Raw genomic sequence first — 55,390 nt, 5'->3', positions numbered from 1 at the left:
GTACAGACCAGATACACCTGCACGGCGAACTCGCCGCCCGAGCGCGTCTCCAGACCGGGCCCCGACAGCGTGCACGGCACCCGTGACGGCGCGGCCCCGAAGTCCGTCGGCACCTCCGTAGGCCTGATCCCGCACCCGGCGAGCAGCACGGCGAGAACCGCCGCACCCAGCACCGCGTGACGCCGTCCTGCCTTGCGTGCGGTCATCGCGCGCCGCCCTCCTCACCGGAACCGTCACCGACGGCGCCCTCGTCTTCGGGCGGCAGCGTCAGCTGTGAGGCGTCGAGCGGCAGCCGGAACGTGAACACGGCGCCGCCCTCGGGGGAGTTGGCGGCCGTGATCTCGCCGCCGTGGATGTGCGCGTTCTCCAGGGCGATCGAGAGCCCGAGCCCACTGCCCTCCGAACGCGGCCGCGACGCGCTCGCCTTGTAGAACCGGTCGAAGACATGCGGGAGCACGTCCTGCGGGATGCCGGGCCCGTGGTCGCGCACCTCGATCACCAGCGCCGAGTCCGCAAGCCGCACGGACACCCGCACCGGCGAGCCGCCGTGCTTGAGCGCGTTCCCGATCAGGTTCGCCATGATGACGTCGAGGCGGCGCGGGTCGATGCGGGCCATGATGCCGCGCTCCGCGTCCAGGTCCACCGCGTCGAGCCAGGCGCGGGCGTCGATGCAGGCCGTGATCTGGTCGGCGATGTCGACGTGGTCGAGGACGAGCCGGGCGGTGCCGGCGTCGAAGCGGGTCACCTCCATCAGGTTCTCCACCAGGTCGTTCAGCCGGCGCGTCTCGCTCACCACGAGACGCACGGCCGGCTCGATCATCGGGTCGACCGAACCGGTCTCCGCGTCGAGCTCCTCCTCGAGCACCTCCGTCACCGCGGTGATCGCGGTCAGCGGTGTACGCAGCTCGTGCGACATGTCGGCGACGAAGCGCCGCGACGCCTCCTCGCGCGCACTCATGTCGGCGACCTTCTTCTCCAGATTCTCCGCGGTCCGGTTGAACGTCCGGGAAAGATCGGCCAGTTCATCCGTACCGGACACCCGCAGACGCGTGTCCAGCTTCCCTTCCCCGAGCCGCCGGGCCGCCCGCCCGAGCCGGTGCACCGGCTTGAGCACCGTCGTCGCCGCGGCCTGCGCGAGCAGCGCCGAACCGACCAGCGCGAGCGCCGTCGCGATCCCGAGCGACCAGGCAAGGGAGTTGAGATCCTTCGCCTCCGGCTCCAGGGACTTGAGCATGTAGCCCGTCGGCCCCCCGTCGATCACGCGTGCCCCGCCGACCAGATACGGCGTGTCATTGCTGACGATCCGCTGCCAGTACAGGTGGTACGGGTGCTTGTTGCCGTCCGTGAGGGGCTGCTCCCTGTTCACCGCGTCCCGCAGCGAACGCGGCACCTCGTCCAGCGTGATCGCGTCCAGGTCGGAGTTGCCCGCGATCCGCCGGCCGTCCTTGTCGTCGCTGATCAGCAGCACACTGAAGTGCTGGCTGCTGCTCGCCATCAGGTTCGCGGCATGCTGCAACTCGCCCTGCGTCGGATGCTCGGGCAGCGCCGCGGCGCGGTTCTGCATCTCCTGCTGGAAGTCGCTGAGCGCCGCGTCCTGCGCCCGGGTCAGCACCGCCTCACGGTTCAGCCAGTACGCGATCCCCGACGCCGACACCGCCGCGGTCAGCGCCACCAGGGCGAAGACGACGACGAGCCGCAGCCGCAGGCTCGTGAAGCGCAGGCCGGCGAGTATCGCCTTCTTCGCCGCGGCCCACCCCCGCAGCCGGTCGTGCGCATCACTCACTGAGGCGTGTCCAGCCGGTATCCGACCCCGCGCACCGTACGGATCAGCGTCGGCGACGACGGCACGTCCTCGACCTTCGCGCGCAGCCGCTGCACACACGCGTCGACGAGCCGCGAGTCACCGAGGTAGTCGTGCTCCCACACCAGGCGCAGCAGCTGCTGCCGCGACAGCGCCTGGCCCGGCCTGCGGCTCAGCTCGAGGAGCAATCGCAGCTCCGTGGGCGTCAGTTGGAGGTCCTCGCCGTTCTTCGTGACCGTCATCGCGGCCCGGTCGATGACGAGACTGCCGAACGACGCCGCGTCGTTGGCCTCCCGCTCGCCCCGCCGGAGCACCGCGCGGATCCGGGCGTCGAGCACCCGCCCCTGCACCGGTTTCACGACGTAGTCGTCGGCGCCGGACTCCAGCCCGACCACCACATCGATGTCGTCGCTGCGCGCCGTGAGCAGGATGATCGGCAACTGGTCCGTGCGCCGGATACGCCGGCACACCTCGAACCCGTCGATGCCGGGCAGCATCACATCCAGCACGATCAGGTCCGGCCGCTGCTCACGCAACAGCTTCAGACCGTCCTCTCCGGTGGCAGCGGTGGCAACCCGATGGCCCTGGCGCGTAAGAGAGAGCTCCAGGGCCGTTCGGATGGCGTCGTCGTCCTCGATCAGCAACAGGGAAGGCACAGACGTCATTCTGTCCCATGGCACGGCTCAAGTTCGACCGTTGGAGCGCTCCCAAGCTCGTAATGAGGCGGCATCGGGCCCCATCCACACACGACTCGCACACGCCCGGGCCCTGTGACAGGTCTGTGACAGTCGACGGACACCGTCATGAAGTGACCCGGGCAAGCTTTTGGACATCGCAAGGACGCAAGTCCTTACGAGCCACGGGAAACCGAGACTCCACGACGGGGGGCGCGAGATGAACACGCTGCACAGCACCACCACTGGCGCAGTTGTCACACGTCTTCATGACGCTCTCGTGCGGAGTCCCGGTTCCGGGAAGCACGAGTTGTCCGGTGCCGTGAGCGGGCGGGGGTGCGCTCGCGGCACCGGGCGTCAGCACACCGCGTACATGACGGTGGTTGACGCGAACCAGGCGGTGTCCGACGGGGGAGCCGCGTACGGGGAGGAATCGGGGGAGCGGAAGAAGTCCCTGTCGGAGGCCGAGTTCACGGCCTACGTCCAGGAACGCCGCGCCTCCCTGTACGCAACCGCCTACCACCTGACCGGTGACCGGTTCGAGGCCGAGGACCTGCTCCAGAGCGCCCTCTTCTCGACGTACCGCGCCTGGGACAGGATCAGCGACAAGGCGGCGGTCGGGGGCTACCTCCGCCGCACCATGACCAATCTGCACATCAGCGCGTGGCGCCGCCGCAAGCTGAACGAGTACCCGACCGAGGAACTGCCGGAGACGGCGGGCGACACGGACGCGATGCGCGGCACGGAGCTGCGCGCGGTTCTCTGGCAGGCCCTGGCCCGCCTCCCCGAAACGCAGCGCACGATGCTCGTACTGCGCTACTACGAGGGTCGTACGGACCCCGAGATCGCGGACATCCTCGACATCAGTGTCGGCACGGTGAAGTCCAGCATCTGGCGCTCCCTGCGCCGGCTGCGCGAGGACGAGGTCCTCAGCTTCGGCCGTGACCTGGAGGAGTCCTTCGGCGAGCTGGTGGCCTGAAGGCAGGGGGCGGGCCGTCGCTCCGGGGGGACGCGACGGTGGTACGGGGGAGCGGTACCGGGGGGATCATGGGGGATCTTCACGGGGGAACGAAGCGGGACCGGAGGGCCGGGGGGTCTCTCCGGTCCCGTTTCTCATGCGTACGGGATGCGCGGGCCGCTCACGCCTCGGCGCGGGCCTTCACGCAACGGCCCGCGGCGGCCGCGGCGAGGCGGCCGAGTGCCTCCTCCTTGCCGCACGCGTGCGCGCCGAGCGCCGTCTGGCGCGCCACGATGCCGCGCTCCGCGCGCATCAGGCGCCAGCCGCGGCGCAGCAGGAACGGCACGGACTTGCGGCCCTCCCTGAGGTCCCGCAGGAGCCGGCGGCGGAACGTCGTGGACGGGCGGCCGCGCAGGCACAGCGCGTCGGCGAGCAGGCCGAGGTCCCGGCAGCGCTCCACGATGTCCGCGGCGAAGATGCCCTCCGCGATGAACAGCGGCGTGCGCTCGATGTCGAGCGTCTCCTCGCCCACCCGCGAGCTGGTCGCGATGTCGTAGACGGGAACGCGGGTGCGGCCCGTGCGGCACAGCTCCGCGATCGCGGCGACGGCCACCTCCGTGTCCCAGGAGCGGGGAGAGTCCCAGTCGATGTCCGAGCTGCCCGGCACCTGCGGCAGCGTCGGATCGTCGCTCTCCTTGTAGAAGTCGTCCAGGCACAGCACGGGGAGCCCGGAGCGGGACGCGAACGACGACTTGCCGGAGCCGGAAGGGCCTGCCAGCAGGACGACCCGGGTCGGTATCGAGGGATGGGAACTCACGAGACACCAGTGTGCTGCATCCTCCGCCCCCGGTGGACCCTGCGGGTCGGCCTTTGTGGCACAGCCGCGCCTCAACTACTCTGCGTACGCGTACGATTACTCGATCTGCGGCGGCGGACCAACCGGCCGCCGGTACCGGAAACGGGCGGCACTTCATGGCACGACACTCAGCGAAGAAGTCCTCGGCGGCCCAGCGTGCGGTGCTGCGCGCGGGGCTCACCCTCACCGCCGCGGGGGCGGCGCTCGGCGGGGGTGCGGTGAGCGCCGGCGCTGCGGAGCCCGCCTCCGCGCCGCTCGCCTCGCCGGTCGGCGACCTCGACACGGCGGCGGCCGGGGGAGCGGTGGCGGGGGCGCTCACGACCGCCGCGAACGGGGGTCTCGCCCCGGTCAAGCACCTGAAGCTCAACCCGCTCTCCGGTACCGGGGTCGATCCGCTCGACAACGTGGTCGGCACCCAGGTCGCCGACTTCAAGCCGGTGACCACGGCCGCCGCGACCGGTCCCGTGGCCAGGGGCGGCGCCCTCGCCGACCTCCCCCTGGTCGGACCGGCCAGCTCCCTGCTCCCGGGCTAGGGCCTCTCGTCCGGACCGGGCCGGCCTCGCCGGCCCCGGAGATGAACTACCTGACGAGTACGGGCCGTTACCCGAACTGTCAGCACCACGGGCTGGGCGCCGCCCACAAGGGCGACCCCACCTGGGAGTTCGGCCTCGGCCTCGACCGCATGACGAAACCCCGGCCCTCCTGGACGGAGGAGGGCCGGGGTTTCGGGTTTCGGGCCGGGTCCGGCTTCGGCTTCCGGCCTAGTACGAAGAGCCCGAGGCGCCGAGCGAACCCGTCGGGTGCCACACCGTCTTGGTCTCGAGGAACGACGTGAGCCGGTCCGTGCCGGGGTCCGTCGTCCAGTCCGTGTCCACAGCCTGGGGACGGCGCACGCGCTTCAGGTTGTCCGCCGCAGCGATCTCCAGGTCGCGGGCCAGATCTGCGTCCGCGCCCGTCAGGTCGATCGCGTTCACGTCCTGGTGCGCGGCCAGCGGCGCGGCGATCTCCGCCGTCCTGCCGGACAGGACGTTCACGACACCGCCCGGCACGTCGGACGTGGCGAGCACCTCGCCGAGCGACAGCGCGGGCAGCGGGGACGTCTCGCTCGCGATCACCACGGCCGTGTTGCCCGTCGCGATCACCGGGGCGATCACCGAGACAAGGCCCAGGAACGACGACTTCTGCGGGGCCAGCACGGCCACCACGCCGGTCGGCTCGGGCGTGGACAGGTTGAAGAACGGGCCCGCGACCGGGTTCGCCCCGCCGACGACCTGGCCGATCTTGTCCGTCCAGCCCGCGTACCAGACCCACCTGTCGATCGCCGCGTCCACGACGGCCGCGGCCTTGGACTTCGACAGGCCCTCGGCGTCCGCCACCTCCCGCACGAACTGGTCGCGGCGGCCCTCCAGCATCTCCGCCACGCGGTAGAGCACCTGCCCGCGGTTGTACGCCGTCGCGCCCGCCCAGCCACCGAACGCCTTGCGCGCCGCCACCACGGCGTCACGCGCGTCCTTGCGGGACGACAGCGGGGCGTTCGCCAGCCACTTGCCCTTCGAGTCCGACACCTTGTACACCCGGCCGCTCTCGGAACGCGGGAACTTCCCGCCCACGTACAGCTTGTAGGTCTTCAGGACTGTGAGTCGCTCAGACATCGAGGTATGCCTCCAGGCCGTGGCGGCCGCCCTCGCGGCCGTGACCCGACTCCTTGTAGCCGCCGAACGGCGAGGTCGGGTCGAACTTGTTGAACGTGTTGGCCCAGACGACGCCCGCCCGGAGCTTGTTCGCGACCGAGAGGATGCGCGAGCCCTTCTCCGTCCAGATGCCGGCCGAGAGCCCGTACTGCGTGTTGTTCGCCTTCGCCACCGCCTCCTCCGGAGTGCGGAACGTGAGGACGGACAGCACCGGGCCGAAGATCTCGTCCCGCGCGATCGTGTGCGCCTGCGTGACGTTCGTGAAGAGCGTCGGCGCGAACCAGTAGCCGCTGTCCGGGAGTTCGCACGGCGCCGACCAGCGCTCCGCGCCCTCGGCCTCGCCGGTGTCCGCGAGCGCCTTGATCCTCGCGAGCTGCTCCGCGGAGTTGATCGCGCCGATGTCGGTGTTCTTGTCCAGCGGGTCGCCCAGGCGGAGGGTGGTGAGGCGGCGTTTCAGCGCGTCCAGCACCTCGTCGGCCACCGACTCCTGGACCAGGAGGCGTGAGCCCGCGCAGCAGACCTGGCCCTGGTTGAAGAAGATGCCCGTGACGATGCCCTCGACCGCCTGGTCGACGGGCGCGTCGTCGAAGACGATGTTCGCGCCCTTGCCGCCCAGTTCGAGCGTGACCTTCTTGTCGGTGCCGGCCACCTGGCGGGCGATCGCCTTGCCCACCGCGGTGGAGCCGGTGAACGCCACCTTGTTCACGTCGGGGTGCGCCGTGAGCGCCGCGCCCGCGTCGCCGTAGCCCGGGAGGATGTTCACCACACCCTTGGGCAGGCCCGCCTGGCGGCAGATGTCCGCGAAGAAGAGCGCGGACAGCGGGGTCGTCTCGGCCGGCTTCAGGACGACCGTGTTGCCCGTCGCCAGCGCCGGGGCGATCTTCCACGCCAGCATCAGCAGCGGGAAGTTCCACGGGATGACCTGGCCCGCGACGCCCAGCGGCGCCGGGTCCGGGCCGAAGCCCGCGTGGCCGAGCTTGTCCGCCCAGCCCGCGTAGTAGAAGAAGTGCGCCGCCACCAGCGGGAGGTCCGCGTCGCGCGTCTCCTTGATCGGCTTGCCGTTGTCCAGCGTCTCCAGGACCGCGAGCTCGCGGCTGCGCTCCTGGATGATCCGCGCGATCCGGAACAGGTACTTCGCGCGCTCCGCGCCCGGCAGCGCCGACCACTTCTCGAACGCCTTGCGGGCCGCCTTCACCGCGCGGTCCACGTCCGCCTCGCCCGCCTGGGCGATCTCGGAGAGGACCTCCTCCGTGGACGGGCTGACCGTCTTGAAGACCTTGCCGTCGGCCGCCTCGACGAACTCGCCGTCGATGAACAGGCCGTAGCTGGGCGCGATGTCGACGACGGAGCGGGACTCCGGTGCGGGTGCGTACTCAAAAGTCATGGGTCAGTCCACCGTGACGTAGTCGGGGCCGGAGTAGCGGCCGGTGCTCAGCTTCTGGCGCTGCATCAGCAGGTCGTTGAGCAGGCTCGAAGCGCCGAAGCGGAACCAGTGGTTGTCCAGCCAGTCGCTGCCGGCGGTCTCGTTGACCAGCACGAGGAACTTGATCGCGTCCTTGGTCGTACGGATGCCTCCGGCGGGCTTCACACCTACCTGTACGCCCGTCTGGGCGCGGAAGTCACGCACCGCCTCCAGCATGAGCAGGGTGTTCGCCGGGGTGGCGTTCACCCCGACCTTGCCGGTCGACGTCTTGATGAAGTCCGCCCCGGCCATCATGCCCAGCCAGCTCGCACGCCGGATGTTGTCGTACGTCGACAGCTCGCCCGTCTCGAAGATGACCTTGAGGCGCGCGGCGCCCGAGGCCTCCTTCACGGCGACGATCTCCTCGTACACCTTGAGGTAGTGGCCCGCGAGGAACGCTCCGCGGTCGATGACCATGTCGATCTCGTCGGCTCCGGCGGCGACCGCCTCGCGGACGTCCCCGAGCTTCACCTCCAGGGCGGCGCGGCCCGCCGGGAAGGCGGTGGCCACGGAGGCGACCTTCACGTCGCTCCCGGCCACGGCCTCCTTGGCCGTCGCCACCATGTCCGGATAGACGCAGACGGCGGCTGTGCGCGGAGTCGTACGGTCGGTGGGGTCCGGGTGCACGGCCTTCGCGCCGAGCGCGCGGACCTTGCCGGCGGTGTCGGCGCCTTCGAGGGTCGTCAGGTCGATCATCGAGATCGCCAGGTCGATGGCGTACGCCTTGGCCGTCGTCTTGATCGACCGCGTGCCGAGGGACGCGGCGCGAGCCTCCAGGCCGACCGTGTCGACGCCGGGCAGCCCGTGAAGGAAGCGACGCAGCGAACGGTCCGAGGCGACCGCGTCGGCGAATGCGGGTGCGGGTGCAGTGGGCATGGTCACGAGGGGAGCATATCTACGCGCGTAGCTGCTGTACAGGGGGAGGGGTGAGTGGTGGGTCTCTCGCGGGGGCGGGTGGCGGTGCCCTTGGGTGCGGGTGCGGGTGCGGGTGCGGGTGCGGGTGTGTGGGGGTGGTTTGGTGCGGGGTGCGGGGCGGGCTGCTCGGGTGCGGATTTGGGTGCCGGGGTCGGTCGGTACTGCTGAGGTGCGGTTTTGGGTGTCTGCTTGGTGGGCTGCTCGGGTGCGTTTCTTTGAGGGCGGCTGGGTGCGGGTGATGTGCGTCTCGGGTGCCAGGTCGGTGCCTGCTCAGGTTCGTTTTCGGGTGCGGGGACGCGGGGGCATGTACGTGCTCGCTGTTCTACGGGTGCACGTCGGCGAGCTGATTGCCTGTACGTGGTGCTGGTGGCTGCGCGCGCACATGCCCCCGCGTCCCCTCCCGTCTCGTATGCGGCTGTCCCCGCGCGGTGGGGCTGCCGGTCCTCGGGTCGCGTTTTGTGCGCGGCTGTCCGTTCGGTGGGGGCTGTCGGTCCTGGGGGCGCTTCTTGTGCGCTGCTGATCGGCGGTGGGGGTTCCGGGCTCTGTGGTTGTTCTCAGGACGTAATCAACGTTCTTCCCGGCTTCAGGCATCATCGGTGTATGAAGACCCCGGACTCCCAGCCCTCCGTCACGGAACCCGTGGCGGCGGAGCGGGCCTACCGTTCTCCCGCCGGTATCGCAGGTGGCGTCCTGCTGCTCGTGATGGGGGCCTGGCTCGGTTTCGACGCCCTGGTCAACGGCGACGCCCGCACCGCCTGGCTGGCCGTCGCAGGGCTGCTTCTCGTCGTGCCGCTCGTCGTGGCTTTCACGATCCGGCCCGCGGTGTACGCGAATGAGGACCGGCTGCGCGTCCGTAATCCGTTCCGTGTGATCACCCTGCCCTGGGCGTCCGTCGCCGATCTGCGTGCCAGCTACTCCAGCGAGGTCTTCACCGAGGGCGGCGACAAGTACCAGCTCTGGGCCATTCCCGTCTCCATGCGCGCTCGTAAGAAGGCCAATCGCCGCACGGGTGGACGTAAGGGCAGGGGCCTCGACGGGGCCGCCGATTTCGTGCCCCGCAAGGCCGCCGGCGATCAGTCGCTGGACGAGATCCGCGAGCTGGCCCGGGACCGCGCCGACAAGCCGTCCGCGCAGGGCGAGCCTTCGGTCCGCTGGTCCTACGAGATCATTGCGCCCGCGGTCGTGGGCGCGGTTCTGATGGCCATTCTGCTTGTGATCGGTTGAGCTCAGGGACGGGAAAGGCCGGGGTCGCTCTCGACCCCGGCCTTTTGTCTGCCCTGTTTCAGATTCCGGCCGCCGCCGACAGGTCCCGCTTGATCGCGTCCAGTACCCGTGTGCCCTCTGCTCGGGCCGACGCGAGGTCTGAGTGCGCTTCCACCGGGATCACCGCTTCCAGGTAGCACTTGAGCTTGGGCTCCGTGCCGCTCGGGCGGACGATGACCCGGGCCCGGTACTCGCCGTCCAGCGTGTAGCGCAGGCCGTCCGTCGGCGGGAGTGTGGCCGTGCCCTGGGTGAGGTCCTCCGCCCGCGCCACCCGCAGGCCTGCCAGTTCGGCCGGCGGTGCTTCGCGGAGCGCGGCCATCGCCTTGGTGATGATCGCGAGGTCGTCCACCCGTACCGACAGCTGGTCCGTCGCGTGCAGGCCGTGCGCCACCGCCAGGTCGTCCAGCGCGTCCAGCAGGGTGCGGCCCTGTTCCTTGAGTGTCGACGCCAGCTCGGTGACCAGCAGCGCCGCCGTGATGCCGTCCTTGTCCCGTACGCCCTCGGGGTCCACGCAGTAGCCGAGCGCCTCCTCGTAGCCGTAGCGCAGGCCGTCCACCCGGGCGATCCACTTGAAGCCCGTCAGGGTCTCTTCGTAGGGGAGGCCCGCCTTTTCGGCGATCCGGCCCAGGAGCGAGGACGACACGATCGACTCCGCGAAAACGCCCCTCGCCCCGCGCGCCACCAGGTGGGCCGCCAGCAGTGCGCCCACCTCGTCGCCTCGCAGCATCCGCCAGTCTTCGCCGTCCTTCACGGCGACTGCGCAGCGGTCCGCGTCCGGGTCGTTCGCGATGATCAGGTCGGGGTCCGCGGTCCGGGCCGCCGCGAAGGACAGGTCCATCGCGCCCGGTTCCTCCGGGTTCGGGAACGCCACCGTCGGGAAGTCCGGGTCCGGGTCCGCCTGCTCGGCCACGAGGACGGGCTCGGGGAAGCCCGCTCGTGCGAACGCGGCGAGCAGGGTGTCCTTGCCGACGCCGTGCATGGCCGTGTAGACCGTGCGCGCCGTGCGGGGGGAGTCCGGGGCCAGGACCGCGTCCGTGCGGGCCAGGTAGGCCTCCAGGACGTCCTCGTCGAGCGTTTCCCAGCCGGAGTCCGGGCGGGGTACGTCGTGGAGGGTGCGGATCGCCGCGATCTCGGCCGCGATCTCGGCGTCCGCGGGCGGCACGATCTGGGAGCCGTCGCCGAGGTAGACCTTGTAGCCGTTGTCGCGGGGCGGGTTGTGGCTGGCCGTGACCTCCACGCCCGCGACCGCGCCCAGGTGCCGTATGGCGAAGGCGAGGACCGGGGTGGGCAGCGGGCGCGGCAGCACCGCGGCGCGCAGGCCGGCGCCCGTCATGACGGCCGCCGTGTCCCGCGCGAAGTCCGCCGACTTGTGGCGCGCGTCGTATCCGACGACGACGAGCCCGCCCGCCTCGCCCTTGCCCTTGAGATACGCGGCGAGGCCCGCCGCCGCGCGGATGACCACGGAGCGGTTCATCCGCATGGGGCCCGCGCCGAGCTCACCGCGCAGACCCGCGGTGCCGAACTGGAGCGTGCCGGCGAAGCGCTCGGCGAGCGCCTTGGTGTCGGCGCTCCCGATGAGCTTCGCCAGCTCCTCGCGGGTCTCCGGGTCGGGGTCCTCGGCCCGCCAGGCCTCGGCCCTGGCGAGCAGTTCGGTGTCCTGCAAGGTCACGGTTCGTCCAGCCTCTCGCGTGTCTCTACGGGATCAGATGCGGCCCAGGACCTTGCCCAGGAGCTCGCCCATGCGGGTGGCGGAGTCGCGGCCGGCCTGGAGCACCTCTTCGTGGTTGAGGGGCTCGCCCGTCATGCCCGCCGCCAGGTTCGTGACGAGGGAGATGCCGAGTACCTCGGCGCCCGCCTCGCGGGCCGCGATGGCCTCGAGGACCGTCGACATGCCGACGAGGTCCGCGCCGATCGTGCGGGCCATGCGGATCTCGGCCGGGGTCTCGTAGTGCGGGCCGGGGAACTGCGCGTAGACGCCCTCCTCGAGGGAGGGGTCGATCTCCTTGCACAGGGCGCGCAGGCGCGGGGAGTACAGGTCGGTGAGGTCGACGAAGTTCGCGCCGACGATCGGCGACGTCGCCGTCAGGTTCAGGTGGTCGCTGATCAGGACCGGCTGACCGGGGCGCATGCCCTCGCGCAGACCGCCGCAGCCGTTGGTCAGGACGATGGTCTTGCAGCCCGCGGCGACGGCGGTACGGACGCCGTGCGCGACGGACGCGACACCGCGGCCCTCGTAGTAGTGCGTGCGCCCGAGGAAGACGAGGGTGCGCTTGTCACCGATCTTGTACGAGCGGATCTTTCCGCCGTGGCCCTCGACGGCCGGCGGCGGGAAACCGGGCAGCTCGGTGACGGGGAACTCGGCCTCGGGGGTGCCGAGGGCGTCCACGGCCGGTGCCCAGCCGGAGCCCATCACGAGGGCGACGTCGTGGGTGTCGGCGCCGGTGAGCTCGCGCAGGCGCGTGGCGGCGGCGTCGGCGGCGAGCCGGGGATCGAATCCGGCGGCGCCCTGGATGTTGTCCGGAGTAACAGATGCGTTCACGCGATCGAGGGTAGCCGGTTCGGTCCTACGCGCGTAGATGACAGACCTCACGGGAATGGGATCGTTGTCTTGTCGTTTCCGACGAAGCCCGCTCAGCAGGGGCGCTTGCGCAGTTCCATCACGTAGTCGTGAGGGGCCCCGGCCGACTCCGCCGCGTCCGCCAGCTCGCCGAGATAGCGGGCCGAGGGGAAGCCGCCCTCGTACCCGTTGAGCACGTACACCCAGGCGGGTTCCTCGCCCTCCAGCGTGTCCACGCGCACCCGCATGCGCCGGTATATGTCGAGCCCCACGCCCTCCCAGCGGTCCATGGAGTCCTCGTCCATCGGTGCGATGTCGTACAGCGCGACGAAGACCTGCGAGCGGGGCGCCTCGACGAGGGTCGCGAGCGCGCCTTCCCAGCCCATGTGCTCGCCCCCGAACGTCAGCCGCCAGCCGCTGAGCCAGCCCGTCGCGCGCATCGGCGAGTGCGGTGCGCGGCGCGTCATCAGCCGCGCGTCGAGATTGCCGGCGTATGCGGCGTAGAGCGACATGTGGTCGAGGGTACGGCAGGTGTGGCCGGGGTCTCTCCTGTAACAGAAGCCCCTCCGACGTGGGACGCGCACGGACGGAGGCCCCCGGGGCGAAAGCACTTGAAGCGTGCGGGACAATGGAGTACGTGACTCGGATCGTGATCATCGGTGGCGGACCTGGCGGATATGAGGCGGCCCTCGTGGCTGCCCAGCTCGGCGCGGAGGTGACCGTCGTCGACTGCGACGGCCTGGGCGGGGCGTCGGTGCTCACCGACTGCGTCCCGTCCAAGACCCTGATCGCGACGGCCGAGGTGATGACCACCTTCGACTCGTCGTACGAGGAACTGGGGATCATCGTCGCCGACGACACCCCGCACATCGACAGCCCCGCGCGGGTCGTCGGCGTGGATCTCGGCAAGGTCAACCGGCGTGTGAAGCGCCTCGCGCTCGCCCAGTCCCACGACATCACCGCGTCCGTCACCCGGGCAGGCGCCCGCGTGATGCGCGGCCGTGGCCGCCTGGAGGGCCAGCAGGCCGCCGACGGCTCCCGCAAGGTCGTCGTGCGCACCGCCGACGGCACCGAGGAGACCCTCACCGCCGACGCCGTCCTGATCGCCACCGGCGGTCACCCCCGCGAGGTGCCCGACGCCCAGCCCGACGGCGAGCGCATCCTCAACTGGACCCAGGTCTACGACCTCGACGAGCTCCCCGAAGAGCTCATCGTGGTCGGTTCCGGCGTCACCGGCGCCGAGTTCGCCGGCGCCTACCAGGCCCTCGGCTCCCGCGTCACCCTCGTGTCCAGCCGCGACCGCGTCCTGCCCGGTGAGGACCCGGACGCCGCCGCCGTCCTGGAGGACGTCTTCCGCCGCCGCGGCATGAACGTCATGGCCCGTTCGCGCGCCCAGTCCGCCAAGCGCGTCGGCGACCGCGTCGAGGTCACCCTCTCCGACGGGCGCGTCATCTCCGGCACCCACTGCCTGATGGCCGTCGGCGCCATCCCGAACAGCAGCGGGATGGGCCTCGAGGAGGCCGGGGTCAAGCTCAGGGACTCCGGGCACATCTGGACCGACAAGGTCTCCAGGACCACCGCTCCCGGCGTGTACGCCGCCGGTGACGTGACCGGCGTCTTCGCGCTCGCCTCCGTGGCCGCCATGCAGGGCCGCATCGCCGTCTACCACTTCCTCGGCGACGCGGTGGCCCCGCTGAACCTCAAGACGGTCTCCTCGAACGTCTTCACCGACCCCGAGATCGCCACGGTCGGCTACACGCAGGCCGACGTCGACGCCGGGAAGATCGACGCCCGCGGGGTGAAGCTGCCGCTGCTGCGCAACCCGCGCGCCAAGATGCAGGGCATCCGCGACGGCTTCGTCAAGATCTTCTGCCGTCCCGGCACGGGAATCGTGGTGGGCGGCGTGGTCGTCGCCCCGCGCGCGAGCGAACTGATCCATCCCATCTCGATCGCGGTCGACAACAACCTGACGGTCGAGCAGATCGCGAACGCGTTCACCGTGTACCCGTCACTTTCGGGCTCGATCGCCGAGGTGGCGCGTCAGCTGCACACGCGAAAGACGGCCGACGAAGCCTGACGGCCGCGATTTCACCGAACACGATTAACTTCCCGCAGGTCACAGCCTGTTGCCGGCCCTGCGGTGGGCATAGGCGCGGGAGATAGGCGTCTATACCACTTCCTGCGGTTCCGTGCGAACAACTTCTGTTATTCGGCGCAAACTGCTGAAAGCAGACGGTCGTTGGGGTTACTGTCAGTTTCGTGTTCGCTGCAGAACGTCGTCAATTGATCCTCGAAATGGTGCGGGCCAATGGAGCGGTATCGCTCCGGGAGCTCGCCCGCGTCGTCCAGACCTCCGAAGTGACCGTACGGCGGGACGTGCGCGCACTGGAGGCAGAAGGACTCCTCGACCGCCGGCATGGCGGTGCGGTATTGCCGGGCGGATTCACGCGGGAGTCCGGCTTTCCGCAGAAATCACATCTCGCGACCGCAGAGAAGACGGCCATCGCCGACCTCGCCGCGGGCCTCGTCGAAGAAGGCGAAGCCATTGTGGTGGGCGCGGGTACGACCACGCAGGAGCTGGCACGCCGGCTCGCGCGGGTGCCCGGGCTGACCGTCGTCACCAACTCCCTTCTGGTGGCACAGGCGTTGGCCCATGCCAACAGGGTCGAGGTCGTCATGACGGGCGGCACTCTGCGCGGATCCAACTACGCACTCGTGGGCAGTGGGGCCGAGCAGTCCCTCCAGGGACTCAGAGTCTCCCGCGCCTTCCTCTCCGGCAGTGGTCTGACCGCCGAACGCGGCCTCTCCACGTCCAACATGCTGTCGGCCTCCGTCGACCGCGCGCTGGTACAGGCCGCCGCTGAGGTCGTCGTCCTCGCCGACCACTCCAAACTCGGCACCGACACGATGTTCCAGACGGTGCCGACCGATGTGATCACGCGCCTCGTGACGGACGAACCGCCCGCCCATGACGACCGCGCCGTCACCGAACTCCAGGCACTCGCCGACCAGGGGGTGCAGATCGCGATCGCAGGACCCTCGGCGACCGGAACCGGGCCGGCGGGGGGAGATCCCGTCCCGGCGCGGCAGACGCGCCGGGACGTACCTCTGCCGGGCCAGCGCCGCACCCAGCTCCCGGGCGGCCCCCAGCTGCGCAGCGCTTCCGCCCTCGACCAGGCACCCCCTGAGCGTGCGGTGAGGGTGGCCGACCTCCGGCGGCGCTGAGCAGCACTCCGGGCGGGGCCGAACCCGGTGCGGAGCTCTCCCCATACGGCTGCGGGTTGCCGTCGGACGCTCGCTAGCCCGCGGTGATGCCTCGCAGAGTCAGCCGGAGCAAACGATCCGCCAGTTCCGGGTCGTCCGGGGTCTCCTCCGCGGCCAGCGCGATCGCGTTGGTCAGCTGAAGCAGATCGCCGATCGACACGTCCGCGCGCACGGCGCCCGCCCGCTGCGCCCTGGACAGCAGGGCCTGGCCCGCCTCGCGCATCGGCGTACTGCACCGCGACAGGGCCGAACTGGCGTCGTGCGACGCCGACATGAGGGCCCGTGAGAGCCCACGGTACTCACCCGCATGAGTGATGATGTCGCGCAGCCATGCCACCAGCGCCGAGCATGGCTGCGGGTCCGCGAGCAGCGCCCGTGAGCGCGCCAGCAGATCGTTCACCGCGTCCTCGAAGACCGCGCTCATCAGCGCGTGCCGGTTCGGGAAGTGCCGGTAGAGCGTCCCGATGCCGACGCCCGCGCGCCGCGCCACGTCCTCCAGGGACGCGCCCGTGCCGTGCTCCGCGAACGCCGCACGCGCCTCCGCGAGCAGCCGCTCGTAGTTCCGGCGTGCGTCGGCCCGCATGGGGCGTACGGAAGGGGCCGGGCGGGGCCGGTCCGTCTGGTCCGTGCCGGTCGTCATCGGTCCTCCCTGGTCGTGCGCGCGCTCTCCAGGATGCCTGATCGCGCGACGGCAGGACCACGGACCGGAACAACGCGAACGCCCGGTGGACCGTGTCGGGGTCCGCCGGGCGTTCGTGTCGGGCGCTCTGAGTGCGGGTCGGGGTCAGTCCTTGATCTCGCAGATGGTGGCGCCGGAGGTGATGGAGGCGCCGATGGCGGCGTTGAGGCCCTTGATGATGCCGGTGCGGTGGGCGTTGAGGGGTTGTTCCATCTTCATGGCTTCGAGGACGACGACGAGGTCGCCTTCCTTGACTTCCTGGCCTTCCTCGACGGCGACCTTGACGATGGTGCCCTGCATGGGGGAGGCGAGGGTGTCGCCGGAGGCGGCCGGTCCGGACTTCTTCGCGGCGCGTCGTTTGGGCTTGGCGCCGGCGGCGAGGCCGGTGCGGGCCAGGGACATGCCCAGTGAGACCGGGAGGGACACCTCGAGGCGCTTGCCGCCGACTTCGACGACGACGGTTTCGCGGCCGGCTTCTTCGTCGCTGTCCGTGTCGGGGGTGGCGGCGAAGGGCTTGATCTCGTTGACGAACTCGGTCTCGATCCAGCGGGTGTGGATGGTGAACGGGTCGCTGGTGAAGGCCGGGTCGACGACGACGGCGCGGTGGAAGGGGATGGCGGTGGCCATGCCTTCGACCTCGAACTCGGCCAGGGCGCGGGCGGCGCGTTGCAGGGCCTGTTCGCGGGTGGCGCCGGTGACGATCAGCTTGGCGAGCAGGGAGTCCCAGGCGGGGCCGATGACGCTGCCGGTCTCGACGCCGGCGTCCAGGCGGACGCCGGGGCCGGTGGGCGGGGCGAAGCGGGTGACGGTGCCGGGGGCGGGCAGGAAGCCGCGGCCGGGGTCTTCGCCGTTGATGCGGAACTCGAAGGAGTGGCCGCGCAGGGCGGGGTCGTCGTAGCCGAGGGCCTCGCCGTCGGCGATGCGGAACATCTCGCGCACGAGGTCGATGCCGGCGACCTCTTCGGTGACGGGGTGTTCGACCTGGAGGCGGGTGTTGACCTCGAGGAAGGAGATGGTGCCGTCCAGGCCGACGAGGAACTCGACGGTGCCGGCGCCGACGTAGCCGGCTTCCTTGAGGATGGCCTTGGAGGCGGTGTAGAGCTGCTCGTTCTGGGCCGGCGTCAAAAACGGCGCGGGGGCTTCTTCGACGAGTTTTTGGTGGCGGCGCTGCAGGGAGCAGTCGCGGGTGGAGACGACGACCACGTTGCCGTGGGTGTCGGCCAGGCACTGGGTCTCCACGTGGCGGGGCTTGTCGAGGTAGCGCTCGACGAAGCATTCGCCGCGGCCGAACGCTGCGACGGCTTCGCGCACGGCGGAGTCGTAGAGCTCGGGGACCTCTTCGAGGGTGCGGGCGACCTTGAGGCCGCGGCCGCCGCCGCCGAAGGCGGCCTTGATGGCGATGGGCAGGCCGTGTTCGCGGGCGAACGCGACGACCTCCTCGGACCCGGACACGGGGTCCGGGGTGCCGGCGACGAGCGGCGCGCCGGCGCGCTGGGCGATGTGCCGGGCGGCGACCTTGTCACCCAGGTCGCGGATGGCCTGCGGGGGCGGGCCGATCCAGATCAGACCGGCGTCCAGGACGGCCTGGGCGAACTCCGCGTTCTCCGACAGGAATCCGTAGCCGGGGTGGATGGCGTCCGCGCCCGAGTCCTTGGCGGCCTGCAGCACCTTCGCCATGTCGAGATAGCTGGTGGCCGGGGTGTCACCGCCCAACGCGAACGCCTCGTCCGCCGCCCGGACATGCGAAGCGTCCCGGTCCGGTTCCGCGTAAACGGCAACGCTCGCGATACCGGCATCCCGGCACGCCCGGGCCACGCGGACAGCGATTTCGCCACGGTTGGCGATGAGCACCTTGCGCACGATGGCTCCCTCCTTGAAACAAGCCGAGTTTAGGGACTGCCGACACGGGCTTACGACCCGTCCCCATGAGTGAGCTTGCCCACACGGAGCGCTATTCGAGGCGCGCTCAAGTGGTGAATCCCCTTGTTGCGCCCGGGTACGCAGCCTTCCCGCTTCGAACCCTAGCCCGCCGACATGGGCTAGGTCTCTGTGAGACGGTGCTGCGGCACTCCGTGATTCTTTGTGGAGTCCCTACGAATGGCCCAATGATTCTTTGCCTTGGGCAGACCCCTTGTCCCGAGGTTTACCCGTTAGTAGCGTTCGCGTTGTCTCGAACGTACTAGGGGTAACAGCAGTCGAAAGTGGGTGGGGTTCCGGTGGCACGCAGACCGGTGGCGTGGGTGGCCGCGATCGTGCTTTTCGCGGAGGCGATCGGTATCGCCCTGCTCAACTGGTTCCTGGGGCTGGTCGTCGACCGCCAGGACATGTCCCTGGCCGGGCTCGACCCCCGCGCCATGTCCGTCTCCGCATGGATAGCCGGCGCGCTCTTCGGGCTCTATCTCGCGCTGTGCGCGATCGTCCTCGTACGCGTAGCCGTGCGCGACCGCGGGCCGGCCGGCTTCGGCCGCATCCTGCTGATCAGCGCGGCCGTCGTGCACGGGCTGCTGGGGGCGTTCAGCATCGGCCTGGTCGGCTGGCTCGCGTTCGTCTTCATGATGGTCGTGCTCGGGCTCATCGTGCTCACGCTCGTCGCCTACGACCGGAAGGAGCAGGCGAACGGAGCGGAAGCGGGTGCGGGTGACGCCCCCACGGGGCCGGCCGAGGGGGGCGGGGCGCCTCAGCCCGTCTGATCGGCCCCGGTGAGGCGAGCCGCGTTCAGTCCGCCCACAAGTCCGTGATGTTTACGCCCAGTTGGGCCAGCAGGCGGCGCAGCAGCGGCATCGACAGGCCGATCACGTTCCCGTGGTCGCCGTCGATGCCGTCGATGAACGGTGCCGAGCGGCCGTCGAGCGTGAACGCGCCCGCCACGTGGAGCGGCTCGCCCGACGCCACGTACGCGGCGATCTCCGCGTCGCTCGGCTCGCCGAACCGGACCACTGTCGAGGCCGTCGCCGACGTGTAGCGGTTCGTCGCCGTGTCGTACACGCAGTGGCCCGTCTGCAGGGTGCCCGCGCGGCCCCGCATCGACTTCCAGCGCGCCGTCGCCTCCTCAGCGTCCGCCGGCTTGCCGAGCGCCTGGCCGTCGATGTCCAGCACCGAGTCGCAGCCGATCACGAGCGCGCCGTGCACCTCCGGCTTCGCCGCGACCACGGACGCCTTCGCCTCCGCCAGCGCCAGGGCCAGTTCGGCCGGGGTGGGGGCGGACACGGCGTCCTCGTCGACCCCGCTGACCAGCACCTCGGGGGCGAGGCCCGCCTGGCGCAACAGGGCCAGCCTGGCCGGGGACTGGGAGGCGAGGACGAGGCGGCGACGCGGGGTGCTCACGTGGGGATCACTCATGCGGTCAGGGTTCCACATGTGGGCCGCTGGGGGTGCCGCGTCGAGTGACGGGCGGAGGGTGCGGGGAGGGCTGCTCGGCGGCGAGGGTGCGGTGTGGGGGTGGGGATCGGTTCAGACGATTCCCAGAACCAGCATCGCTATCACCATCGCCACCGCGAGCACGACGCCCGCTCGGCGGAGCATCGCCTGGGTTTCGCGCAGCTCCTCGGGGGGCTCGTTCTCGGGGTCTGACCACAGCATGGATCCGATACTGCTGGCCCGGTTCGCGGTGCGCCTGAGTACGCGTACTCAGGCGCACCCCCACCTACGGACCAGGGCCCTAGACAGGCCAGTACGTGCGCGCCCAGCTCGTGGGCCCCGGGGCCGGGCGGCGCGCCTGCGCCACCCTCGCCGGGTCGGCCCATGCGTCGCGGGTGCCTGCCGCGCCGGGCGGGGTGGTGGCCACCGCCGCGGCGCGGGCCTGGACCACCGCCAGTGCGGCGGCCAGCTCCTCGGGGGTCGGGTTGCCCCGTACGACCTTGATCATCATCGGTCGGGTCCTTTCGGGCGGCTCTTTCGGCGGCTCGTTCCGGGCGGCTGCTCGGTCCTGGGCGCTCTAGAGCGGGATGTTGCCGTGCTTCTTGGGCGGGAGGCTTTCGCGCTTGGTGCGGAGCTGGCGCAGGCCGCGGACGATGTGGGCGCGGGTGTCGGAGGGCATGATCACGGCGTCGATGTAGCCGCGTTCGGCCGCGGTGTAGGGGTTGAGGAGGGTGTCCTCGTATTCCTGGATGAGGCGGGTGCGGGTGGCTTCGCGCTCGGTGTCGGGGGCGGCGGCGATGGTGCGGCGGTGCAGGATGTTGACGGCTCCCTGGGCGCCCATGACCGCGATCTGGGAGGTGGGCCAGGCCAGGTTGAGGTCGGCGCCCAGGTGCTTGGAGCCCATCACGTCGTAGGCGCCGCCGAACGCCTTGCGGGTGATGACCGTGATCAGGGGGACGGTGGCTTCGGCGTAGGCGTAGATCAGTTTGGCGCCGCGGCGGATGATGCCGGTGTGTTCCTGGTCCACGCCGGGCAGGAAGCCGGGCACGTCGACGAAGGTCAGGACGGGGACGTTGAACGCGTCGCAGGTCCGCACGAAGCGGGCGGCCTTCTCGGAGGCGTCGATGTCGAGGCAGCCGGCGAACTGCATGGGCTGGTTGGCGACGATGCCGACGGGGCGGCCCTCGACGCGGCCGAAGCCGGTGAGGATGTTCGGCGCGAACAGTGGCTGGGTCTCGAAGAACTCCGTGTCGTCCAGGACGTGCTCGATCACGGTGTGCATGTCGTAGGGCTGGTTCGCGCTGTCCGGGACGAGGGTGTCGAGTTCGTCGTCCTGCGCGGTGCGGGCCAGGTCCGCTTCCTCGGGGAAGGCGGGGGGCTCGGACAGGTTGTTCGAGGGGAGGTAGGACAGCAGGGTTTTGACGTATTCGATGGCGTCTTTTTCGTCGCCGGCCATGTGGTGGGCGACGCCGGAGCTGGTGTTGTGGGTGCGGGCGCCGCCGAGTTCCTCGAAGCCGACGTCCTCGCCGGTGACGGTCTTGATGACGTCGGGGCCGGTGATGAACATGTGGGAGGTCTGGTCGACCATGATCGTGAAGTCGGTGATGGCGGGGGAGTAGACCGCGCCGCCCGCGCACGGGCCGACCACGAGGCTGATCTGGGGGATGACGCCGGAGGCGTGGGTGTTGCGGCGGAAGATCTCGCCGTACATGCCGAGCGCCATGACGCCTTCCTGGATGCGGGCGCCGCCGGAGTCGTTGATGCCGATGACGGGGCAGCCCGTCTTGAGGGCGAAGTCCATCACCTTGATGATTTTCTGGCCGTAGACCTCGCCGAGGGCTCCGCCGAAGACGGTGAAGTCCTGGGAGAAGACGGCTACCGGGCGTCCTTCGACGGTGCCGTAGCCGGTGACGACTCCGTCGCCGTAGGGCTTGTTGTCCTGCAGTCCGAACGCGGTGGAGCGGTGGCGGGCGAATTCGTCGAGTTCTACGAACGAGCTGTCGTCCAGGAGCAGTTCGATGCGCTCACGCGCCGTCAGTTTGCCCTTCGCGTGCTGCTTCTCCACCGCGCGCGCGGAGCCGGCGTGCGTGGCCTCGTCGATCCGGCGCTGCAGGTCCGCGAGCTTTCCCGCGGTCGTGTGGATGTCGATGGCGCTGGACACGTTGGGCTCTTCCGGAACGGACATCGGGATGCGGCTCCCTGGCTGCTCAATGGGGACGTGAGGACGGGACGGGGCGATGTGGCGCGGCGGTGCGGTGCGGTGGGGTTCGGGGCCGGCCGAGGCCTGGCCCCGGTGCTACTGGCTCGTAGCGTAGTGGCGTGGATACCGTTCGGCAGTGCGGCGTTTACCACACCTAGGGTGGGTTGCATGACGCCCCGAAATGCTTCAGACGATCCTTCCGGCGCGAACGACGGTCAGCAGTGGTCGGACCTGGACCGGCCCCCGTTGAACGCCGCCGCCCTGCGGCGCGCTCTCGTGCGCGGAGGGCTCTGGTCCTCCGTCGATGTTGTTCCCGCCACCGGGTCCACCAACTCCGATCTCGTTGCCCTCGCCTTGAGCGGCAAGGCCGAGGAAGGGGCGGTCCTCGTCGCCGAGTCGCAGAGCGCCGGGCGCGGGCGGCTCGACCGGCAGTGGACCGCTCCTGCGCGGTCCGGGCTCTTCTTCTCCGTCTTCCTCAAGCCCGGCGCCGAAGTGCCCGTGGAGCGGTGGGGGTGGCTGCCCCTGCTCACCGGGGTGGCCGTCGCCACGGGGCTCGCGCGGGCCGCCGGGGTCGACACCGCCCTCAAGTGGCCCAACGACCTGCTGGTGAATGTGGGCGGCGAGGAGCGCAAGGCCGGGGGCATCCTCGCCGAGCGCGCCGGGGACGGGGTGGTCGTCGGGATCGGGCTCAACGTGTCGCTGCGCGCCGACGAGCTGCCTGTGCCGGGGGCCGGGTCGCTCGCCCTGGCCGGGGCCGCTTCCACCGACCGGGATCCGCTGCTGCGGGCCGTTCTGCGGTCGCTGGAGGAGCGGTTCGTCGAGTGGCGGGCCGCGGGTGGGGATCCTGCGGTGTCGCGGCTTCAGGAGACCTATGCGGCGGGGTGCGCGACGCTCGGGCGCAATGTGCGGGCCGAGCTTCCTGGCGGGATGGAGCTTGTGGGGGAGGCGGTTGCCGTCGACGGGGACGGGCGGCTGGTCATCGCCTCTGAGGACGGTGTGCAGCAGCCTGTGGGGGCGGGGGACATCGTTCATCTGCGGGCGGGGGACTGACGGGGTTCCGGTGCGGGCCGGGGGCGGCGCCGGGGTTCGTTTCGGGTGCGCCGTCGTTGGTCCGGGTCTTCTTTCGGGTGTGCCGTCGTTGCGCCCGGTTGTCTTTTGAGTGCGGGGCCGCGGGGGCATGTACGTGCTCGCTGTTCTACGGGTGCACGTCGGCGAGCTGATTGCCTGTACGTGGTGCTGGTGGCTCCGCGCGCACATGCCCCCGCGTCCCCTCCCGTCTCGTACGCGGCTCACCGCCGGTGGGGTTCGCTGTCGTGGGTCTCGTGGGTGTCTCGCGGTCGGTGGGGTTTCCCTCCCCGTCGCCCGGCCTTGTTTCGTCCGTGGATGGTCATGGGTGGGATTTTCGTTTCGGTTTGTACTTGGCCGGGGGCTCGGGACTCGTGTGTGCTGAGGGAGTGAGCTGCGGCACACCTGCCGTAAAGTTGAGGCCGGTCGATACATGACCGTGGCAGATCGGAAAGGGCAGCAGGCGTGACCGTCGACGACTCGGGCTCCGGCGCGGGCACCCCAACCGACATCGGGTCTGTCGAGGAAGGTGCCGGCGGTGAGGATCCGCTTGCCCTCCGTCTCGAGCAGCTCATTCTCGGCGCGGAGCGGCGGTATACGCCTTTCCAGGCCGCGCGCAGCGCCGGTGTCTCCATGGAGCTCGCCTCCCGGTTCTGGCGGGCCATGGGGTTTGCCGACATCGGGCAGGCCAAGGCGCTGACCGAGGCCGATGTGCTCGCCCTGCGGCGGCTTGCCGGTCTTGTCGAGGCCGGGCTGCTCAGCGAGGCCATGGCCGTGCAGGTCGCCCGGTCCACGGGCCAGACCACCGCCCGGCTCGCCGAGTGGCAGATCGATTCCTTCCTGGAAGGGCTCACCGAGCCTCCCGAGCCCGGGATGACCCGCACCGAGGTCACGTATCCCCTGATGGAGCTGCTCCTGCCCGAGCTGGAGGAGTTTCTGGTCTACGTGTGGCGGCGGCAGCTGGCGGCGGCCACCGGGCGTGTGGTGCAGGCAGCCGACGACGAGGAGATGGTGGACCGGCGGCTTGCCGTCGGGTTCGCCGATCTGGTCGGGTTCACGCGGCTCACTCGGCGCATGGAGGAAGAGGAGCTCGGGGAGCTCGTCGAGGCGTTCGAGACCACCGCTGCCGACCTGGTGGCCGCCAACGGCGGGCGGTTGATCAAGACCCTGGGTGACGAGGTGCTGTACGCCGCCGACGACTCGGGCGTCGCGGCCGAGATCGCCCTGCGGCTCATCGAGACCATGGCCAATGACGAGACCATGCCCGAGGTGCGGGTGGGGATGGCCTTCGGGACCGTCACGACCCGGATGGGCGATGTCTTCGGGACCACCGTGAATCTCGCCAGCCGGCTCACGTCGATAGCTCCTCGGGATGCCGTGCTCGTCGACGGTGCGTTTGCCGAGGAGCTGCAGCGGGCCGGTGAGGCGCCCGCTTCCGAGGCCGAGGCCGCCGCTCTGGCCGAGAAGGAGGGCGAGGACGCGCCCTCGTACCGGTTCGCCCTTCAGCCGATGTGGCAGCGGCCCGTGCGTGGGCTCGGTGTCGTCGAGCCCTGGCTTCTGACGCGGCGGCCGCTCTAGGATTCTGCCGTTGTTAACTGTCGTTAACCGGGAGGGTCTGTGAGCGAGCGGTTCGGAGAGTTCGTCGAGGTGCGGCGGCACGGCTTTGTCGCCGAGCTCGTTCTCGATCGGCCCAAGGCCATGAATGCCGTGTCCAGTGCCATGGCCGTGAGTGTCGGGGAGGCGTGTGCCTCTCTTGCGCTTGACGGTGGCGCTCGGGTCGTTGTCGTTTCTTCTTCCGCCCCTCGCGCTTTTTGTGTCGGGGCCGATCTGAAGGAGCGGAACTCCTTTTCCGATGCCGAGCTTCTTCGGCAGCGGCCCGTGACCCGGGGGGCCTACGGGGGCGTGCTCGAGCTTCCTATGCCTGTCATCGCCGCTGTGCACGGGTTCGCCCTCGGCGGCGGGTTCGAGCTTGCTCTCGCCTGCGATCTCATCGTGGCCGACGAGACCGCTGTCGTGGGGCTGCCCGAGGTGTCCGTGGGCGTGATTCCCGGCGGCGGCGGTACGCAGTTGCTGCCCCGGCGCGTGGGGGCCGCGAGAGCCGCTGAGCTGATCTTCTCCGCGCGGCGCGTCGAGGCCCGGGAGGCCTTGGAGACGGGGCTCGTAGATCAGGTGGTGGGCGTGGGCGACGACCGTGAGGCCGCGCTCGAGCTCGCCGGTCGCATCGCCGCCAATTCGCCGGTGGGGCTTCGGGCCGCCAAGCGCGCTCTGAGGGTGGGATACGGGCTCGATCTGCGCGCCGGGCTCGAGGTCGAGGACGCCGCCTGGCGGTCCGTCGCCTTCTCCGGCGATCGGGCCGAGGGCGTCGCCGCCTTCAATGAGAAGCGGGCGCCCCAGTGGCCCGGTGAATGACTATTCCCGGCCTCGTATGGGTCTTGAATGTATCGAATTGGGCTTTTCTTTCCTAATCTTGGCCTATGGGAGAGGAAGTCCGGTTGCGGGCCGTGGTCGCGATGGCGCAGGGGATGGCCGCGGCGCAGTCTCCGCGTGAGTCCTGGCGGGCCGCCGCCCTCGGCGCCTGTCGCGCCCTGTCCGGCACCTTCGCGGCGCTGTCCGTGTGGGAGCGGGAGCGCGGGCGGCTGCGCGTCCTGGTGAACGTGGGGGAGCGCGCCGAGGGTGAGGTCGAGTTCCCCGAGGACGAGGCCTATCCCGTTCACCAGTTTCCCGAGATCACCGAGTTCCTGCACGAGCAGTGGGTGGGCGGGGGCGCTCCGCGCGCCTGGGTCGAGACCGCCGCCGGGACCGTGGAGGGCGGCGGCTACTGCCATCAGCGCGTCGCCGCCCTGCGCCGGCGCGGGCGCGGTTGCTGTGTCGTCGCGCCGATCGTGCTCCATGGGCGCGCCTGGGGCGAGTTGTACGTCGCCCGGCCCGGGTCCGCCGAGGTCTTCGGCGCGCAGGATGCCGCCTTCGCCACCGTGCTCGCCTCCGTCGCTGCCGCGGGCATCGCGCAGACCGAGCGGCTGGAGGAGGCGCGGCGGCTCGCCTTCACCGACGCCCTGACCGGGCTCGCGAACCGGCGTGCCGTCGACATGCGCCTCGATGAGGCCATCGAGGCGCATCGTGCCGGAGGCGACGTTGTTTCTCTCGTCGTGTGTGATCTGAACGGGCTCAAGCGCGTGAACGACTCGTTGGGGCACGCGGTCGGTGACCGGTTGCTGGAGCGGTTCGGGTCCGTTCTCTCGTTGTGCGGCGCGATGCTGCCGGGCGCTCTGGCCGCGCGGCTGGGGGGTGACGAGTTCTGTCTCGTGGCGGTGGGGCCCGGCGCCGACGACGTGGTGCGGGCGGGCGAGGAACTGTGTCTGCGCGCCTCCGAGTTGGAGCTGGGGGACGGGGTCGCCTGCGGGATCGCTTCCACCGGTGACCCGATCGGCGAGGTGCTCAGTGCGCGTCGGCTCTTCCGGCTTGCCGATGCCGCCCAGTACCGGGCCAAGGCGCTGCGGGCCGTGAAACCCGTTGTCGCCGGGAGGGACGGGCCCGACGATCCCGTCGTGCGCCTCGCCGACTCGCCTCCGCCCGCCGTCGGCGACAGTGAGAGGCGCCGGCTCCGGGGGCGGGACGTGGGGGCGTAAGGGGTCCGTCCCGAACTCGGTCGTGACATTGGACTCTTCACCTCGTACGCTCCTGAATATGGATATGCACACTGTGGTGGTGGGGACGTCCGGCGTCAGCGCGGCCGATGTCGTCGCCGTGGCGCGGGCGAATGCCCGGATCGAGCTCTCCGAAGAGGCGGTGGCCGCCCTCGCCTCGGCCCGCGCGGTCGTGGACGCGCTGGCCGCGAAGCCGGAGCCCGTGTACGGGGTCTCCACCGGGTTCGGCGCACTCGCCACCCGGCACATCAGCCAGGAGCTGCGGGCTCAGCTGCAGCGGAACATCGTCCGCTCGCATGCGGCGGGAATGGGACCGCGCGTCGAGCGGGAAGTCGTGCGCGCGCTCATGTTCCTGCGGCTGAAGACCGTCTGCTCCGGACACACCGGTGTGCGGCCCGAGGTCGCCCGGACCATGGCCGACGTGCTCAACGCCGGGATCACGCCCGTCGTGCACGAGTACGGGTCCCTCGGCTGCTCCGGCGACCTCGCCCCGCTCAGCCACTGCGCCCTGACGCTGATGGGCGAAGGTGACGCCGAAGGGCCCGACGGCGTCGTCGCCCCCGCCGGCGAGCTGCTCGCCGCCCACGGCATCGCGCCCGTCGAGCTGCGCGAGAAGGAGGGCCTCGCCCTTCTGAACGGCACCGACGGCATGCTCGGCATGCTCGTCATGGCGCTCGCCGATCTCGAGAACCTGTACAAGTCCGCCGACGTCACTGCCGCCTTGTCGCTCGAGGCGCTCCTCGGCACCGAGAAGGTCCTCGCGCCCGAGCTGCACGCCATCCGGCCGCACCCCGGCCAGGGCGCCAGCGCGGCCAACATGCTGGCCGTGCTGAAGGGTTCGGAGCTCACCGGGCACCACCAGGACGACGCGCCGCGCGTGCAGGACGCGTACTCCGTGCGCTGCGCCCCGCAGGTCGCCGGAGCCGGGCGGGACACCATGGCCCACGCCCGGCTCGTCGCCGAGCGCGAGCTGGCGTCCGCCGTGGACAACCCCGTCGTGCTGCCGGACGGGCGGGTGGAGTCGAACGGCAACTTCCATGGCGCGCCCGTGGCTTACGTGCTCGACTTCCTCGCCATCGCCGCGGCCGACCTCGGGTCCATCGCCGAGCGGCGCACCGACCGCCTGCTCGACAAGAACCGGTCCCACGGGCTGCCGCCGTTCCTCGCCGACGACGCGGGCGTCGACTCCGGCCTGATGATCGCCCAGTACACGCAGGCCGCCCTGGTCAGCGAGATGAAGCGGCTCGCCGTCCCCGCCTCCGCGGACTCGATCCCGTCCTCCGCCATGCAGGAGGACCACGTGTCCATGGGCTGGTCGGCCGCCCGCAAGCTGCGTACCGCGATCGACAACCTGACGCGGATCGTCGCCGTCGAGCTGTACGCGGCCACGCGCGGCATCGAGCTGCGGGAGGGCCTCATGCCCGCTCCCGCCTCGCGCGCCGTGATCGACGCCGTACGGGCCGCGGGAGTTCAGGGTCCCGGCCCCGACCGGTTCCTCGCCCCCGACCTCGCGGCCGCCGACGCCTTCGTGCGCGGCGGGCACCTCGTCGCGGCCGTGGAGCCCGTGACGGGGCCGCTGGCCTAGGGGTTCGCAATCAAAGGCGGGCCGCACCCCGGGGTGCGGCCCGCCCTTGATTGCTCAGAAGGCCGACTCGCGGCTCTTCCTGGCCGAGTACGTCAAAAAGCCCGCGCCGATCCCGAGGAACGCCGAGCCGCCGATCACGTACGGCGTCGTGTCGACCGTTCCCGTGTCGGCCAGGCGCAGTTGGTCCTCGGACTGTGCGTGTACCGCTGTCGCGGTCTGCTGCTGATCTGCCTCCGCTGTCTTCTCGGGCGTCGCGGTGGCGGACGGAACGAACCACAGAGCAGCCAGGAGTGTCCCGGCGGCAGTGGCGGTGAGCAGCGATCGTCGTGCGGCGGACACGGAATCGATCCCCCTTGTGGAGCTGGCGAATTGGCCGTGTGAGCCGATGTTAGTGAAAGGTGCGGGTCACACGAAAGTCGCGGGTGGGGTGAGGCATACGCTCCGTCGTATGAGCACCTCTGAGACATCACGTTTTGTTCGGCTCCGCGTTGAATTGGTCCTGGAGATCGAGGACTCCGCCGCCATCACCGGGGCCGCGTTGCAGCGCATCGCCGAGGACGACGACATGGCGGCCGACGAGCGGGCCCACGCCGAGGCAGCCGTCAACGAGGACGAGGCCGAGGCGCTCGCCTATCTCGTCGACCCGTTCGACCTGGTCGGCGAGGTGCCCGGGGCGGACCTCGTGCAGGCTTCCTGGTCCAGCGAACAGGTCGACTACGATCCGGATTCGCCCGACTGGGACCTCGACGTGGATGATGACGAGTCCGGTGACGCTCTCGACGCGGACGACTAGGGCGGGATGCGGGGCCGGGCCGGACCGCGCGGACTCGGGCCCCCGGGTGGCAACCGCCGGCCGGGGTTTCCTCGTCCCACAGGGGGTACCAGGGGGGTTCCGCTACCACTGGTGCATGCCTGGTCACGCCAGTTCCGACGTGGCGTCCCCCACATCGGGGACCGAATTGGAACGGTACGACCGGGTCATGGCGTTACATGGGCTATTGGGATTCCCGCCTGGCGGGGATCGGGGCCCGCAGGGCTTTCGGGGGTGTTGGGAAATCGTCGACGATGGAGATGCGTGTGATGACGGACAGTAAGCGGCGCAAGGGTCTGATGGCCGCGTCCGCTCTGGTCGGAGGAGTGCTGGTGCTCTCCGCGTGCAGCGGAAACGGCAGTCAGGCGAACGGTGCCGAAGGTGGCGGCGGGAAGTCGCCACAGGCCCAGGTCGACGAGGCCGCCGCTCAGAAGACGTCGGAGGCGCTGATCAAGATCGCGCCGAAGGACGGCTCCGACAACGCCGGCATCAACAACGCAGCCGCCGTCACCGTGAGCAAGGGTTCGCTCACGAACGTGAAGATGACGACCGCAGAGGGTGCGGCGGTCCAGGGACAGATATCCGCTGACAAGAAGAGCTGGAAGCCCGCGAGCCAGCTCCAGCGCGCCACTGTCTACAAGATCGCCGCCGAGGCCGAGGACTCCAGCGGCCGCGCGGCCCACGAGAACGCCTCGTTCACGACGGTCTCGCAGGCCAACAGCTTCATCGGCAACTTCACGCCCGAGGACGGTTCCACCGTCGGCGTCGGCATGCCGGTCTCGATCAACTTCGACAAGGCGATCACGAACAAGGCCGACGTCCAGAAGGGGATCACCGTCTCCTCCAGCAGCGGCCAGGAGGTCGTCGGCCACTGGTTCGGCAACCAGCGCCTCGATCTGCGCCCCCAGGACTACTGGACGGGCGGCTCCACGGTCACGCTGAAGCTGAACCTCGACGGCGTCGAGGGCGCGAACGGCGTCTACGGCGTGCAGCAGAAGACGGTCACCTTCAAGGTCGGCCGCAACCAGGTCTCGACCGTCGACGCGGAGACCAAGACCATGACGGTCACGCGCGACGGCAAGGTCGTGAAGACCATCCCGATCTCCGCCGGTTCGCCGGAGAACAAGACGTACCAGGGCCAGATGGTGATCTCCGAGAAGTTCAAGGAGACCCGCATGGACGGCTCGACGGTCGGCTTCAAGGGCACCGACGGCAAGGGCGAGTACGACATCAAGGACGTGCCGCACGCGATGCGTCTGTCGAACTCCGGCACCTTCATCCACGGCAACTACTGGGGCGCCAAGTCGATCTTCGGCAGCGCCAACACGAGCCACGGCTGCGTCGGCCTGTCCGACGCCAAGGGTGCTGACGACCCGAAGACCCCGGGCGCCTGGTTCTACGACAACTCCATGGTCGGTGACGTCGTCGTCGTGAAGAACACCGGCGACAAGACCATCCAGCCGGACAACGGCCTCAACGGCTGGAACCTGGACTGGGCGCAGTGGAAGGCCGGTTCGGCCGCCTGACGGTCCTCGGCCCGACAGTTCTCGCGGAAGGCCCGCACCCCGTCGCCGGGGTGCGGGCCTTCCGCGATTCCAGAGTTCTCATCGGTCTCTTATCCCGGCCTTATCCGATCATCACGGTGTGTCCCTAGCTTCACGGCATGTTCTTCACCTACCTGAGGCGCGAACTGCGCCGCCGCAGAAAGGCGGCCCTCGTCGTCGCCTCCGGGCTCGCGCTCGGCATCGCGCTGGTCATCGTGGTCAACTCCGTGTCCTCCGGCATGAACCAGGCCCAGGACAAGGTCCTCCAGTCCCTGTACGGCCTCGGCACCGACATGACCGTCACCAAGGCCGCCGAGGCACCCAAGAGCGGGGAGACCGGCCGGCCGCGTTTCGAGTTCGGCGCCAAGGACGACGGCGAGGAGCAGAGCAGCGACCGCGTCATGGTGCAGGGCTTCCAGACCCTCGCCTCGTCGACCGTCGCGAAGGTCGCCGGGCAGAAGGGCGTCGCCGACTCGGTGGGCGGCCTCAGCCTCCAGGTGATGAAGGTCAGCGGCGAGTTCAAGCGCGGCCAGTTCAAGCAGGACCAGAGCGGCGGCGCCACGGGCCAGGGCGGTCCGGGCGGCTCCGGCGGCCAGCCGCAGGGCCGGGTCGAGGGCGGCGGCGCCTCCTTCGACGTCAACTCCTACAGCGTGTACGGCACCGACGTCGCCAAGCAGGGCCTCGGCCCCCTCACCTCCTCCAAGGTCACCAAGGGGCGCACGTTCAAGACGTCCGAGACCGACGCCAAGGTCGCCGTGGCCGACACGTCGTACGCCAAGGAGAAGAAGCTCGCCCTCGGCGACACCGTCAAGATCAAGGGCGTCAAGTACAAGCTCATCGGCATCGCGACGCCCGACAGCGGTGACGCGGCCGCCAATCTGTACGTGCCGCTGAAGCAGGCGCAGACCCTCGCCGGCGCCAAGAACAAGATCACCACGGTCTATGTGAAGGCGACCGACTCGCAGCAGATCTCCGCGGTCAAGGCCACCATCCAGAAGAACATCTCCGGTACGACGGTGACCACGTCGGCCGACCTCGCCGACACCGTCTCGGGCTCCCTGTCCACCGCGTCCGACCTCGCCGCGAACGTCGGCAAGTGGCTCTCCATCGCCGTGCTCGTCGCCGCGTTCCTCGTCGCGGGGCTGCTCACCTCGTCGGCGGTCTCCCGCCGCGTACGGGAGTTCGGCACGCTCAAGGCGCTCGGCTGGAAGTCAGGCCGCGTCACCCGCCAGGTCGTCGGCGAGGCCGTCGTCAACGGGCTCGTCGGCGGCGCCCTCGGCATAGCCGTCGGCCTCGCGGGCGCCTACGCCGTCACCGCGATCAGCCCCACCCTCACCGCCGAGCTCGGCTCCGGCGCGGGCGGCGGCGCCACGGGCGGCCCCGGCATGCGCCAGAGCGCCGGCAAGACCCTCGACATCGCCCTCAGCGCTCCCGTCAGCGCCACCACCATCACGCTCGCCGTCGGCCTCGCCGTCGCCGGAGGCCTGATCGCCGGCGCCTTCGGCGGCTGGCGCGCCTCCCGGCTGCGCCCGGCCGACGCCCTGCGCCGCGTCGAGTAGCCGCACCGCGCGGCCTCCCGAACACCTCTACGTACCGCAGGAGTTGCACCATGTATCAGCTGAGAGGCGTCACCAAGCAGTACCGGCGCGGCAAGGACACCGTCGACGCGCTCGCCGGGGTGGACCTGACCATCGGCGACGGCGACCGGCTCGTCATCCAGGGCCCCACCGGCGGCGGCAAGTCCACCCTCCTCCAGATGCTCGGCGGGCTCGACCGGCCGACCGCGGGCAGCATCGAGCTCGACGGCGTCGACCTGGCGAAGCTCCCGGAGGCGCGGCTCACCAAGTTCCGCGCCGAGTCCATCGGGTTCGTGTTCCAGAGCTTCAACCTGATCCCGACGCTGAACGCGCAGGAGAACGTCGAGACGGCCCTCGTGCCGCTCGGCCTCAAGGCCGCCGACCGCCGCGAACGCGCCGCGCAGGCCCTGAACTCGGTCGGTCTCGGCGAGCGGCTCGGTCATCTGCCCTCGGAGATGTCCGGCGGTCAGCAGCAGCGCGTCGCCATCGCCCGCGCCCTCGTCAAGAACCCCAAGGTGCTGCTCGCCGACGAGCCCACCGGAAACCTCGACGAGTCCATGCGCGACGAGATCATGGACGTGCTCGAGACCCTGTGGAAGGAGCACGGGCTGACCTTCATCATGGTCACCCACGACTCGTCGATCGCCCGCAGGGCGCCGCGGCTCGCCACCATCCGCAAGGGCCGGATCACCATCACCGAAAACTCAAAAGCTGTCTGATTTCGATCGCTTCCGTGCACAACCCGTGGCCCCCCTGCATCATCTCTCTGCAGGGGGGCCGCTCGGGTCTCCCGCCGGTGAACTACCGTCACCAGGGGGAAAGTTGCACAGACAGGCACGAATAACCTCGAAGAGACTGAGCGCCACGACGGTGGCCGCCGCGGCGGCCGTCGTCCTCACCGCGGGTCTGACCACCCCGGCCGTGGCCGCCGCCCCAGCGGCGCAGTCCGGCGAGGCCGCGAAGGCCGCGCCCAAGCAGCACCTCACGCTCATCACCGGCGACCGCGTCACTCTCGACGCGAAGGGGAAGCCGGTCGGCTACCAGCACGCCAAGGGCCGTGAGCACATCCCCGCGCAGACGCGCACCGTCGGCGGCCACACCCTCGTGGTGCCGGCCGACGCACAGCGCCTGGTCGCGAGCGGCAAGCTCGACCAGCGGCTCTTCGACGTCACCGAGCTCTCCAAGTCGGCCAACCGCAAGGCCCAGAAGCACGGCCTCAAGGTGATCGTCGGCTACCGGGGCGCCGCGACCGCCGCCCGCGCCGACGTGCGCGACGCGGGTGACACGACGGTCCGCAGGACCCTCACGTCCCTGAACGCGGACGCCGTCACCACGCCCAAGCAGGACGCCACCCGCCTCTGGGACGCCGTCACGACCTCCCGGGGCGGCACCGCCTCCGGCATCAGCCGCATCTGGCTCGACGGCGTGCGCAAGGCCAGCCTCGACAAGTCGGTCCCGCAGATCGGCGCGCCCAAGGCGTGGGCGGCCGGCTACGACGGCAAGGGCGTCAAGATCGCCGTCCTGGACACGGGCGTCGACGCGACCCACCCCGACCTCAAGGGCCAGGTCGTCGGCGAGAAGAACTTCTCCACCTCCGCCGACGCGGTGGACCGTTTCGGCCACGGCACGCACGTCGCGTCCATCGCCGCCGGTACGGGAGCCAAGTCCGGCGGCAAGTTCAAGGGCGTCGCCCCCGGCGCCAAGCTGCTCAACGGCAAGGTCCTCAGCGACGACGGCTACGGCGACGACTCCGGCATCCTCGCCGGCATGGAGTGGGCGGCCGACCAGGGCGCCGACGTCGTCAACCTCAGCCTCGGCGGCGGCGACACCCCCGAGATCGACCCGCTCGAGGCCGAGGTCAACAAGCTGTCCGCGGAGAAGGGCATCCTGTTCGCCATCGCCGCGGGCAACGAAGGCGAGTTCGGCGACTCGACCGTCGGCTCCCCGGGCAGCGCGGACGCCGCCCTGACCGTCGGCGCGGTCGACGACAACGACAAGCTGGCCGACTTCTCCAGCCGTGGCCCGCGCATCGGCGACGGCGCCGTCAAGCCGGACGTCACCGCCCCCGGCGTCGACATCACGGCCGCGGCCGCCCCGGGCAGCGTCATCGACAAGGAGGTCGGCGAGAACCCCGCCGGCTACCTCACGATCTCCGGTACGTCGATGGCGACCCCGCACGTCGCGGGTGCCGCCGCGATCCTCAAGCAGGAGCACCCGGACTGGAAGTCCACCGAGCTCAAGGGTGTCCTCACCGGCTCCACCAAGGGCGGCAAGTACACGCCGTTCGAGCAGGGTTCGGGCCGCATCCAGGTCGACCAGGCCATCAAGCAGACCGTGTTCGCCGAGCCCGTCTCGGTGAGCTTCGGCGTCGCGCAGTGGCCGCACACCGACGACGCCGCGATCACCAAGAAGGTGACGTACAGGAACACCGGTGACAAGGACGTCACCCTCGACCTGACGGCCACCGGCACCAACCCGAAGGGCCAGGCCGCCCCGGCCGGCTTCTTCAAGCTCGGCGCGACGAAGGTGACCGTCCCCGCGGGCGGCACCGCCTCCGTCGACCTGACCGCGAACACGAAGCTCGGCGGCACGGTCGACGGCGCGTACTCCGCGTACGTCGTGGCGACGGGCGGCGGTCAGTCCGTGCGCACCGCGGCCGCCGTGCAGCGCGAGGTCGAGTCGTACGACGTGACGCTCAAGCACATCGGGCGGGACGGCAAGGACGCCCAGGGCTACGAGACCTCCCTGGCCGGCATCGGCACGGACGCGACGTTCGACGCCTACGACCCGAACTCGGGCACCGTCAAGGTCCGTGTCCCCAAGGGCAGTTACATCCTGAACGAGTACCTGGTGGCCGACCCCGAGGACTTCTCCAAGGGCGCCGACTGGCTGGTGCAGCCGAAGCTGGACGTCACCAGGAACACGACGGTCACGCTCGACGCCCGCACCACCAAGCCCGTCGACGTCACCGTCCCGGACACCGCCGCCAAGGGCATCCTGGCCGCACCCGAGTTCGCGCTCGACACCGCCGACTCCTCGTCCGGCTACGGCTGGATCCTGGACTCGTACACCAACTTCCGCACCGCCGGCCTCGGCCCGGAGCCGACCGGCGTCAAGCTCCGGCAGCAGTGGACCGGTGTGTGGGCGAAGGGCACCGACACCGAGTACGACACCGTCGCGGGCGGCGCCGTCAAGAAGCTCGCCACCGGCTACACCAAGCACTACAAGGCGAGCGACCTCGCCACGGTGAAGGTCGGGCTCGGCGGTGCGGCCAAGGACAAGACCGGCTCGATCGGCGCCCTCGGCATGCTGCCCGTCAGCGACGGCGGCTGGAGCGTCGCCGTCGACCAGAAGCTCCCCGGCACCCGCACCCTGCACCTTTCCACCGGCGACAAGGTGAAGTGGGGCCTGGACTTCGCGCAGAACGGCCCCGAGGACAGCGACGGCTTCCCGACCGAGGAGGCCGCCTACACGCTGGGCACCCCCCAGTCGTTCCAGGGCGGCAAGGCGTACGAGAAGACGTTCAACACCGGCGTCTTCGGCCCCCGCATCGGCGGTGACTACGGCGTCTACCGCGACGGCAACGAGATCTACGGCAACCTGCCGATGTACGCCGACGGCAAGACCCACGCCGGCTACTCGCGGTACCTCTCGGTGAAGACCACCCTCTACAAGGGCAGCACCAAGGTCGGCGAGAACGACGACCCGCTGGTCGGCGAGAAGCCCTTCAAGGTCACCTCGGGCGACGCCGAGTACAAGCTGTCGACGTCCATCAAGCGCAGCGTCAAGATCGCCGCGGCCTCCACCCGCGTCGACGCCAGCTGGACGTTCCGCTCGAAGAAGCCGGCCTCCTCCGCCGAGGCGGCCAAGCTGCCGCTGTCCACGGTCCGCTTCGACGCGGCCGTCGGCCTCGACAGCACCGCCCCCGCCGACAGGACCCAGTCGGTTCCCGTCACCGTCCAGGGCGCGGCCGCGGGCAGCAACCTGAAGTCGCTGGCCGTGTACGTCTCCTACGACTACGGGCAGACGTGGAAGAAGCTGGACGTCAAGAACGGCAAGGTCACGGTGAAGAACCCGGCCAAGGGCAAGGCCGTCTCCTTCCACGCCAAGATCGCCGACAAGAAGGGCAACAAGTCGACGATCTCGGTCTACAACGCGTACTACGGCAAGTAGCCGCGACGCGTGGCGTAGGCGCGCTACGCCCGCCGGCGTAGTGACGGGCGTGGCCCGTTACGCCCAGCGCTGACAGCCCGGGTGGCCCGTCCCGACCTCATGGCCGGGGCGGGCCACCCGTGTTTTGCTGATGTCATGACGACGCAGACAGTCGAGTACATCCGCTACCGGATCCCCGGGGACCGGTCCGCCGAGTTCCTCGCGGCCTACACGCGCGCCGCCGGCCGGCTCGCCGCGGCGCCTCAGTGCGTCGACTACGAACTGGCGCGCTGCGAGGAGGACTTCGAGCACTTCATCCTGCGCATCACCTGGACCTCGACCGAGGACCACGTCGAGGGCTTCCGCAAGTCCGACCTCTTCCAGGACTTCCTCGCGGAGATCAGGCCGTACGTCGGCAACATCGACGAGATGCGCCACTACAAGCCCACCTCGGTGCGCGGCACCGGCGCGTCCGTGCCGAGCCTGTACGACTGGGCCGGCGGCGCCGACGCCTTCGCGCGGCTCACCGACGTCTTCTACGACAAGGTCCTCAAGGACGACCTCCTCGGCCCGCTCTTCGCGGACCTCCCGCCCGAGCACGCCGGGCACGTCGCCCTGTGGATCGGCGAGGTCTTCGGCGGCCCCGCCACCTACTCCGAACAGCAGGGCGGCCACAGCCACATGGTCGCCAAGCACGTCGGCAAGCACATCACGGAGCCGCAGCGCCGCCGCTGGGTCAATCTGATGCACGACGCGGCGGACGAGGCGGGCCTGCCGTCCGACGCCGAGTTCCGCTCGGCGTTCAGCGCTTACATCGAGTGGGGCACCCGGCTCGCCGTGTATTTCTCCGGCCCCGACGCGGCCCGGCCCGCCGAACAGCCCGTACCACTGTGGAACTGGGGGGCGGCGCCGCCCTATCAGCCGTAGAGCGGCCTTTCGTCACCGGTCGGGTGCGCCTTCCGCCGCCGGTCGGGTGGGGCCGTCGTCACCGGTCGGGTGCTCGTCACCGGTCGGGTGCTCGTCACCGGTCCGGGTGGGGTCGCAGGTTCTCGCCCAGGCCCGCCCGGACCGCGTCCGTGCCCCAGCTCGCGAGGAGGCGCAGCGCCTCGGCCGACGGGGAGCCCGGTTCCGCGTGGTAGACCACGAGATACTGCTCCTCGTCGTCGGGCAGGTTCATGCTCTCGTACGACAGGCTCAGCTCACCCACCAGCGGATGCCGCAGCCGCTTCACGCCGTGGCTCTTCTCCTTGACGTCGTGCGTCGCCCACAGTCGCCTGAACTCCTCGCTCTTGACGGAGAGTTCACCCACCAGCGCCGACAGCTCCGGGTCGTCCGGGTGGCAGCCCGCGTACAGCCGCAGATAGCTGACCATGTCGGACGCCTTGGAATCCCACTCCACGAACAGGTCACGGTAGGCCGGGGCGAGGAACACCATCCGCGCCCAGTTCCGCTCCCGGGGCGGCAGCTCGCTCCAGTCGCCGAAGACCGCCGCGGCCATCCGGTTCCAGGCGAGCACCTCGGAGCGCCGGCCGGACACGTACGCGGGCACGCCCTCCAGGCTGTCGAGCAGATGCCGCAGCGCCCCGCGCACCTGCTGCTGCTCCCGTGAGGCCCGCTTCTTCTTGTGCTGCTTCGGCTTCGCCAGATGCGTCAGATGCGCGTGCTCCGCGTCCGTGAGGTGCAGGGCGCGCGCGATCGCGTCGAGCACCTCCGCCGACACGTTCCGCCCGTTCCCCTGCTCCAGGCGCGTGTAGTACGCCACCGACACCCCGGCCAGCTGCGCCAGCTCCTCGCGGCGCAGGCCCGGCACGCGCCGGTGCCTGCCGAAGTCCGGCAGCCCCACGTCCTGCGGCTTCAGCCGGGCCCGCCGGGTGCGCAGGAACTCGCTCAGCTCGGCACGCCGGTCCAGCGGCTCGCCGGCGGCCGGGGCGGCGCGGGTCCCGTCATCGTCCATGCCTCCAGTATCGCCGGGCCGTCACAGTCGTACGAAGGTGTTCCTGACCCCGCCAGTAGTAGGACCAGTGGGCGTACGCAAAGCGGGGCAAGGCCCTGAGCCCGGAGGACGCCTCCGGCTGGGGCAGGCTGTATGCATGACCGCACAGATCACCACCGTCAGCGCCTACGCCGCACCCTCCGCAAAGGCTCCGCTGGAGCGCACCACCATTCCGCGCCGCCCGGTGGGCGAGTTCGACGTCCTGATCGACATCAAGTTCGCCGGCATCTGCCACTCCGACATCCACCAGGCCCGCGACGGCTGGGGCGAGGGCATCTTCCCGATGGTCCCCGGCCACGAGATCGCCGGCATCGTCACCGAGGTGGGACCCGGCGTGACCAAGTTCGCCGTCGGCGACCGCGTCGGCGTCGGCTGCATGGTCGACTCCTGCCGCGAGTGCGACAACTGCAAGGCGGGCCTGGAGCAGTACTGCGCCAAGGGCAACGTCGGCACGTACAACGCCCTCGACAAGAACGGCGAGCCCACCTACGGCGGCTACTCCACCCACATCGTCGTCGACGAGAACTACACCGTCGGCATCCCCGCGGGCCTCGCCCTCGACGAGGCCGCGCCGCTGCTGTGCGCGGGCATCACCACGTACTCCCCGCTCCGGCACTGGAACGCGGGCCCCGGCAAGAAGGTCGCCGTCCTCGGCATGGGCGGCCTCGGCCACATGGGCGTCAAGATCGCGCACGCGCTCGGCGCCGAGGTGACCGTCCTGTCGCAGTCCCTGCGCAAGCAGGAGGATGGCCTCAAGCTGGGCGCCGACCACTACTACGCGACCAGCGACCCGAAGACCTTCGAGGAGCTGGCCGGCACCTTCGACATCATCCTGTCGACGGTCTCGGCCCCGCTCGACTTCGGCGCGTTCCTCTCGCTCCTGAAGACGGACGGCGCCCTGGTGAACGTGGGCGCCCCCGAGGAGCCCATCTCCATCAACCTGTTCTCCGTGATCGCGGGCCGCAAGTCCCTCTCCGGCTCCGGCATCGGCGGCATCCAGGAGACCCAGGAGATGCTCGACTTCTGCGCCGAGCACGGCCTCGGTGCCGAGATCGAGCTGATCGAGGCGAGCCAGATCAACGAGGCGTACGAGCGCGTGCTCGCGAGCGACGTGCGGTACCGCTTCGTGATCGACACGGCGACGATCTGACCCCGGCCGTCGCCCGTCGCACGACCCGGGGCATCGCCCGGAGCATTACCTGAGGCGTAATCGACGGCCCGTCCGTCCCCCGGCAGGATCGAGTCATCGAACCGATCCTGCCGGGGAGGACCTCATGACCGCCTACGCCATCGCCGCTCTGCGCAACACCACCGTGCCGAACGAAGAGGTCTTCGACTACATGGAGCGCATCCAGTCGACCCTCGACCCGTTCGGCGGCCGCTTCCTCGTGCACGGCGCCCAGCTGGAGGACATCGAGGGGTCGTGGCCGGGGGGCGTCGTCGTCATCTCGTTCCCCGACAAGGCCGCGGCCCACGGCTGGTACGACTCCGACGCCTACCAGGAGCTCATCCCGCTGCGGACACGGAACCTGGACGGCGAGGTGATCTTCGTGGAAGGGGTTCCGGAGGGGTACGACCCGTCGAGCACGGCCGCGCGGATGCGGGCCGAGGCGGGGCGGGGGCGCGTGTGACGCGGGCCGGGTGCTGCGCCGGCCGTTATGCCGGGGGCAGAACGGCGGGCCGTACCGCGTGCACCGCTCCTAGGCTGAACCCGTGAGCAGCCACGCGTCGAACCACGCCCGCGTCATCCCTCTGCGCCCGGACCTGCGCCCGGACCTGCGTCCCGGCCCGGCGGAGTCTGCCGGGCCCCCGTCCAAGGAGCCGCTCTGGCGCGACATCGTGGGGGACGTCCTGCGCCGTGAGCGCCTCGCGCAGGAGCGCACGTTGAAGGACGTCGCCGACGCCGCCCGCATCTCCCTGCCGTACCTCTCCGAGATCGAGCGCGGCCTCAAAGAGGCGTCGTCGGAGGTCCTCGCGGCCGCCGCCCACGCCCTGGGCCTCGGCCTCGCCGACGTCCTGGCCCTCGGCCGGTCCGAACTGCTCCGCCTCACCGCTGCGGCCTCACGGCCCGCCGTCCACCGGGCGCCCGCGCGCCAGGGCGAGGTACGCCTCGCGGCGTGAGGACACCGTCCCGGACTCCGTGAGCACAGCCCGTTGTCAGTGGTCGCATCTACGCTGCGAGAGCGGCTGTGTGACGGCCGGCGGACGCAGGGGTTCATGACGTTCGCGGGGATGAGGAGCGGGGCGGGGGAGCGCGATGCTGATTGCGGTCATGGGGGCCGCCGGGGGAATCGTGGCGGCGGCCGTCGGCGCGGTCATCGCGGCGTGGGCGACGCTGCGGGCGCGGCGGAAGCAGGACGGGGCGATCCGCTTCGTCGACGTCACGGTGAAGGACGCGGAGTCGCTGCTCGCGGAGCCGGACGCGGACGTGCGTGTTCTGGGCGAACTGGTCCCCGAGCGCCCGGTCCTGGACATCGCCGTCTGCAACGAGGGCGACCTGGACGGCATCGTGCGACGCGTGCGGGTGGACGTGGAAGGCCTGCTCCACGTCCCCCCGATCGAGCCGCCGTTCGTCCTCGTCCTGCCCGGGGCGACGATCACCGCACCCCTGCCGGCGCAGCAGCGGAGAATGGGCCCGAGCGCCGCGTACGCCGTCAACTTCCCGCTCAGGGAAGGGAGTTACCGCCACTCTGTCAGTCAGCTGATCCCCGCGGGCGCCGTCGACAGATTCGCCGTGTCCCTGATGGCGACGGAGGCGGAGCGGGGCAGGGACTTCTACGGGGTGAGCCTGTCCCTCGACTGCGGCAGGACGAAGAGGGGCCGGACAAGCGAGACATGGGACGCGGTCCGGGTGCTGGCCTACGGACCCCCGGCCTGGGAAAGCCCCGACGAGATCAGGGAACGCCTGACCCGGATGGCCGACCGCGTGCGCGAACTGGCCCCGTCCGGCGGCGAGAGCGTCGGCGTGCTCTTCAACTCCACGGTCCACCCCGCCCGCACGGCGATGGACGACTACCTCACGGTCTACGAGAACAAGCTCAAGGTCCTGTCCACGGCGATCGGCGAGTGCCTGAAGCACGCCGCGGACGACACCCGGACACGGACCTGGCTGACGGAACTGGAGCGCGCCACCGAGGAGATCGAACCCCTGCGCCACCACGCGGCGGCGTTGCGCGCCTCGGGCGGCCACCCGTGACCGCGGCACGCCCGCCGAAACACTCGCTGATGCCCCGCCGATACGCCCGCCGATACGCCTGCTGATGTGGCGAGCCCACCCCGCCTATTCCTGCATGGCCCGCCGCGCGCCGACCTCGGTCGGATACTCGCGCACGGTGAGCGCGGCGACGCTCCAGCCCACGCAGAACGCGGCGAACGCCGGCATGACAGGAGCCGCGATCACCACGAGGCCACGGCCGAGGACGGCCAGACCGGTGGAGCGCCGGACGGAAGCACGCCGCGCGGCACGCGCCCGCCCGGGACGGGGCGGGTCCAGCAGGTCCCCGCGGTGCGCCCGCCGCTGCACGATCCAACCCCAGACGGCGCCCACACAGCCGGCGACGACCTGCGCCACGTCCCACACGGTGCGCACGCCCGACGGCAGCGCCTCACGGAAGCCCGAGTAGAGGCTCAGCGAGACGAAACAGAAGAACGCCGGCACGACCAGCCACAGCACACCGGTCCCGGTACGCCGCATCCAGTACCGCGCCCCGCGCTCGTACCAACTGGTCCCGAGCCCGGGCAGCACCGGAATCCGTCCACCGCCCGGCACGGGCGAGGCCCCCGCAGCGGGGACCTCAGAAGATGCTCTTGATGCCACCCCAGACGTCCTTCCCCAGTCGCTTGAAGTCGTCCCCGGTCTGGGAGAGGACATGACCGCTGCCGTGCAGCACACCGCCCACCACGCCGTCCTTGTGGATGCCCTCGCTCCAGTGCTCGTGGAAGGCGTGATCGATGACACCGGTCGCGCCGATCACGACCGCGCCGCCGACCCCGGCCACCACGGCCACGGGGACGTCGAAGGGTGCGGCGGCCACCAGGCCCGCGGTGATGGCCGTACCGGCGACGAGGCCGCCGACGTCGGCACCGCCGTCCACGGCTGTCGAGTGCTGCCAGGACCAGCCCTTGTCGTGGTCGTCCGGCGCCTCCAGCAGACCACACGTGCCCGCGGCGGCGAGATCCAGGACCGGGATCTCCTTGAGGAAGTCCGGGAGCTTCTCCACTCCCTCGCCGACGCGCGCGCAGCGCATCCGCGGCATCGGCCGGCTTCACGTTCAGAGCGCGGTCGTAGGGCAGCGCGGTGCTGCCGTGATCGGCGTGGGCGACGTCCTGCTCCAGCGACTCGACGTCCGCGACGGCGTCGCGATGGGCGCCCTTGGCGCGGAGGTCTCCGGGCAGCTGGCGTCCCTGCTGCTGGAACGTATCGCCGACCAGGGCACCCCCACCACCAGTCCGGTCCGCCGAAACGCCTGTTCTTTGCCCCCGAAGCCGCCATGTGGGAAACCGTGGCAAGCGAGTCGGCACCGCGGGGCGTGCCGGAAGGGCACGGAATCGCTTGGAACCCTCGCGCGTTGAGGACAGTGGACATGGGATGCCGGTGGTGTGCGAGCCGAGGAGCCCGAGTGACCGAGCTGACAGATATTGGAGGGGCCGAAATGGCTACGCAGACGCAGAGGGCCGTGCTGGCAGGCGGATGTTTCTGGGGGATGGAGGAGCTGATCCGTCGACTCCCAGGCGTGACGGCGACCCGGGTCGGATACACGGGGGGTGACGTGCCTGACGCGACGTACCGCAACCACGGCACGCACGCGGAGGCCATCGAGATCGTTTTCGACCCCGCGAAGACCGATTTCCGCGCGATGCTGGAGTTCTTCTTCCAGATCCACGACCCGAGCACCAAGAACCGCCAGGGCAACGACATCGGCATGAGCTACCGCTCGGCGATCTACTACGTGGACGACGAGCAGAAGCGGATCGCCGAGGACACGATCGCGGACGTGGACGCCTCCGGACTGTGGCCCGGCAAGGTTGTCACCGAGGTGGAGCCGGTCGGCCCCTTCTGGGAGGCCGAACCCGAGCACCAGGACTACCTGCAGCGTTACCCGGACGGCTACACCTGCCACTTCCCGCGCCCGGGATGGCGGCTGCCCGTCCGCACGGAGGGCTGACCGCCGGAACTCCGGTCCGCGCGGGGCGGTCAGTGGCGCAGTGTCGCCGGGCTTCCGCCGTTCGCCTCGTAGCCGGCGACCGCCAGCGCCCGGTACACCGCGTAGTCCGCGGCCGGGTCCGTGCCCGTCGTCCAGGGGAGCGCGCCGACGTGGCCGTCGACGTGGAGCAGCTGCTCCATCGCCTCGGCCCAGCGCTCGCAGCGGACCAGGAAGAACACCAGGAGATGGCGGACGTGGGCGAGCATCGGGTCGTCCGGGCGGGCGGCCTGCACAGCGAAGAGCGCGCCGTGGATCGACTTGGTGACGACCTCGCTCTGGTAGAAGCTGCGCACCAGATTGACGTCGGGCAGGTGCTCGTACAGCGCGAAGAGGGGGAGCGCGGCGAGGAGCGAGCCGCGCGGGGCGCGCGCGGCGGCGGCCTCGGCGAAGGCGAAGGCGAGCTCGCGCGAGCCGTGCCACTTCTCGCACCAGTACCGCAGGCCCGCGAGGTGGGCGCCCATGTGGCCCGGCGCCGTGTCGAGGATCTTGAGCCAGAGCTGCTCGAAGTCGTGCTGGGAGTACCCGAGGCCGCGGGCCACGGCGAGATGCGTGATGTGGGGGACCGGGTCGCCGGGGGCCAGGAGCGCCGCGTCCTCGCAGGCCGACCTGGCCTCCTCCAGGATGATCCGCCGCTCGTCGGCCTGGGCGTCACCGCCCGCGTTCCGCCAGGCCTGCTGGACCAGGAACTCCGCGAACACTTGCGCCCCGCCCGGGTCCTTGGGTTCCTGGGCACGCCACGCGTGGAGCCATCCGGCTCCGAGCCGCGGGGTCTGAGCGAGCTCCAGGGCGGCGGCGCCGGCGATCGCCTGCACACGCTCCCAGCGCTGCTCGCTCTCCCTGCCCGTGCCGGCGAGGAGCTGCTTGGCGGCGGTGAAGTCCTGGTTGCGCTGGACCACCGACATCACGTTCAACAGGTCCTGGTCGGGGCCGGGGAGCCGCACGTCCAGGTCCTCCTGGCGCATGAACCCGTACTCCGCCGGGTCCGCGGCGTCCGGTGAACCGGGTGCGACCTGGCGTATCCCGCCGCGCCTGCGCAGCAGGTACGGGCCGAGCACCGCCCCCAACATGACCACTGCCATCAGGACCCAGAGAATTCCCATGCGTACAAGCGAACCAGACGGGTCGGACAATTGGCGAACCAGGCCCGGTAGGGCCGCCGCGGGGCCTGTGCGCGCACTACGCTCTGGCCGCATGAGCGACACGCACAACAGCCAGAACGCCCACAGCGGTCACGGGTTCGAGACCGTGGCCATTCACGCGGGCAACACGGCCGACCCCCTGACGGGCGCCGTGGTCCCCCCGATCTACCAGGTCTCCACGTACAAGCAGGACGGCGTGGGAGGGCTGCGCGGCGGCTACGAGTACAGCCGCAGCGCCAACCCGACCAGGACCGCCCTGGAGGAGAACCTCGCCGCCCTCGAAGGCGGCCGCCGCGGCCTCGCGTTCGCCTCCGGGCTCGCCGCCGAGGACTGCCTCCTCCGTACGCTCCTCAGCCCCGGCGATCATGTGGTCATCCCGAACGACGCGTACGGCGGCACGTTCCGGCTGTTCGCGAAGGTCGTCTCGCGGTGGGGCGTGGAGTGGTCGGTCGCCGACACCAGCGACCCGGCCTCCGTGCGCGCGGCGCTCACGCCGAAGACCAAGGTCATCTGGGTCGAGACGCCGTCCAACCCGCTGCTCGGGATCACCGACGTCGCCGCCGTCGCGCAGGTCGCGCGGGAGGCGGGGGCGCGGCTCGTCGTCGACAACACCTTCGCGAGCCCGTACCTCCAGCAGCCGCTGGCCCTCGGCGCGGACGTCGTCGTGCACTCCCTGACCAAGTACATGGGCGGTCACTCGGACGTCGTCGGCGGCGCGCTGATCGTCGCCGACCCGGCGCTCGGCGACGAGCTGGCGTACCACCAGAACGCGATGGGCGCCGTCGCCGGGCCGATGGACGCCTGGCTCGTGCTGCGCGGCATCAAGACGCTGCCCGTGCGCATGGACCGGCACAGCGAGAACGCGACGAAGGTCGCCGACATGCTGTCCCGGCACGCGCGCGTGACGCGTGTCCTGTACCCGGGCCTTCCGGAGCACCCCGGCCACGAGGTCGCGGCCAAGCAGATGAAGGCGTTCGGCGGCATGGTGTCGTTCCAGGTCGAGGGCGGCGAGGAGGCCGCCGTCGCGGTCTGCGACCGGGCGAAGCTGTTCACCCTCGGCGAGTCCCTGGGCGGTGTGGAGTCCCTGATCGAGCACCCGGGACGCATGACGCACGCCTCGGTCGCGGGCTCGGCGCTCGAAGTGCCCAGCGACCTCGTACGGCTCTCCGTGGGCATCGAGTCGGCCGACGACCTGCTCGCCGACCTCCAGCAGGCGCTCGGCTGATCCCGCGCACGGCCTCCGGGAGGAGGCACGTGGTCACCAGCCCGTGAGGGGTGGAGTCGTCCCGGACGGCGGCTCCACCCAGGGCCTGGCCAGCAGGGCCCACACGAAGAACACGGTCGTCGCCAGGCACAGTGCCAGCCACATCAGACGGCGCACCACCCTCCTGCGGCGCAGGATCCGCCCGCCCCGGCGCACCGCCTCGGCGTGGATCCCGGGCGGCAGCGCTCCCTGGGCGGCTTCCAGGACCGCGCGGACCTCGCGTTCCCTGCGGGCCTGAGCGTTCATGACGGCACCTCCTCAAGGGCCGCCGCGTCCCCACGGGGGGCGGCCGGGGCGGGCCCGCGCGGCGGGTGCAGGACGAGCGCCATGGCGCGCGCGTGGATGGCGTGCACGCGCTCCATGGGGAGCCCGAGCAGCGCGGCCACCTGCTCCTCGCCGACCCCTTCGTACAGGCGCAGCACCAGGATCAGCCGCTCCTGCGGGCCCAGGTGTCGCAGCACTCCGCCGTACCCGCGGTGCTGGTGCCAGGCCGCGCGGGCGAAGCGCAGGGCGAGTTCCTTGCGGGCGCGGTCGTAGGGGTCCTCGCCGCGCAGCCGGTCCCAGGAGGCGTACGTCTGCGCGAGCGCCGACGTGAGCAGCTTCCGCGCGCGCGGGTTGTCGTCGGCCGGCTCCGTGGTGAGCAGGGTCGCGGCATGGAGCAGCCGCCCTGCCGCGCCCGCGACGAACGCCTCGAACTCCCGGGCCCGGCGGGCGTCCTGGAACGCGCGCCGTTCTCGCACCGCACCTCCAGCCGGGCCGCCGGGCGGCCGGTCACCGGGACGGGACGGGCCCCGGCCGCATGCGACAGGGGCCCGGTCTCATATGAGGGCAGGTGCGGGCCCGGGGTCAAGAGCCGGGAGCGGCTTCCCCGGACGGGGCGGGCTGGCCCGTCTGCCGCGCGGACAGCGCGGTGTTGAAGCGCGTGAGGAGCGCACAGAACTGTTCGCGCTCCTGCGGGGTCCACTCCTGCGTCAACTCGGCCATGAGGGACCGCCTGGACGTGCGTACCTCGTCGAGCCGGGCGAGGCCGCGCGGCGAGAGCTGGAGGACGACCGCGCGCCCGTCCTCCGGGTGGGACGTCCGCTTGACGAGGCCCGTGTCGACGAGCGGCGCGACCTGACGTGTCACCGTCGACGAGTCGATGCCCATGCTCGCGGCGAGCGCCTTGACGCCCATGGGGCCTTCCTTGTCCAGGCGGTTGAGCAGCAGATACGCGGCTCGGTCCATCGAGTTGCGCACCTGGCCGACTCCGCCGAGCCGGGTCTGTTCGGCACGGCGGGCGAAGACCGCCACCTGGTGCTGCAGGGTTTCGAGGAGGCCGGTGTCGCCGGCGGTCGTCATGTCCATCGTTTCCGGTGGTGTGGGCATGGCCGGGGGCTCACTTCATGCGAGGGGTGGTGGGTTGGGGGACAGGGTACGCGGCCGGACGGCGGGCCGTACCGACGCTGCACAAACCAGTCTCGGACCGTGGTCACGCCCGGAGCCGTACGGCGTGAGCTGCGAGACTTGCCGTCATGAGCTACAGCACGGCTGACTCCTTGCCGACGGTGACCCTGGACGATGTGCGCGGCGCGCAGAAGATGCTCTCGGGGGTCGCTCGGATGACGGCGATGGAGGGCAGCCGGCACCTGTCGGGGCTGGTCGGGGCGCCGGTGCACCTCAAGTGCGAGAACCTTCAGCGGACCGGCTCCTTCAAGCTGCGCGGCGCGTACGTCAGGATCGCGGGCCTGCTTCCCGAGGAGCGCGCCGCGGGCGTGGTCGCCGCGAGCGCCGGAAACCATGCGCAGGGTGTAGCGCACGCGTCTTCTCTCCTCGGCGTACGCTCCACGGTCTTCATGCCGGTCGGCGCGCCCCTGCCGAAGGTCGCGGCGACCAGGGACTACGGCGCGGAGGTGCGGCTGCACGGCCAGGTCGTCGACGAGACGCTGGCGGCGGCGCAGGAGTACGCGCACGAGACGGGCGCCGTGTTCATCCACCCCTTCGACCACCCGGACATCATCGCCGGGCAGGGCACCGTCGGCCTCGAAATCCTGGAGCAGTGCCCCGAGGTGCGCACGATCGTCGTCGGCATCGGCGGCGGCGGGCTCGCCGCGGGCGTCGCGGTGGCAGTCAAGGCGCTGCGTCCCGATGTGAAGGTGATCGGTGTGCAGGCGGCGGGCGCGGCGGCGTACCCGCCCTCGCTCGAGGCCGGGCGGCCGGTGTCGATCCCGTATCCGGCGACGATGGCCGACGGCATCAAGGTCGGGCGCCCCGGTGACGTGCCGTTCCAGCTGGTCGAGGAGCTGGTCGACGAGGTCCGCACGGTCTCGGAGGACGAGCTGTCGAGCGCGCTGCTGCTCTGCCTGGAGCGGGCCAAGCTGGTCGTCGAACCGGCCGGGGCGAGCCCTGTCGCGGCGCTGCTGAGCGACCCGCACTCCTTCGAGGGCCCGGTCGTGGCGCTCCTGTCGGGCGGCAACGTCGACCCGCTCCTGATGCAGCGGATCCTGCGCCACGGCATGGCTGCCGCCGGGCGCTACCTGTCGCTGCGGCTGCGCCTGACGGACCGTCCCGGCGCCCTGGCCACGCTTCTCGGTGTGCTGTCCGTGGTCGACGCCAACGTCCTCGACGTGAGCCACGTGCGCACGGATCCCCGGCTCGGGCTCACGGAGGCCGAGGTCGAGCTGCACCTGGAGACGAAGGGCCCGGTGCACTGCGCCGAGGTCGGTGCGGCGCTGCGGGACGCGGGTTACCTCGTCATCGACTGACCGGCCGGCCGCGGCAACCCCGGCCTGCCGGGAGATTGCGGAAAACCGGTTGATGAGACGCGATGTATCGCGATACCTCGTGGTCCACGTCACCATTTTGTCGGGCGTGTCCAAGCGGACATACCTAAGATTCTGCCGAGCAAGGCAACCGAACAGGTCACCCACAACCCATGGGGGAAGCCACATGCCAGGCGCCATCTACGCCGAAGGTCTGGTGAAGACCTTCGGTGACGTCAGGGCTCTGGACGGCGTCGATCTCGATGTCCCGGAGGGCACGGTCCTCGGCCTGCTCGGTCCGAACGGGGCGGGGAAGACCACTGCCGTGCGCTGTCTGACGACGCTGCTCACGCCGGACAGCGGCAAGGCCGTCGTCGCGGGCATCGACGTTCTCAAGCATCCGAACGAGGTGCGGCGCTCGATCGGTCTCTCCGGTCAGTTCGCCGCGGTCGACGAGTATCTGACGGGTCGTGAAAACCTGCAAATGGTCGGCCAGTTGTACCAGATGAAGGCCAGGGAGGCGAAGGCGCGGGCGTCCGAGCTGCTCGAGCGGTTCAACCTCGCGGACGCCGCCGACCGGACCTCGAAGACGTACTCCGGAGGCATGCGCCGCCGGCTCGACCTGGCCGCCGCACTCGTCGTCTCGCCGCCCGTGATGTTCATGGACGAGCCCACGACGGGACTCGACCCGCGCAACAGGCTGCAGCTGTGGGAGGTCATCCAGGAGCTGGTCGCCGGCGGCACGACCCTGCTGCTGACCACCCAGTACCTCGAAGAGGCCGACCACCTGGCGCACGACATCTGCGTGATCGACCACGGCCGCGTCATCGCGCGCGGGACCTCCGACCAGCTCAAGGCCCAGACCGGCGGCGAGCGCGTCGAGCTCGTGGTCCACGAGCGGGAGCACATGACACCCGCCGCCGAGATCCTCGCCGGGTTCGGCAAGGGCGAGACCACCGTCGAGCAGCACACCCGCAAGCTCACCGTCCCCGTCACCGGCGGCGCCAAGCTCCTCGCCGAGGTCATCAGGGAGCTGGACACCCGAGGCATCGAGATCGACGACATCGGTCTGCGCCGGCCCACCCTCGACGACGTCTTCATCTCCCTGACCGGCCACGTGGCCGAGGAGAAGGACGAGAACGGCTCGGGGGCGGGTGCCGGCAAGCAGTCCAGGCGCAAGAAGGAGGCCGACAAGTGAGCGCCGTCACCCAGCCCCTCGCCCCCCGCCCCGCGGGCGGCCCCGCGCAGTCCGTCCGGGACTCCCTCGTCGTCGCCAGGCGCAATCTGATCCGGATGACGCGGATCCCCGAGGTCGTCATCTTCGGACTGATCCAGCCGATCATGTTCGTGGTGCTCTTCAGCTTCGTGTTCGGCGGCTCGATGAACATCGGGGGCACCACCGACCCCGCTGTCTACCGCGAGTTCCTGATGGCCGGCATCTTCGCCCAGACCGTCACGTTCGCCACGGCGGGCGCCGGTGCGGGCATCGCCGACGACATGCACAAGGGCCTCATCGACCGCTTCAGATCGCTGCCGATGTCCCGCGGAGCCGTCCTCACCGGACGCACCCTCGCCGACCTCGTGCAGACGGCCCTGACCCTGCTCGTCCTCGCGATCGTCGCGCTCCTGGTGGGCTGGCGCATCCACGAGGGCCTCCCGAAAGCCCTCGGCGCCTTCGGCCTGCTGCTCCTCCTCGGATACGCGTTCACGTGGATCGGCGCCCTCATCGGCCTGTCCGTTCGCACCCCCGAGGCGGCCACGTCGGGCGGGCTCGTCTGGCTCTTCCCGGTGACGTTCATCTCGAACGCGTTCGTGGACTCCAGCCAGATGACTCCTTGGCTGCGCCACATCGCCGACTGGAACCCGTTCAGCGCCACGGTCCAGGCCTGCCGCGTGCTGTTCGGCAACCCGGGCGTCTCGACGTCCGAAGCCTGGCCCATGCAGCACTCCGTGTGGGCCTCGCTGATCTGGTCCGTCCTGATCATCGTCGCCTTCCGGACGCTCTCGGTCCGCAAGTACCGCAACGCGACGGCCTGACGGCGACAGCCTGACAGCCCTACGGATACGGCCTGTCCGAGACGACCTGTCCGATACGGGGGGCGGCGAACAGGCGAAGGCCCCCGGCGCAGCACGCGCCGGGGGCCTTCACATGGGTCGGATCAGCCGCTGTAGGGCTTCGCCGCGAGGATCTTCACCGAGGCGAGCTTGCCGTTCGGCAGCTCGTACTGGGCGTCCTCGCCGATCTTCTTGCCGTTCACGCCGGAGCCCAGCGGGGACTGCGGCGAGTAGGTCTCGAAATCGGCGCTCGCGTACTCGCGCGAGGCGAGCAGGAACGTCATGGTGTCGTCCTCGTCGCCGTCGAAGGCGATCGTGACGACCATGCCGGGGGCGGCGACGCCGGCCGCGGCAGGCGCCTCACCGACCTTGGCCTTCTCCAGGAGCTGGGTCAGCTGGCGGATGCGGAGCTCCTGCTTGCCCTGCTCCTCCTTGGCCGCGTGGTACCCGCCGTTCTCGCGCAGGTCGCCCTCCTCGCGTGCTGCCGCGATCTTCACGGTGATCTCGGCGCGCGCGGGACCAGACAGGTACTCCAGCTCGTCCTTGAGCTTGGTGTACGCCTCCTGCGTGAGCCAGGTGACGTCTTCGCTGGTCTGGGTCACAGGTGCTCCTCGTAGGTACTGGGAATACAAAGCATCGCCCTACCCAGAAGCATGTGCTCTCACGGGAGGGCGAAACCACGAGCCTAACAATTCAGGCGCCGAAGGGGGAGGACATATGCCATCAAGAATTCGTCACCGCAGGTCAGGCATCGAAACCCGTACGGCCGGCGATGCGGCCGCGGGGTGGCGGCCGTGCGGTCAGCCCGCGTGGCAGCCGAGCAGCTCCGCGCTGGTGCCGCGGGACGTGGTGCGCAGGGTCACGACCTTGTCGATCCTGCTGTCGCGCTGGTCGAACCGGAAGTCCGCGCGGCCCACCTCGGCGCCGTCGGCGGACAGCGACCGGATGGTGCAGTAACCCTTCGCGTCGGCGTCCTTACGGACCTCGAGGTGCACCTTGACCGCCTCGTCGGAGGCCTTGAAGGTGATGACCTCGGCGCTGATCTTCGTACCGAACACGTAGTGGTACCCGAACCAGCCGATCAGGGCGACGAGCAGGGCGCCGAGCACGGCGCCGACGGTCTTCAGGGTGCGGTCCGCGCGTTCGTCGGCGGAGCGGGAACGGCCGTAGCGGCCGTCGGGGAGCTGCTCACTCACCGCACTCATGATCGATCCTCTCGCGCGGGGCGGTCGAGGACCGGCCCCGGACAGACTGCCGGAATTTTCCGCCCCCCGGTTCGGTCACTATAGAAGCCGCCCATTGCGCTGTATGACCGAGGGCGCCTTATTCACCGAGTCATTCACTGAGGATCTTGTCTTGACTGAGCAGCTGCGACTGATGGCGGTTCACGCCCACCCCGACGACGAGTCGTCGAAGGGCGCGGCCACCATGGCCAAGTACGTGTCCGAGGGGGTGGCCGTCCTTGTCGTGACCTGCACGGGCGGGGAACGCGGCTCCATCCTCAACCCGAAGCTCCAGGGCGACACGTACATCGAGGAGCACATCCACGAGGTACGCAAGAAGGAGATGGACGAGGCGCGCGAGATCCTGGGCGTCGACCAGGAGTGGCTGGGCTTCGTCGACTCGGGCCTGCCCGAGGGCGACCCGCTGCCCCCGCTGCCCGAGGGCTGCTTCGCGCTCGAGGACGTCGACAAGGCGGCGGGTGAGCTGGTCAGGCAGATCCGCTCGTTCCGCCCGCAGGTCGTCACGACGTACGACGAGAACGGCGGCTACCCGCACCCGGACCACATCATGACCCACAAGATCTCGATGGTGGCGTTCGAGGGCGCGGGGGACACCGAGAAGTACCCGGAGTCCGAGTTCGGCGCGGCCTACCAGCCGCAGAAGCTCTACTACAACCAGGGCTTCAACCGGCCGCGCACCGAGGCGCTGCACCAGGCGATGCTGGACCGCGGCCTGGAGTCGCCGTACGCGGAGTGGCTCAAGCGGTGGGACGAGTTCGAGCGGGTCGAGCGGACGCTGACCACGCACATCCCGTGCGCCGACTTCTATGAGATCCGCGACAAGGCGCTGATCGCGCACGCGACGCAGATCGACCCGGACGGCGGCTGGTTCCGCGTCCCGATGGACGTCCAGCGGGCGGTGTGGCCGACCGAGGAGTACGAGCTCGCGAAGTCTCTTGTCGATACCTCCCTCCCCGAGGACGACCTCTTTGCGGGCATCCGCGACAATGCCTGACATGAGCGCAAGCGCAAGCCTGGCAATGACGCATCTCGTCCCCCTCGCCAAGGAGGTCGACGAGAACAAGGTGACCCCGGGCGTCCTCGGTTTCATCGTCTTCGCGGTGATGGCCGTCGCCGTCTGGGGCCTGATGAAGTCGATGAACCGCCACATGGGCAAGGTCGACTTCAAGGAGAAGCCGGACGCCGCCGCGGACCCCGCGACCGGCTCCGGCGCCTCCCCGGCCTCGCCCGCCAAGGGCTGACGCCCAGCTGGACGGAACGCGCTCGGCACGGCGATGAGTCGCGCCGAGCGCCTTCGTGCTGCCACGGGCCTCCGGCGCCCGCTGGCCTCCGGCGCCCACGGGCCTCTGGTGCCCGCGCGCCCGGGGCCTCCGGCACCCGCTGACCGCGGCGTCCTCAGGCCCAGGGGTCCCCGGTGTCCGCGCGCCCCGGGGCCTCCGGCGCTCTGGCGCCCGCTGACCGTGGCGTCCTCAGGCTCACGCGCCCGCTGGTCTCCGGCGCCTCTTCAGGCCCACGGGCCTCCGGTGTCCGCGCGCCCCGGGGCCTCCGGCGCTCTGGCGCCCGCTGACCGTGGCGTCCTCAGGCTCACGCGCCCGCTGGTCTCCGGCGCCTCTTCAGGCCCACGGGCCTCCGGTGTCCGCGCGCCCCGGGGCCTCCGGCGCTCTGGCGCCCGCTGACCGTGGCGTCCTCAGGCTCACGCGCCCGCTGGTCTCCGGCGCCTCTTCAGGCCCACGGGCCTCCGGTGTCCGCGCGCCCCGGGGCCTCCGGCGCCTGCTGACCGTGGCGTCCTCAGGCCCATGTGCCTGCTGACCGTGGCGTCCTCAGGCCCGCGCGCCTGCTGACCGTGGCGTCCTCAGGCCCGCGCGCCTGCAGGCCTCCGGAGCCCTCAGGCCCTCGGCCCTCTCAGGCACGCGGGCTCCGGCGTCCACGTGCCCCCGGCGCCCACGCGCCCCGGCGCCCACGCGCCCTCAGTGGGCCGCGCTCACCTCCACGCCCATCACGTCCCGGGCGTGCCGATTCGGGACCATGCCGAGGCGCCAGGCCTGCCAGCCCGCCTCGAGGTCCGCGCCGCGCTCCAGGAGGAGCTGGTAGGCCTCCACGTAGTCGTCGAGCTTGCCGTCCCGGCCGGCGTGGGTGGTGCGGGCGAGCTGGGACAGCTCCTCCTGTGCCACGGCCGTGCCGATCTCCGAGCCGCCCGGTGACGCGTACGGCAGCAGCGTGCAGCGCAGGAAGTTCGCCCAGTCCTCGCCGCGGCGGTCGCCGTACGACGCGAACAGCGCCGCCGCCTCCTCGCACAGGGTCAGGGCCTGGGCCGCGCGCCCGTTGCCCGCGTCGACCACCGCCAGTTCCAGGCAGGTCCACCCCTCGCCGTGCGCGACGCCGATGCGCTGGAAGTCGGCGCGGGCGTCGACCAGGAGCTGACGGGCGAAGCCGGAGTTGCGCAGCGAGCCGGTCTGCGCGGCGCGCTGGTCACGCGTGACGCGGGCCGAGTGATGGCGGGCGCAGGCGAGCCCGTACACGTCACGCATCCGCGAGAACATCGTGCGGGAGCGCTCCAGCTCGCGTACCGCCTGGTCGAGGTTGCCGCTCTCCTCCAGGGCCAGGCCCAGGTAGTAGAGCGTCCAGGCCTCGCCGCGCGCGTCCTCGTTGTCGCGGTGGCGCGAGGTGGCCTGGCGCAGTCCGTCGGCGGCCGCCGAAGCGTCGCCGTCCACCAGGCGCGCCCGCGCCAGCTGGGTGAGCGCCCATGCCTCACCCCGGCTGTCGCGCGTACGGCTGTACAGGTCGAGGGCGGTGCGCAGCTCACGCTCCGCGCCCGGCACGTCGCCCATCCGCAGGCACAGCTGCCCCAGCTGGAAGTGCGCCCACGCCTCACCGTGCACGGACTCGTTCTCGCGGTGCAGGGCCAGCGCCGCCGTCAGCAGGTCGAGCGCCTCCTTCACGTGGGCCCGGTCGCGTTCCACCGCGGCGAGCGCGTGCAGCGTCCAGCCCCGGTCGCCCGACGTCTCGTCCGTGATCTGCAGGTCGAGGGCCTCGCGGAGCTTCGCCGCCGCATCCTTGAGCTGGCCCTGGTGGTGCAGCGTGATGCCCAGCGAGCACAGGGCGCGCGCCGCGCCCGCGTTGTGGTGCGCCTCGAAGTACAGGTCCACCACGGACGCCAGCGTCGTACGCGCCTTGTCGAGCTCGCCGAGCTGGCGCGCGGCGATACCCGTGCGCCACTGGACCGAGCGCACGAGAAGCCCTTGGTCGACGGCCTGGGTGAGTTCGCTGATCTCACCGAGGCGGTAGAGGTCGCCGCGCAGCAGGCAGTAGTCGCACAGGGCGCCGAGCAGGTTGAGCACGGCCGCCTGGTCGACGCCCTCCGCGCCCCGCAGCGTCGCCGTGATGAAGCTGGACTCGTCGTCGAGCCAGCGCAGCGCGGCGTCCAGCGAGGTGAAGCCGTGCGGGCCGATCTGGCCGGCGCGCGTGGACATCTTGCCGTCGACGAGCCGGATCACCGAGTCCGCGAGCTCCGCGTAGTTCTGGATGAGGCGTTCCTGCGCGGCCGTCCGCTCGGCCGGTTCCTCCTCGTCGAGGAGGCGGGCCTGCGCGAAGGAGCGGACGAGGTCGTGCAGCCGGTACCGGCTGCCCCGCACGTGGTCGATCAGCCCCGCCCGTGACAGCGCCGTCAGATGGCGGGTGGCCTCCGACTCGTCCGT

The 55,390-nt window shown here is 70.7% G+C and carries 55 protein-coding genes (2 of these 55 only partly in view); 28 read left to right on the top strand and 27 right to left on the bottom strand.

Annotation, left to right across the window (positions count from 1 at the left end):
- The 3 genes in view from OHO83_RS19265 to afsQ1 are tightly spaced (each overlapping or abutting the next) and all read right to left on the bottom strand, a layout consistent with a single transcriptional unit that may run on beyond the window.
- Positions 1-206, bottom strand: partial view of a hypothetical protein gene (locus tag OHO83_RS19265; protein WP_330279663.1) — the 5' end (the start) only. The gene continues 406 nt to the left of window position 1, outside the view; the window shows 206 of its 612 coding nt (coding positions 1-206); the start codon lies at positions 204-206; the stop codon falls past the left edge of the window.
- Positions 203-1,783, bottom strand: a complete 1,581-nt coding sequence (locus tag OHO83_RS19260) for a HAMP domain-containing sensor histidine kinase (RefSeq protein WP_329434173.1) — start codon at positions 1,781-1,783, stop codon at positions 203-205. The genes OHO83_RS19265 and OHO83_RS19260 overlap by 4 nt, the downstream gene beginning before the upstream one ends.
- Complete coding sequence (gene afsQ1 / locus OHO83_RS19255) at positions 1,780-2,457, bottom strand: two-component system response regulator AfsQ1 (protein ID WP_030682803.1); 678 nt, start codon at positions 2,455-2,457, stop codon at positions 1,780-1,782. Before afsQ1 ends, OHO83_RS19260 begins: the two co-directional genes overlap by 4 nt.
- A 238-nt stretch (positions 2,458-2,695) precedes the next feature.
- On the opposite strand from afsQ1, the gene OHO83_RS19250 reads away from it, so the two are divergent.
- Complete coding sequence (locus tag OHO83_RS19250) at positions 2,696-3,454, top strand: SigE family RNA polymerase sigma factor (protein WP_329434172.1); 759 nt, start codon at positions 2,696-2,698, stop codon at positions 3,452-3,454.
- Between the two features lie 160 nt (positions 3,455-3,614).
- Here OHO83_RS19250 and OHO83_RS19245 read toward each other — a convergent pair whose 3' ends face one another.
- Positions 3,615-4,250: a uridine kinase family protein gene (locus OHO83_RS19245; RefSeq protein ID WP_330279662.1), complete on the bottom strand. Its 636-nt coding sequence runs from the start codon at positions 4,248-4,250 to the stop codon at positions 3,615-3,617.
- Between the two features lie 155 nt (positions 4,251-4,405).
- Here OHO83_RS19245 and OHO83_RS19240 point away from each other — a divergent pair, with 155 nt between their 5' ends.
- Positions 4,406-4,822: a hypothetical protein gene (locus OHO83_RS19240; protein ID WP_329434170.1), complete on the top strand. Its 417-nt coding sequence runs from the start codon at positions 4,406-4,408 to the stop codon at positions 4,820-4,822.
- Positions 4,823-5,050: 228 nt separating this feature from the next.
- Here the strand turns inward: OHO83_RS19240 and OHO83_RS19235 are convergent, their stop codons facing one another.
- Genes OHO83_RS19235 through deoC form a run of 3 tightly spaced genes read right to left on the bottom strand, consistent with a single transcriptional unit; the run spans position 5,051 to position 8,318 of the window.
- Positions 5,051-5,941, bottom strand: a complete 891-nt coding sequence (locus OHO83_RS19235) for an aldehyde dehydrogenase family protein (protein WP_330279661.1) — start codon at positions 5,939-5,941, stop codon at positions 5,051-5,053.
- A complete protein-coding gene (locus OHO83_RS19230; protein WP_266673563.1) occupies positions 5,934-7,364 on the bottom strand; it encodes an aldehyde dehydrogenase family protein in 1,431 nt (476 codons plus the stop codon). The genes OHO83_RS19235 and OHO83_RS19230 overlap by 8 nt, the downstream gene beginning before the upstream one ends.
- Before the next feature lie 3 nt (positions 7,365-7,367).
- A complete protein-coding gene (gene deoC / locus OHO83_RS19225) occupies positions 7,368-8,318 on the bottom strand; it encodes a deoxyribose-phosphate aldolase (RefSeq protein WP_116513451.1) in 951 nt (316 codons plus the stop codon).
- 639 nt (positions 8,319-8,957) lie between these two features.
- Here deoC and OHO83_RS19220 point away from each other — a divergent pair.
- Entirely contained in the window at positions 8,958-9,581 is a 624-nt protein-coding gene (locus OHO83_RS19220) for a PH domain-containing protein (RefSeq protein ID WP_330279660.1), read from the top strand.
- A gap of 58 nt (positions 9,582-9,639) precedes the next feature.
- On the opposite strand, the gene OHO83_RS19215 is transcribed toward OHO83_RS19220, so the two are convergent.
- The 3 genes from OHO83_RS19215 to OHO83_RS19205 form a co-directional block, all read right to left on the bottom strand.
- Positions 9,640-11,283: a phospho-sugar mutase gene (locus OHO83_RS19215; protein WP_329437752.1), complete on the bottom strand. Its 1,644-nt coding sequence runs from the start codon at positions 11,281-11,283 to the stop codon at positions 9,640-9,642.
- A 39-nt stretch (positions 11,284-11,322) separates the two neighbouring features.
- Positions 11,323-12,159, bottom strand: a complete 837-nt coding sequence (locus OHO83_RS19210) for a purine-nucleoside phosphorylase (RefSeq protein WP_266673565.1) — start codon at positions 12,157-12,159, stop codon at positions 11,323-11,325.
- Between the two features lie 92 nt (positions 12,160-12,251).
- Complete coding sequence (locus OHO83_RS19205; protein WP_116510652.1) at positions 12,252-12,689, bottom strand: gamma-glutamylcyclotransferase; 438 nt, start codon at positions 12,687-12,689, stop codon at positions 12,252-12,254.
- A 116-nt stretch (positions 12,690-12,805) separates the two neighbouring features.
- Here OHO83_RS19205 and OHO83_RS19200 point away from each other — a divergent pair, with 116 nt between their 5' ends.
- Positions 12,806-14,254 carry an NAD(P)H-quinone dehydrogenase gene (locus tag OHO83_RS19200; protein WP_227296939.1) on the top strand — a complete coding sequence of 483 codons (1,449 nt, stop codon included), beginning with the start codon at positions 12,806-12,808 and terminating at the stop codon, positions 14,252-14,254.
- A 182-nt stretch (positions 14,255-14,436) separates the two neighbouring features.
- On the top strand, positions 14,437-15,402 hold the full coding sequence (locus OHO83_RS19195) for a DeoR/GlpR family DNA-binding transcription regulator (protein ID WP_266673566.1): 966 nt from the start codon (positions 14,437-14,439) through the stop codon (positions 15,400-15,402).
- 73 nt (positions 15,403-15,475) lie between these two features.
- Here the strand turns inward: OHO83_RS19195 and OHO83_RS19190 are convergent, their stop codons facing one another.
- Together OHO83_RS19190 and OHO83_RS19185 are read right to left on the bottom strand one after the other, a co-directional pair.
- Positions 15,476-16,024, bottom strand: a complete 549-nt coding sequence (locus OHO83_RS19190; protein WP_443066099.1) for a TetR/AcrR family transcriptional regulator — start codon at positions 16,022-16,024, stop codon at positions 15,476-15,478.
- Between the two features lie 201 nt (positions 16,025-16,225).
- Positions 16,226-17,980 (bottom strand): acetyl/propionyl/methylcrotonyl-CoA carboxylase subunit alpha, encoded by a 1,755-nt coding sequence (locus OHO83_RS19185; RefSeq protein WP_266673568.1) that lies wholly within the window; start codon positions 17,978-17,980, stop codon positions 16,226-16,228.
- A 356-nt stretch (positions 17,981-18,336) separates the two neighbouring features.
- Here OHO83_RS19185 and OHO83_RS19180 point away from each other — a divergent pair, with 356 nt between their 5' ends.
- Positions 18,337-18,810 (top strand): hypothetical protein, encoded by a 474-nt coding sequence (locus OHO83_RS19180; protein WP_266673569.1) that lies wholly within the window; start codon positions 18,337-18,339, stop codon positions 18,808-18,810.
- A 25-nt stretch (positions 18,811-18,835) separates the two neighbouring features.
- Here the strand turns inward: OHO83_RS19180 and OHO83_RS19175 are convergent, their stop codons facing one another.
- From OHO83_RS19175 to OHO83_RS19160, 4 genes are all read right to left on the bottom strand, one after another.
- Positions 18,836-19,459: a Maf family protein gene (locus OHO83_RS19175; RefSeq protein ID WP_266673570.1), complete on the bottom strand. Its 624-nt coding sequence runs from the start codon at positions 19,457-19,459 to the stop codon at positions 18,836-18,838.
- Between the two features lie 111 nt (positions 19,460-19,570).
- Entirely contained in the window at positions 19,571-19,699 is a 129-nt protein-coding gene (mmpB, locus tag OHO83_RS19170) for a morphogenic membrane protein MmpB (protein WP_266673571.1), read from the bottom strand.
- A 79-nt stretch (positions 19,700-19,778) separates the two neighbouring features.
- Entirely contained in the window at positions 19,779-19,988 is a 210-nt protein-coding gene (locus OHO83_RS19165) for an acyl-CoA carboxylase epsilon subunit (protein WP_266673572.1), read from the bottom strand.
- 66 nt (positions 19,989-20,054) lie between these two features.
- Positions 20,055-21,662, bottom strand: a complete 1,608-nt coding sequence (locus OHO83_RS19160) for an acyl-CoA carboxylase subunit beta (RefSeq protein ID WP_266673573.1) — start codon at positions 21,660-21,662, stop codon at positions 20,055-20,057.
- 183 nt (positions 21,663-21,845) lie between these two features.
- Between OHO83_RS19160 and OHO83_RS19155 the strand changes: the two genes are divergently transcribed.
- The 5 genes from OHO83_RS19155 (at position 21,846) to hutH (ending at position 27,971) form a co-directional block, all read left to right on the top strand.
- Positions 21,846-22,727 carry a biotin--[acetyl-CoA-carboxylase] ligase gene (locus tag OHO83_RS19155; protein WP_266673574.1) on the top strand — a complete coding sequence of 294 codons (882 nt, stop codon included), beginning with the start codon at positions 21,846-21,848 and terminating at the stop codon, positions 22,725-22,727.
- Positions 22,728-23,207: 480 nt separating this feature from the next.
- The gene (locus OHO83_RS19150; protein ID WP_266560788.1) at positions 23,208-24,320 is read left to right on the top strand and encodes an adenylate/guanylate cyclase domain-containing protein; all 1,113 of its coding nucleotides are present in this window, start codon (positions 23,208-23,210) and stop codon (positions 24,318-24,320) included.
- 39 nt (positions 24,321-24,359) lie between these two features.
- Entirely contained in the window at positions 24,360-25,151 is a 792-nt protein-coding gene (locus OHO83_RS19145; protein ID WP_329434168.1) for an enoyl-CoA hydratase/isomerase family protein, read from the top strand.
- 65 nt (positions 25,152-25,216) lie between these two features.
- Positions 25,217-26,368: a GGDEF domain-containing protein gene (locus tag OHO83_RS19140; protein ID WP_266673576.1), complete on the top strand. Its 1,152-nt coding sequence runs from the start codon at positions 25,217-25,219 to the stop codon at positions 26,366-26,368.
- A gap of 64 nt (positions 26,369-26,432) precedes the next feature.
- Positions 26,433-27,971, top strand: a complete 1,539-nt coding sequence (hutH, locus tag OHO83_RS19135) for a histidine ammonia-lyase (RefSeq protein WP_330280784.1) — start codon at positions 26,433-26,435, stop codon at positions 27,969-27,971.
- Between the two features lie 54 nt (positions 27,972-28,025).
- On the opposite strand, the gene OHO83_RS19130 is transcribed toward hutH, so the two are convergent.
- Positions 28,026-28,310 carry a hypothetical protein gene (locus tag OHO83_RS19130; RefSeq protein WP_266673577.1) on the bottom strand — a complete coding sequence of 95 codons (285 nt, stop codon included), beginning with the start codon at positions 28,308-28,310 and terminating at the stop codon, positions 28,026-28,028.
- A gap of 109 nt (positions 28,311-28,419) precedes the next feature.
- Here OHO83_RS19130 and OHO83_RS19125 point away from each other — a divergent pair, with 109 nt between their 5' ends.
- From OHO83_RS19125 to OHO83_RS19100, 6 genes are all read left to right on the top strand, one after another.
- Positions 28,420-28,764: a hypothetical protein gene (locus OHO83_RS19125; protein ID WP_266673578.1), complete on the top strand. Its 345-nt coding sequence runs from the start codon at positions 28,420-28,422 to the stop codon at positions 28,762-28,764.
- Positions 28,765-29,051: 287 nt separating this feature from the next.
- Entirely contained in the window at positions 29,052-30,308 is a 1,257-nt protein-coding gene (locus tag OHO83_RS19120; protein ID WP_330279659.1) for a L,D-transpeptidase, read from the top strand.
- Positions 30,309-30,445: 137 nt separating this feature from the next.
- Positions 30,446-31,885 (top strand): ABC transporter permease, encoded by a 1,440-nt coding sequence (locus OHO83_RS19115; RefSeq protein ID WP_266673580.1) that lies wholly within the window; start codon positions 30,446-30,448, stop codon positions 31,883-31,885.
- Between the two features lie 50 nt (positions 31,886-31,935).
- On the top strand, positions 31,936-32,622 hold the full coding sequence (locus OHO83_RS19110) for an ABC transporter ATP-binding protein (RefSeq protein WP_266673581.1): 687 nt from the start codon (positions 31,936-31,938) through the stop codon (positions 32,620-32,622).
- 151 nt (positions 32,623-32,773) lie between these two features.
- On the top strand, positions 32,774-36,076 hold the full coding sequence (locus tag OHO83_RS19105; RefSeq protein ID WP_330279658.1) for a S8 family peptidase: 3,303 nt from the start codon (positions 32,774-32,776) through the stop codon (positions 36,074-36,076).
- A 135-nt stretch (positions 36,077-36,211) separates the two neighbouring features.
- Positions 36,212-36,982, top strand: coding sequence for a group II truncated hemoglobin (locus tag OHO83_RS19100; protein WP_266673583.1), 771 nt, complete (start codon positions 36,212-36,214; stop codon positions 36,980-36,982).
- A 94-nt stretch (positions 36,983-37,076) separates the two neighbouring features.
- Here the strand turns inward: OHO83_RS19100 and OHO83_RS19095 are convergent, their stop codons facing one another.
- Positions 37,077-38,009: a helix-turn-helix domain-containing protein gene (locus OHO83_RS19095; protein ID WP_266673584.1), complete on the bottom strand. Its 933-nt coding sequence runs from the start codon at positions 38,007-38,009 to the stop codon at positions 37,077-37,079.
- 148 nt (positions 38,010-38,157) lie between these two features.
- Here OHO83_RS19095 and OHO83_RS19090 point away from each other — a divergent pair, with 148 nt between their 5' ends.
- The 4 genes from OHO83_RS19090 (at position 38,158) to OHO83_RS19075 (ending at position 41,244) form a co-directional block, all read left to right on the top strand.
- The gene (locus OHO83_RS19090; RefSeq protein ID WP_323187002.1) at positions 38,158-39,198 is read left to right on the top strand and encodes an NAD(P)-dependent alcohol dehydrogenase; all 1,041 of its coding nucleotides are present in this window, start codon (positions 38,158-38,160) and stop codon (positions 39,196-39,198) included.
- Between the two features lie 124 nt (positions 39,199-39,322).
- Positions 39,323-39,679, top strand: coding sequence for a DUF1330 domain-containing protein (locus OHO83_RS19085; RefSeq protein ID WP_329434164.1), 357 nt, complete (start codon positions 39,323-39,325; stop codon positions 39,677-39,679).
- An 82-nt stretch (positions 39,680-39,761) separates the two neighbouring features.
- Positions 39,762-40,169 carry a helix-turn-helix domain-containing protein gene (locus OHO83_RS19080; protein WP_330279657.1) on the top strand — a complete coding sequence of 136 codons (408 nt, stop codon included), beginning with the start codon at positions 39,762-39,764 and terminating at the stop codon, positions 40,167-40,169.
- A 136-nt stretch (positions 40,170-40,305) separates the two neighbouring features.
- Entirely contained in the window at positions 40,306-41,244 is a 939-nt protein-coding gene (locus OHO83_RS19075) for a hypothetical protein (protein WP_330279656.1), read from the top strand.
- A gap of 84 nt (positions 41,245-41,328) precedes the next feature.
- Here OHO83_RS19075 and OHO83_RS19070 read toward each other — a convergent pair whose 3' ends face one another.
- Complete coding sequence (locus OHO83_RS19070) at positions 41,329-41,793, bottom strand: hypothetical protein (protein ID WP_330279655.1); 465 nt, start codon at positions 41,791-41,793, stop codon at positions 41,329-41,331.
- Between the two features lie 49 nt (positions 41,794-41,842).
- On the bottom strand, positions 41,843-42,304 hold the full coding sequence (locus tag OHO83_RS19065; RefSeq protein ID WP_330279654.1) for a hypothetical protein: 462 nt from the start codon (positions 42,302-42,304) through the stop codon (positions 41,843-41,845).
- A gap of 396 nt (positions 42,305-42,700) precedes the next feature.
- On the opposite strand from OHO83_RS19065, the gene msrA reads away from it, so the two are divergent.
- Positions 42,701-43,213, top strand: a complete 513-nt coding sequence (gene msrA / locus OHO83_RS19060; protein ID WP_266673594.1) for a peptide-methionine (S)-S-oxide reductase MsrA — start codon at positions 42,701-42,703, stop codon at positions 43,211-43,213.
- 29 nt (positions 43,214-43,242) lie between these two features.
- Here the strand turns inward: msrA and OHO83_RS19055 are convergent, their stop codons facing one another.
- On the bottom strand, positions 43,243-44,352 hold the full coding sequence (locus OHO83_RS19055; RefSeq protein WP_330279653.1) for a hypothetical protein: 1,110 nt from the start codon (positions 44,350-44,352) through the stop codon (positions 43,243-43,245).
- Between the two features lie 91 nt (positions 44,353-44,443).
- Here OHO83_RS19055 and OHO83_RS19050 point away from each other — a divergent pair, with 91 nt between their 5' ends.
- Positions 44,444-45,616: a cystathionine gamma-synthase gene (locus OHO83_RS19050; RefSeq protein WP_266673598.1), complete on the top strand. Its 1,173-nt coding sequence runs from the start codon at positions 44,444-44,446 to the stop codon at positions 45,614-45,616.
- Between the two features lie 33 nt (positions 45,617-45,649).
- On the opposite strand, the gene OHO83_RS19045 is transcribed toward OHO83_RS19050, so the two are convergent.
- The 3 genes from OHO83_RS19045 to OHO83_RS19035 form a co-directional block, all read right to left on the bottom strand.
- Entirely contained in the window at positions 45,650-45,901 is a 252-nt protein-coding gene (locus OHO83_RS19045) for a hypothetical protein (RefSeq protein ID WP_329434159.1), read from the bottom strand.
- The gene (locus OHO83_RS19040; RefSeq protein WP_266673602.1) at positions 45,898-46,395 is read right to left on the bottom strand and encodes a sigma factor-like helix-turn-helix DNA-binding protein; all 498 of its coding nucleotides are present in this window, start codon (positions 46,393-46,395) and stop codon (positions 45,898-45,900) included. The genes OHO83_RS19045 and OHO83_RS19040 overlap by 4 nt, the downstream gene beginning before the upstream one ends.
- Before the next feature lie 106 nt (positions 46,396-46,501).
- Positions 46,502-47,002 carry a MarR family winged helix-turn-helix transcriptional regulator gene (locus tag OHO83_RS19035; RefSeq protein ID WP_116510573.1) on the bottom strand — a complete coding sequence of 167 codons (501 nt, stop codon included), beginning with the start codon at positions 47,000-47,002 and terminating at the stop codon, positions 46,502-46,504.
- Positions 47,003-47,169: 167 nt separating this feature from the next.
- Between OHO83_RS19035 and ilvA the strand changes: the two genes are divergently transcribed.
- From ilvA to OHO83_RS19020, 3 genes are all read left to right on the top strand, one after another.
- Entirely contained in the window at positions 47,170-48,399 is a 1,230-nt protein-coding gene (gene ilvA / locus OHO83_RS19030; protein WP_330279652.1) for a threonine ammonia-lyase, read from the top strand.
- Positions 48,400-48,583: 184 nt separating this feature from the next.
- Positions 48,584-49,594 carry an ATP-binding cassette domain-containing protein gene (locus tag OHO83_RS19025; RefSeq protein WP_330279651.1) on the top strand — a complete coding sequence of 337 codons (1,011 nt, stop codon included), beginning with the start codon at positions 48,584-48,586 and terminating at the stop codon, positions 49,592-49,594.
- Positions 49,591-50,433 carry an ABC transporter permease gene (locus OHO83_RS19020; RefSeq protein ID WP_266673608.1) on the top strand — a complete coding sequence of 281 codons (843 nt, stop codon included), beginning with the start codon at positions 49,591-49,593 and terminating at the stop codon, positions 50,431-50,433. Before OHO83_RS19025 ends, OHO83_RS19020 begins: the two co-directional genes overlap by 4 nt.
- Positions 50,434-50,555: 122 nt before the next feature.
- On the opposite strand, the gene greA is transcribed toward OHO83_RS19020, so the two are convergent.
- Both greA and OHO83_RS19010 read right to left on the bottom strand, forming a co-directional pair.
- Positions 50,556-51,053, bottom strand: coding sequence for a transcription elongation factor GreA (greA, locus tag OHO83_RS19015; RefSeq protein ID WP_266673610.1), 498 nt, complete (start codon positions 51,051-51,053; stop codon positions 50,556-50,558).
- A gap of 198 nt (positions 51,054-51,251) precedes the next feature.
- Entirely contained in the window at positions 51,252-51,656 is a 405-nt protein-coding gene (locus OHO83_RS19010; RefSeq protein ID WP_330279650.1) for a DUF4307 domain-containing protein, read from the bottom strand.
- 172 nt (positions 51,657-51,828) lie between these two features.
- Here OHO83_RS19010 and mca point away from each other — a divergent pair, with 172 nt between their 5' ends.
- Positions 51,829-52,689, top strand: a complete 861-nt coding sequence (gene mca / locus OHO83_RS19005) for a mycothiol conjugate amidase Mca (RefSeq protein ID WP_266676593.1) — start codon at positions 51,829-51,831, stop codon at positions 52,687-52,689.
- Positions 52,682-52,936 carry a hypothetical protein gene (locus tag OHO83_RS19000; RefSeq protein ID WP_266673614.1) on the top strand — a complete coding sequence of 85 codons (255 nt, stop codon included), beginning with the start codon at positions 52,682-52,684 and terminating at the stop codon, positions 52,934-52,936. Before mca ends, OHO83_RS19000 begins: the two co-directional genes overlap by 8 nt.
- Before the next feature lie 726 nt (positions 52,937-53,662).
- On the opposite strand, the gene OHO83_RS18995 is transcribed toward OHO83_RS19000, so the two are convergent.
- A protein-coding gene (locus OHO83_RS18995; protein ID WP_266673616.1) for a tetratricopeptide repeat protein crosses the window boundary here: on the bottom strand, positions 53,663-55,390 show its 3' portion. 1,476 nt of this gene lie beyond the right edge of the window; 1,728 of the gene's 3,204 nt are visible here — the last part of the coding sequence; the start codon falls outside the window, past its right edge; its stop codon occupies positions 53,663-53,665.

The organism is Streptomyces sp. NBC_00569, from assembly GCF_036345255.1.
Classification (GTDB): Bacteria; Actinomycetota; Actinomycetes; order Streptomycetales; family Streptomycetaceae; genus Streptomyces.
The sequence above is the reverse complement of the archived record's forward strand: the minus strand, read 5'-3'. Positions and strand labels throughout refer to the sequence as shown.

Bases quoted from the DNA above. Each gene is read 5' to 3' on its own strand.
- OHO83_RS19220 (WP_330279660.1), top strand. From the start codon at position 8,958: ATGAAGACCCCGGACTCCCAGCCCTCCGTCACGGAACCCGTGGCGGCG.
- OHO83_RS19200 (WP_227296939.1), top strand. From the start codon at position 12,806: ATGGAGTACGTGACTCGGATCGTGATCATCGGTGGCGGACCTGGCGGA.
- mmpB (WP_266673571.1), bottom strand. From the start codon at position 19,699: ATGCTGTGGTCAGACCCCGAGAACGAGCCCCCCGAGGAGCTGCGCGAA.
- OHO83_RS19230 (WP_266673563.1), bottom strand. From the start codon at position 7,364: ATGACTTTTGAGTACGCACCCGCACCGGAGTCCCGCTCCGTCGTCGAC.
- OHO83_RS19175 (WP_266673570.1), bottom strand. From the start codon at position 19,459: ATGAGTGATCCCCACGTGAGCACCCCGCGTCGCCGCCTCGTCCTCGCC.
- OHO83_RS19010 (WP_330279650.1), bottom strand. From the start codon at position 51,656: ATGAGTGCGGTGAGTGAGCAGCTCCCCGACGGCCGCTACGGCCGTTCC.
- OHO83_RS19120 (WP_330279659.1), top strand. From the start codon at position 29,052: ATGACGGACAGTAAGCGGCGCAAGGGTCTGATGGCCGCGTCCGCTCTG.
- OHO83_RS19095 (WP_266673584.1), bottom strand. From the start codon at position 38,009: ATGGACGATGACGGGACCCGCGCCGCCCCGGCCGCCGGCGAGCCGCTG.
- deoC (WP_116513451.1), bottom strand. From the start codon at position 8,318: ATGCCCACTGCACCCGCACCCGCATTCGCCGACGCGGTCGCCTCGGAC.
- OHO83_RS19165 (WP_266673572.1), bottom strand. From the start codon at position 19,988: ATGATGATCAAGGTCGTACGGGGCAACCCGACCCCCGAGGAGCTGGCC.
- OHO83_RS19160 (WP_266673573.1), bottom strand. From the start codon at position 21,662: ATGTCCGTTCCGGAAGAGCCCAACGTGTCCAGCGCCATCGACATCCAC.
- OHO83_RS19190 (WP_443066099.1), bottom strand. From the start codon at position 16,024: ATGCGGGCCGACGCACGCCGGAACTACGAGCGGCTGCTCGCGGAGGCG.
- ilvA (WP_330279652.1), top strand. From the start codon at position 47,170: ATGAGCTACAGCACGGCTGACTCCTTGCCGACGGTGACCCTGGACGAT.
- OHO83_RS19205 (WP_116510652.1), bottom strand. From the start codon at position 12,689: ATGTCGCTCTACGCCGCATACGCCGGCAATCTCGACGCGCGGCTGATG.
- OHO83_RS19115 (WP_266673580.1), top strand. From the start codon at position 30,446: ATGTTCTTCACCTACCTGAGGCGCGAACTGCGCCGCCGCAGAAAGGCG.
- mca (WP_266676593.1), top strand. From the start codon at position 51,829: ATGGCGGTTCACGCCCACCCCGACGACGAGTCGTCGAAGGGCGCGGCC.
- OHO83_RS19075 (WP_330279656.1), top strand. From the start codon at position 40,306: ATGCTGATTGCGGTCATGGGGGCCGCCGGGGGAATCGTGGCGGCGGCC.
- OHO83_RS19050 (WP_266673598.1), top strand. From the start codon at position 44,444: ATGAGCGACACGCACAACAGCCAGAACGCCCACAGCGGTCACGGGTTC.
- OHO83_RS19035 (WP_116510573.1), bottom strand. From the start codon at position 47,002: ATGGACATGACGACCGCCGGCGACACCGGCCTCCTCGAAACCCTGCAG.
- hutH (WP_330280784.1), top strand. From the start codon at position 26,433: ATGCACACTGTGGTGGTGGGGACGTCCGGCGTCAGCGCGGCCGATGTC.
- OHO83_RS19000 (WP_266673614.1), top strand. From the start codon at position 52,682: ATGCCTGACATGAGCGCAAGCGCAAGCCTGGCAATGACGCATCTCGTC.
- OHO83_RS19055 (WP_330279653.1), bottom strand. From the start codon at position 44,352: ATGGGAATTCTCTGGGTCCTGATGGCAGTGGTCATGTTGGGGGCGGTG.
- OHO83_RS19045 (WP_329434159.1), bottom strand. From the start codon at position 45,901: ATGAACGCTCAGGCCCGCAGGGAACGCGAGGTCCGCGCGGTCCTGGAA.
- OHO83_RS19240 (WP_329434170.1), top strand. From the start codon at position 4,406: ATGGCACGACACTCAGCGAAGAAGTCCTCGGCGGCCCAGCGTGCGGTG.
- msrA (WP_266673594.1), top strand. From the start codon at position 42,701: ATGGCTACGCAGACGCAGAGGGCCGTGCTGGCAGGCGGATGTTTCTGG.
- OHO83_RS19065 (WP_330279654.1), bottom strand. From the start codon at position 42,304: ATGCCGCGGATGCGCTGCGCGCGCGTCGGCGAGGGAGTGGAGAAGCTC.
- OHO83_RS19250 (WP_329434172.1), top strand. From the start codon at position 2,696: ATGAACACGCTGCACAGCACCACCACTGGCGCAGTTGTCACACGTCTT.
- OHO83_RS19155 (WP_266673574.1), top strand. From the start codon at position 21,846: ATGACGCCCCGAAATGCTTCAGACGATCCTTCCGGCGCGAACGACGGT.
- OHO83_RS19235 (WP_330279661.1), bottom strand. From the start codon at position 5,941: ATGTCTGAGCGACTCACAGTCCTGAAGACCTACAAGCTGTACGTGGGC.
- OHO83_RS19110 (WP_266673581.1), top strand. From the start codon at position 31,936: ATGTATCAGCTGAGAGGCGTCACCAAGCAGTACCGGCGCGGCAAGGAC.
- OHO83_RS19100 (WP_266673583.1), top strand. From the start codon at position 36,212: ATGACGACGCAGACAGTCGAGTACATCCGCTACCGGATCCCCGGGGAC.
- OHO83_RS19140 (WP_266673576.1), top strand. From the start codon at position 25,217: ATGGGAGAGGAAGTCCGGTTGCGGGCCGTGGTCGCGATGGCGCAGGGG.
- OHO83_RS19085 (WP_329434164.1), top strand. From the start codon at position 39,323: ATGACCGCCTACGCCATCGCCGCTCTGCGCAACACCACCGTGCCGAAC.
- OHO83_RS19125 (WP_266673578.1), top strand. From the start codon at position 28,420: ATGAGCACCTCTGAGACATCACGTTTTGTTCGGCTCCGCGTTGAATTG.
- OHO83_RS19025 (WP_330279651.1), top strand. From the start codon at position 48,584: ATGCCAGGCGCCATCTACGCCGAAGGTCTGGTGAAGACCTTCGGTGAC.